The 56862-nt window shown below is 72.0% G+C and carries 55 protein-coding genes (2 of these 55 running past the window's edge); 14 read left to right on the forward strand and 41 right to left on the reverse strand.

The window, feature by feature from the left end; all coding sequences use genetic code 11:
* From PIJ49_RS06730 to PIJ49_RS06780, 11 genes are all read right to left on the reverse strand, one after another.
* On the reverse strand, positions 1–1314 hold the 5' portion of the coding sequence (locus PIJ49_RS06730) for a flagellar biosynthesis protein FlhA (protein ID WP_209682704.1). The gene continues 741 nt to the left of window position 1, outside the view; only the first 1314 of its 2055 coding nucleotides appear in the window; its start codon is at positions 1312–1314; its stop codon lies beyond the left edge, outside the window.
* Entirely contained in the window at positions 1311–2501 is a 1191-nt protein-coding gene (locus tag PIJ49_RS06735; RefSeq protein ID WP_066654196.1) for an EscU/YscU/HrcU family type III secretion system export apparatus switch protein, read from the reverse strand. The genes PIJ49_RS06730 and PIJ49_RS06735 overlap by 4 nt, the downstream gene beginning before the upstream one ends.
* 6 nt (positions 2502–2507) lie before the next feature.
* Entirely contained in the window at positions 2508–3284 is a 777-nt protein-coding gene (locus PIJ49_RS06740; protein ID WP_251155454.1) for a flagellar biosynthetic protein FliR, read from the reverse strand.
* A 2-nt stretch (positions 3285–3286) separates the two neighbouring features.
* On the reverse strand, positions 3287–3559 hold the full coding sequence (locus PIJ49_RS06745) for a flagellar biosynthetic protein FliQ (protein WP_066654192.1): 273 nt from the start codon (positions 3557–3559) through the stop codon (positions 3287–3289).
* Positions 3559–4383, reverse strand: a complete 825-nt coding sequence (fliP, locus tag PIJ49_RS06750; protein WP_271826149.1) for a flagellar type III secretion system pore protein FliP — start codon at positions 4381–4383, stop codon at positions 3559–3561. The genes PIJ49_RS06745 and fliP overlap by 1 nt, the downstream gene beginning before the upstream one ends.
* Positions 4380–4976 (reverse strand): FliO/MopB family protein, encoded by a 597-nt coding sequence (locus PIJ49_RS06755; protein ID WP_271826150.1) that lies wholly within the window; start codon positions 4974–4976, stop codon positions 4380–4382. Before PIJ49_RS06755 ends, fliP begins: the two co-directional genes overlap by 4 nt.
* Before the next feature lie 3 nt (positions 4977–4979).
* Positions 4980–5681: a flagellar motor switch protein FliN gene (gene fliN, locus PIJ49_RS06760; RefSeq protein WP_271826152.1), complete on the reverse strand. Its 702-nt coding sequence runs from the start codon at positions 5679–5681 to the stop codon at positions 4980–4982.
* A complete protein-coding gene (locus PIJ49_RS06765; RefSeq protein WP_271826153.1) occupies positions 5678–6559 on the reverse strand; it encodes a flagellar motor switch protein FliM in 882 nt (293 codons plus the stop codon). The genes fliN and PIJ49_RS06765 overlap by 4 nt, the downstream gene beginning before the upstream one ends.
* A 153-nt stretch (positions 6560–6712) precedes the next feature.
* Positions 6713–7645 (reverse strand): OmpA/MotB family protein, encoded by a 933-nt coding sequence (locus tag PIJ49_RS06770; protein WP_066654186.1) that lies wholly within the window; start codon positions 7643–7645, stop codon positions 6713–6715.
* A 2-nt stretch (positions 7646–7647) separates the two neighbouring features.
* Positions 7648–8463: a motility protein A gene (locus PIJ49_RS06775; RefSeq protein WP_066654185.1), complete on the reverse strand. Its 816-nt coding sequence runs from the start codon at positions 8461–8463 to the stop codon at positions 7648–7650.
* A gap of 2 nt (positions 8464–8465) precedes the next feature.
* Complete coding sequence (locus PIJ49_RS06780) at positions 8466–8768, reverse strand: flagellar FlbD family protein (protein ID WP_066654183.1); 303 nt, start codon at positions 8766–8768, stop codon at positions 8466–8468.
* Positions 8769–8883: 115 nt separating this feature from the next.
* Here PIJ49_RS06780 and PIJ49_RS06785 point away from each other — a divergent pair, with 115 nt between their 5' ends.
* From PIJ49_RS06785 to PIJ49_RS06795, 3 genes are all read left to right on the forward strand, one after another.
* A complete protein-coding gene (locus tag PIJ49_RS06785; RefSeq protein ID WP_271826154.1) occupies positions 8884–10038 on the forward strand; it encodes a hypothetical protein in 1155 nt (384 codons plus the stop codon).
* Between the two features lie 92 nt (positions 10039–10130).
* The gene (locus PIJ49_RS06790) at positions 10131–11708 is read left to right on the forward strand and encodes a helix-turn-helix domain-containing protein (RefSeq protein WP_235426588.1); all 1578 of its coding nucleotides are present in this window, start codon (positions 10131–10133) and stop codon (positions 11706–11708) included.
* A 163-nt stretch (positions 11709–11871) separates the two neighbouring features.
* Positions 11872–12993 carry a DUF475 domain-containing protein gene (locus PIJ49_RS06795; RefSeq protein WP_251155450.1) on the forward strand — a complete coding sequence of 374 codons (1122 nt, stop codon included), beginning with the start codon at positions 11872–11874 and terminating at the stop codon, positions 12991–12993.
* A gap of 31 nt (positions 12994–13024) precedes the next feature.
* Here PIJ49_RS06795 and PIJ49_RS06800 read toward each other — a convergent pair whose 3' ends face one another.
* Both PIJ49_RS06800 and PIJ49_RS06805 read right to left on the reverse strand, forming a co-directional pair.
* A complete protein-coding gene (locus PIJ49_RS06800; protein WP_271826155.1) occupies positions 13025–13759 on the reverse strand; it encodes a hypothetical protein in 735 nt (244 codons plus the stop codon).
* On the reverse strand, positions 13750–15702 hold the full coding sequence (locus PIJ49_RS06805; RefSeq protein ID WP_271826156.1) for a hypothetical protein: 1953 nt from the start codon (positions 15700–15702) through the stop codon (positions 13750–13752). Before PIJ49_RS06805 ends, PIJ49_RS06800 begins: the two co-directional genes overlap by 10 nt.
* Positions 15703–15809: 107 nt before the next feature.
* On the opposite strand from PIJ49_RS06805, the gene PIJ49_RS06810 reads away from it, so the two are divergent.
* Positions 15810–17390 carry a Na+/H+ antiporter gene (locus PIJ49_RS06810; RefSeq protein ID WP_271826157.1) on the forward strand — a complete coding sequence of 527 codons (1581 nt, stop codon included), beginning with the start codon at positions 15810–15812 and terminating at the stop codon, positions 17388–17390.
* Here PIJ49_RS06810 and PIJ49_RS06815 read toward each other — a convergent pair.
* The 6 genes from PIJ49_RS06815 to PIJ49_RS06840 form a co-directional block, all read right to left on the reverse strand.
* Entirely contained in the window at positions 17345–18175 is an 831-nt protein-coding gene (locus tag PIJ49_RS06815; RefSeq protein ID WP_271826158.1) for an FAD:protein FMN transferase, read from the reverse strand. The genes PIJ49_RS06810 and PIJ49_RS06815 overlap by 46 nt on opposite strands.
* A complete protein-coding gene (locus tag PIJ49_RS06820) occupies positions 18172–18687 on the reverse strand; it encodes an FMN-binding protein (RefSeq protein WP_271826160.1) in 516 nt (171 codons plus the stop codon). Before PIJ49_RS06820 ends, PIJ49_RS06815 begins: the two co-directional genes overlap by 4 nt.
* A complete protein-coding gene (locus PIJ49_RS06825) occupies positions 18684–20138 on the reverse strand; it encodes a ferredoxin reductase family protein (RefSeq protein WP_271826161.1) in 1455 nt (484 codons plus the stop codon). Before PIJ49_RS06825 ends, PIJ49_RS06820 begins: the two co-directional genes overlap by 4 nt.
* A 125-nt stretch (positions 20139–20263) precedes the next feature.
* Positions 20264–21613: a sensor histidine kinase gene (locus PIJ49_RS06830; protein ID WP_271826190.1), complete on the reverse strand. Its 1350-nt coding sequence runs from the start codon at positions 21611–21613 to the stop codon at positions 20264–20266.
* 5 nt (positions 21614–21618) lie between these two features.
* Complete coding sequence (locus PIJ49_RS06835; RefSeq protein WP_066654164.1) at positions 21619–22326, reverse strand: response regulator transcription factor; 708 nt, start codon at positions 22324–22326, stop codon at positions 21619–21621.
* A 15-nt stretch (positions 22327–22341) separates the two neighbouring features.
* On the reverse strand, positions 22342–23073 hold the full coding sequence (locus PIJ49_RS06840) for a FadR/GntR family transcriptional regulator (RefSeq protein ID WP_271826163.1): 732 nt from the start codon (positions 23071–23073) through the stop codon (positions 22342–22344).
* Between the two features lie 84 nt (positions 23074–23157).
* Here PIJ49_RS06840 and PIJ49_RS06845 point away from each other — a divergent pair, with 84 nt between their 5' ends.
* The 3 genes from PIJ49_RS06845 to PIJ49_RS06855 all read left to right on the forward strand — a co-directional run bounded on the left by PIJ49_RS06845 (position 23158) and on the right by PIJ49_RS06855 (position 26603).
* On the forward strand, positions 23158–24072 hold the full coding sequence (locus PIJ49_RS06845; RefSeq protein WP_271826164.1) for a proline iminopeptidase-family hydrolase: 915 nt from the start codon (positions 23158–23160) through the stop codon (positions 24070–24072).
* Between the two features lie 153 nt (positions 24073–24225).
* Complete coding sequence (locus PIJ49_RS06850) at positions 24226–25674, forward strand: APC family permease (RefSeq protein WP_245171083.1); 1449 nt, start codon at positions 24226–24228, stop codon at positions 25672–25674.
* On the forward strand, positions 25671–26603 hold the full coding sequence (locus PIJ49_RS06855; RefSeq protein WP_271826165.1) for an acetamidase/formamidase family protein: 933 nt from the start codon (positions 25671–25673) through the stop codon (positions 26601–26603). Before PIJ49_RS06850 ends, PIJ49_RS06855 begins: the two co-directional genes overlap by 4 nt.
* Before the next feature lie 192 nt (positions 26604–26795).
* Here the strand turns inward: PIJ49_RS06855 and PIJ49_RS06860 are convergent, their stop codons facing one another.
* Entirely contained in the window at positions 26796–27365 is a 570-nt protein-coding gene (locus PIJ49_RS06860) for a DUF6611 family protein (RefSeq protein ID WP_271826166.1), read from the reverse strand.
* Between the two features lie 140 nt (positions 27366–27505).
* On the opposite strand from PIJ49_RS06860, the gene PIJ49_RS06865 reads away from it, so the two are divergent.
* The gene (locus PIJ49_RS06865) at positions 27506–28255 is read left to right on the forward strand and encodes an inositol monophosphatase family protein (protein ID WP_271826168.1); all 750 of its coding nucleotides are present in this window, start codon (positions 27506–27508) and stop codon (positions 28253–28255) included.
* 117 nt (positions 28256–28372) lie between these two features.
* Here the strand turns inward: PIJ49_RS06865 and PIJ49_RS06870 are convergent, their stop codons facing one another.
* The 4 genes from PIJ49_RS06870 to PIJ49_RS06885 all read right to left on the reverse strand — a co-directional run bounded on the left by PIJ49_RS06870 (position 28373) and on the right by PIJ49_RS06885 (position 34308).
* Positions 28373–29803: a UDP-glucose dehydrogenase family protein gene (locus PIJ49_RS06870; protein WP_200884143.1), complete on the reverse strand. Its 1431-nt coding sequence runs from the start codon at positions 29801–29803 to the stop codon at positions 28373–28375.
* 63 nt (positions 29804–29866) lie between these two features.
* Complete coding sequence (locus tag PIJ49_RS06875; RefSeq protein WP_271826169.1) at positions 29867–31036, reverse strand: right-handed parallel beta-helix repeat-containing protein; 1170 nt, start codon at positions 31034–31036, stop codon at positions 29867–29869.
* 3 nt (positions 31037–31039) lie between these two features.
* Complete coding sequence (locus PIJ49_RS06880) at positions 31040–32953, reverse strand: right-handed parallel beta-helix repeat-containing protein (RefSeq protein ID WP_271826170.1); 1914 nt, start codon at positions 32951–32953, stop codon at positions 31040–31042.
* On the reverse strand, positions 32950–34308 hold the full coding sequence (locus tag PIJ49_RS06885; protein WP_209682738.1) for a glycosyltransferase: 1359 nt from the start codon (positions 34306–34308) through the stop codon (positions 32950–32952). The genes PIJ49_RS06880 and PIJ49_RS06885 overlap by 4 nt, the downstream gene beginning before the upstream one ends.
* A 514-nt stretch (positions 34309–34822) precedes the next feature.
* Here PIJ49_RS06885 and PIJ49_RS06890 point away from each other — a divergent pair.
* Complete coding sequence (locus PIJ49_RS06890; RefSeq protein ID WP_271826171.1) at positions 34823–36388, forward strand: family 20 glycosylhydrolase; 1566 nt, start codon at positions 34823–34825, stop codon at positions 36386–36388.
* Between the two features lie 66 nt (positions 36389–36454).
* Here the strand turns inward: PIJ49_RS06890 and PIJ49_RS06895 are convergent, their stop codons facing one another.
* From PIJ49_RS06895 to melA, 4 genes are all read right to left on the reverse strand, one after another.
* Complete coding sequence (locus PIJ49_RS06895) at positions 36455–37327, reverse strand: carbohydrate ABC transporter permease (RefSeq protein WP_271826172.1); 873 nt, start codon at positions 37325–37327, stop codon at positions 36455–36457.
* Positions 37327–38283, reverse strand: coding sequence for a carbohydrate ABC transporter permease (locus tag PIJ49_RS06900; RefSeq protein WP_209682743.1), 957 nt, complete (start codon positions 38281–38283; stop codon positions 37327–37329). Before PIJ49_RS06900 ends, PIJ49_RS06895 begins: the two co-directional genes overlap by 1 nt.
* Positions 38267–39571 (reverse strand): ABC transporter substrate-binding protein, encoded by a 1305-nt coding sequence (locus PIJ49_RS06905; protein WP_235426583.1) that lies wholly within the window; start codon positions 39569–39571, stop codon positions 38267–38269. The genes PIJ49_RS06900 and PIJ49_RS06905 overlap by 17 nt, the downstream gene beginning before the upstream one ends.
* A gap of 169 nt (positions 39572–39740) precedes the next feature.
* Positions 39741–41171, reverse strand: a complete 1431-nt coding sequence (gene melA, locus PIJ49_RS06910) for an alpha-galactosidase (protein WP_271826174.1) — start codon at positions 41169–41171, stop codon at positions 39741–39743.
* Between the two features lie 180 nt (positions 41172–41351).
* On the opposite strand from melA, the gene PIJ49_RS06915 reads away from it, so the two are divergent.
* Entirely contained in the window at positions 41352–42191 is an 840-nt protein-coding gene (locus PIJ49_RS06915; RefSeq protein WP_271826176.1) for a helix-turn-helix domain-containing protein, read from the forward strand.
* 123 nt (positions 42192–42314) lie between these two features.
* Here PIJ49_RS06915 and PIJ49_RS06920 read toward each other — a convergent pair whose 3' ends face one another.
* Complete coding sequence (locus tag PIJ49_RS06920; protein WP_271826178.1) at positions 42315–43337, reverse strand: App1 family protein phosphatidate phosphatase; 1023 nt, start codon at positions 43335–43337, stop codon at positions 42315–42317.
* Between the two features lie 104 nt (positions 43338–43441).
* Between PIJ49_RS06920 and PIJ49_RS06925 the strand changes: the two genes are divergently transcribed.
* The gene (locus PIJ49_RS06925) at positions 43442–43984 is read left to right on the forward strand and encodes a P-loop NTPase family protein (protein ID WP_209682750.1); all 543 of its coding nucleotides are present in this window, start codon (positions 43442–43444) and stop codon (positions 43982–43984) included.
* 20 nt (positions 43985–44004) lie between these two features.
* Here the strand turns inward: PIJ49_RS06925 and PIJ49_RS06930 are convergent, their stop codons facing one another.
* From PIJ49_RS06930 to PIJ49_RS06945, 4 genes are all read right to left on the reverse strand, one after another.
* Positions 44005–44427 carry an NUDIX domain-containing protein gene (locus tag PIJ49_RS06930; RefSeq protein WP_271826179.1) on the reverse strand — a complete coding sequence of 141 codons (423 nt, stop codon included), beginning with the start codon at positions 44425–44427 and terminating at the stop codon, positions 44005–44007.
* 4 nt (positions 44428–44431) lie between these two features.
* A complete protein-coding gene (locus tag PIJ49_RS06935; RefSeq protein ID WP_209682755.1) occupies positions 44432–44878 on the reverse strand; it encodes a GNAT family N-acetyltransferase in 447 nt (148 codons plus the stop codon).
* Positions 44879–45035: 157 nt separating this feature from the next.
* Positions 45036–45239, reverse strand: coding sequence for a LacI family DNA-binding transcriptional regulator (locus PIJ49_RS06940; protein WP_066654131.1), 204 nt, complete (start codon positions 45237–45239; stop codon positions 45036–45038).
* A gap of 149 nt (positions 45240–45388) precedes the next feature.
* The gene (locus PIJ49_RS06945; RefSeq protein ID WP_209682758.1) at positions 45389–46909 is read right to left on the reverse strand and encodes a SulP family inorganic anion transporter; all 1521 of its coding nucleotides are present in this window, start codon (positions 46907–46909) and stop codon (positions 45389–45391) included.
* Between the two features lie 187 nt (positions 46910–47096).
* On the opposite strand from PIJ49_RS06945, the gene PIJ49_RS06950 reads away from it, so the two are divergent.
* Positions 47097–47477, forward strand: coding sequence for a MerR family transcriptional regulator (locus tag PIJ49_RS06950; protein ID WP_058728562.1), 381 nt, complete (start codon positions 47097–47099; stop codon positions 47475–47477).
* A gap of 43 nt (positions 47478–47520) precedes the next feature.
* On the opposite strand, the gene PIJ49_RS06955 is transcribed toward PIJ49_RS06950, so the two are convergent.
* A complete protein-coding gene (locus PIJ49_RS06955) occupies positions 47521–48669 on the reverse strand; it encodes an MFS transporter (protein ID WP_209682761.1) in 1149 nt (382 codons plus the stop codon).
* A gap of 290 nt (positions 48670–48959) precedes the next feature.
* Here PIJ49_RS06955 and PIJ49_RS06960 point away from each other — a divergent pair, with 290 nt between their 5' ends.
* The gene (locus tag PIJ49_RS06960) at positions 48960–49349 is read left to right on the forward strand and encodes a MerR family transcriptional regulator (protein ID WP_209682764.1); all 390 of its coding nucleotides are present in this window, start codon (positions 48960–48962) and stop codon (positions 49347–49349) included.
* Positions 49350–49694: 345 nt separating this feature from the next.
* Positions 49695–50747 carry a BLUF domain-containing protein gene (locus tag PIJ49_RS06965; RefSeq protein ID WP_209682767.1) on the forward strand — a complete coding sequence of 351 codons (1053 nt, stop codon included), beginning with the start codon at positions 49695–49697 and terminating at the stop codon, positions 50745–50747.
* Positions 50748–50853: 106 nt separating this feature from the next.
* Here PIJ49_RS06965 and PIJ49_RS06970 read toward each other — a convergent pair whose 3' ends face one another.
* The 7 genes from PIJ49_RS06970 to PIJ49_RS07000 form a co-directional block, all read right to left on the reverse strand.
* Positions 50854–52035, reverse strand: a complete 1182-nt coding sequence (locus PIJ49_RS06970; protein WP_271826180.1) for a flagellar hook protein FlgE — start codon at positions 52033–52035, stop codon at positions 50854–50856.
* Positions 52036–52124: 89 nt separating this feature from the next.
* On the reverse strand, positions 52125–52556 hold the full coding sequence (locus PIJ49_RS06975; RefSeq protein ID WP_251155430.1) for a flagellar hook assembly protein FlgD: 432 nt from the start codon (positions 52554–52556) through the stop codon (positions 52125–52127).
* Positions 52557–52582: 26 nt separating this feature from the next.
* The gene (locus PIJ49_RS06980; protein ID WP_271826181.1) at positions 52583–54361 is read right to left on the reverse strand and encodes a flagellar hook-length control protein FliK; all 1779 of its coding nucleotides are present in this window, start codon (positions 54359–54361) and stop codon (positions 52583–52585) included.
* Entirely contained in the window at positions 54358–55086 is a 729-nt protein-coding gene (locus tag PIJ49_RS06985; RefSeq protein WP_066654116.1) for a C40 family peptidase, read from the reverse strand. Before PIJ49_RS06985 ends, PIJ49_RS06980 begins: the two co-directional genes overlap by 4 nt.
* The gene (locus PIJ49_RS06990; RefSeq protein WP_066654114.1) at positions 55083–55514 is read right to left on the reverse strand and encodes a flagellar FliJ family protein; all 432 of its coding nucleotides are present in this window, start codon (positions 55512–55514) and stop codon (positions 55083–55085) included. The genes PIJ49_RS06985 and PIJ49_RS06990 overlap by 4 nt, the downstream gene beginning before the upstream one ends.
* The gene (locus tag PIJ49_RS06995; RefSeq protein WP_066654112.1) at positions 55514–56845 is read right to left on the reverse strand and encodes a FliI/YscN family ATPase; all 1332 of its coding nucleotides are present in this window, start codon (positions 56843–56845) and stop codon (positions 55514–55516) included. Before PIJ49_RS06995 ends, PIJ49_RS06990 begins: the two co-directional genes overlap by 1 nt.
* Positions 56842–56862, reverse strand: partial view of a FliH/SctL family protein gene (locus PIJ49_RS07000; protein WP_144411291.1) — the final stretch only. 642 nt of this gene lie beyond the right edge of the window; only the last 21 of its 663 coding nucleotides appear in the window; its start codon lies beyond the right edge, outside the window; its stop codon occupies positions 56842–56844. Before PIJ49_RS07000 ends, PIJ49_RS06995 begins: the two co-directional genes overlap by 4 nt.

The following is a 56862-nucleotide window of genomic DNA, read 5'->3' on the forward strand; positions in this document are numbered from 1 at the left end:
CTCGACCGTCGTGGTGCCCGGGAGCCCGTCGAGCTGGTCGCCGAGCGCGAGCACGCTGCGGGACGGGGCGGTCCCGCGACCGGCCTCGACCCCGGCGATGCGGATCGCGTAGGTCGACGGGGGCAGCTCGATGCTGTCCCGGGTGCGGACGGGCGGCACGACGACGCCCATGTCGACGGCGATCTTCCGGCGGAGCGCACGCACGCGACCGAGCAGGTCGTCGGACGACCCGGACACCATGTCGACCAGGTCCGGTGCGAGCAGGATCTCGAGGGCGTGGACACGCATCTGCTCGAGCAGGTCCTCCGGGCTGTCCGCCGAGGGGGCCGCGGCCTCGAGCGCCTGCTGCTGCTCGGCCGCTGCCGCCTGCTGCGCCGCCTGCCGCGAGAGCCGCCAGCCGGCGAACAGCAGCCCGGCGCCGATGAGCAGGAACGGCACGACGGGCATGCCGGGGATGAACCCCATCGCGATCGCGGCGACCCCGGCGATCACCAGCGCGTTCCGCGACTGCGTCAGCTGCGTCGTCGCCGACGCGCCGATCTCGGTCTCCGCACCCGACCGGGTCACGATCATGCCGGTCGAGACGGCCATCAGCAGTGCGGGGATCTGCGAGACCAGGCCGTCGCCGATGGTCAGGATGCCGTACTTCGACAGCGCGTCGGTGACGGAGAGCCCGTTCTGCAGCATGCCGATCGCGACGCCACCGAGCATGTTGATGACGAGGATCAGGATGCCGGCGATCGCGTCGCCCTTGACGAACTTCGACGCGCCGTCCATCGCCCCGTAGAAGTCGGCCTCGGCGGAGACTGCCGCACGGCGTTCCTTCGCCTCGGCATCGGTGATGAGTCCGGCGTTCAGGTCGGCGTCGATCGCCATCTGCTTGCCGGGCATCGCGTCGAGGGTGAAGCGGGCGCCGACCTCGGCGACGCGCTCGGCACCCTTCGTCACGACGACGAACTGGATGACGACGAGGATGAGGAAGACGACGGCGCCGATGATGATCGAGCCGGACACCGCGACGTGCCCGAAGGCCTGGATGACGTCGCCCGCGAAGCCCTCGCCGAGCACCAGTCGCGTCGAGGCGACGTTGAGGCCGAGGCGGAACAGCGTCGCGACGAGGAGCAGCGACGGGAACACCGAGAAGTCGAGCGGCTTCTTCACGAACAGCGTCGTGAGCAGGATCACCAGCGCCAGCAGGATGTTCAGGATGATGAGCACGTCGAGCAGGAACGACGGCACCGGCAGGATCAGCAGCAGGACGATGCCGACGATGAAGACCGGGACGGCGAGCTTGGGCAGGTCCTTGCGGTTCATGCGGGTGCCCCTTCGGTGGTGGACGGACGGGTGCGGAGGCGCCGTGGTCGGGCGTCGCCGGTGAGCGTGGTGGGGTCGAGGACGGTCGCGACCTCGTCGGCCGTGGTCGGCGTGGGCGCGGCGTGCGTCCCGGCGGCGGCGCCGCGGGCCTTGAGCGCCATGACGAACGAGAGCACCCGGGCGACCGGCGTGTAGAGGTCGACCGGGACCTCCTGCCCGAGCTCGCACGCCGCGTGCAGCGCCCGGGTGAGCGGGACGTCGCGGACGATCGGGACGCGCGACTCCTCGGCGGTCGACCGGATGACGTCGGCGACCGGCCCGGCACCCTTCGCGACGACACGGGGTGCGGACTTCCCGGGCTCGTAGCGGAGCGCGACCGCGTAGTGCGTGGGGTTGGTCATGACGACGTCGGCGTCCCCGACCGCGGCGATCATCCGGTTCCGGCTCATCGCGAGCTGTCGGGACCGGCGCTGGCCCTTCACGAGCGGGTCGCCGTCGGTGCGCTTCGACTCGTCCTTGACCTCCTGCTTGGTCATCATCGTGCGCTTGCGGTTGCGGCGCACGACGACCAGCACGTCGACCGCGGCGAGCACCAGACCCGCGGCGACGGCGGCGCGGAGCAGGGTCCCGGTGCCCTCCTCCGCCGCGTCGAGCACGGACGACAGCGGCAGCGAACCGCTCGTCATGAGGACGGGGACGAGCGACTGCACGGCGAACCACAGGACGAGCCCGACGACGGCGGTCTTCAGCAGTGCCTTCACGCCGTTCCAGAGCGCCTGGACGCCGAAGACCCGCTTGAACCCGGCGACCGGGTCGAAGTGGTCCGGCTGCGGGGCCATCCGCCGGAAGTGCACGCCGCCCTGCGCGACGGAGACCGCCGCGACGGCGACCGCGACGACGGCGAGCATCGGGCCGACGGTGCCGGCCACGGAGCCGAGCGCCTCGGACAGTGCCTGCCGGACCGCGGGGACGGTCGGGTCCGCGATGACGCGCTGCACGGCGTGGAGCTGCTGCTCCCCCGCACCCGCGGCGTTGCCGATCGCGGCGGGCATGACCAGCGCGGCCGTCGCGATGCCGACCCAGGCGCCGAGGTCCTGCGAGCGGCCGAGCTGCCCCTTGCGGTGCACCTCCTGCATCCGCTTCTGGGTGGCCTTCTCGGAGCGTTCGCCGCTCCCTCCGTCGGACACGTCGCCTCACCCCCGCCCGGTGATCGCGGCGACGGCGTCGCCGGTCAGGGACGACACGACGGCCGGCAGCGCCATGAAGAGCGCACCGGCGAACACGACGGTCAGCCCGATCTTGATCGGGAAGCCCATCTGGAACGCGTTGAGCGCCGGGGCGACGCGCGTGAGCAGCCCGAGGCCGACGTCGGCCAGGAACAGGACGACGACGAGCGGCCCCGCGATCTGCAGTGCGGCGAGGAACATCTGCCCGGCCGCCGCGACGAGCACCGAGGCGAAGCCGCCGACGGCGAAGGTGCCCGGCGAACCGTCGGCGGTGACGAGCGGCACCGCGTCGAACGACCGCACGAGCCCCGCGACGATGAGCTGGTACCCGCCGCTGGCGAAGAGCAGCGCGAGCGACGCCATCTGGAACAGCCGGGTGAACTGCGCGCCGTTGACCTGGGACTGCGGGTCGTACGCCTGGGCGAGGGTGAAGCCGCCGAACAGGTCGATGAGACCGCCGGCGGACTGCACCGCGGCGAACACGAGGTACACGAGGAAGCCGAGGCCCAGCCCGACGACCAGCTGGGTGAGCAGGGCGAGCAGGAACCCACCGGTGTCGAGCGCGGTGTACCCGAGGCCGACCCGCGGTGCGACACCGATCGCCAGACCGAGCCCGAGGATCACCTTCACCGTGCCGGGGAACGCCTTGTAGGCGAACGGCGGCGCGATCACGAGGAAGGCGACGAGCCGGACCCCGGCGAGCATGGTGGCTTCGAGCCGGTCGGCGTCGATGGCGAGGTCCACGGCTACGTCCCGAGGAGCTTCGGGATCATGTCGAACGCGACGTGGGTGAACGCGACCATCTCGGCGATCATCCAGTTGCCGCAGACGACGAGCGCGATCGCGACGGCGACCGCCTTCGGCACGAACGAGAGCGTGACCTCCTGGATCTGCGTCACCGACTGGAAGAGCGAGATCGCGAAGCCGACCACGAGCGAGGTCACGAGCACGGGGGCCGCGAGCTTGCCGGCCACCAGGAGTGCCTGGAGGGTCAGGTCGATGACCGCCTGCTGGTTCATCAGCGCACCACCTGGTAGCTCTCGATGAGGGACGTGATGATGAGCCCCCAGCCGTCGACGAGGACGAACAGCAGGATCTTGAAGGGCAGCGAGATCATCACCGGCGGCAGCATCATCATGCCCATCGACATGAGCGCGGCGGAGACGACGAGGTCGATGACCAGGAACGGGATGAAGATGACGAAGCCGATGATGAAGGCGCTCCGCAGCTCCGAGATGACGAACGCCGGGATCACGGTCGTCATGGGCACGGCGTCGAGGTCCGTCGGGTTCGCCTGACCGGCGGCGCGCGTGATGAGCGCGACGTCCTCCTCGCGCGTCTGGTGCAGCATGAACGTCCGCAGTGGCTTCGTGCCCACCTCGACCGCCTTCGCGAAGTCGATGTCGCCGGCGAGGTAGGGCTGCAGGGCGTCGTCGTTGATGTGCCCGAGCACCGGGGCCATCACGAACAGGGACAGGAAGAGCGCGAGCCCGGCGATGACCTGGTTCGGCGGGATCCCCTGCAGCCCGAGGGCGTTCCGGGTCATGGCGAGCACCACGAAGATCTTCGTGAACGACGTCATCATGAGCAGCAGGGCCGGCGCGACGCTGAGCAGCGTGATGCCGAGGAGCGTGACGATCGCCGAGGACGGCGCGCCGTCGGGCCCGTTCACGCTGACGCTGAAGTCACCGCTCGCGGGTGCCGTCGGGGCCGCTGGCGCGGTCGGCCCGGTGACGCCGACGGCGTGCGCGCCGGTGGTGGTGAGGAGGACGAGACCGGCGACCGTCGCCAGTCCCAGGACGACGAGGGTGGCGGTGCGGCCGGTCCGGAGCGCGGCCGTCACCCGGCCCGCCGGCCTCGGAGCGCGGCGGCGGCCTGCCGCCACGTGTCCGCGGAGAGCACGGAGCCCTGGAGCTGCTGCGCGGTCGGCACGACGGTCCGGGCCGGACGACGCGCGGGACCGCGGGGACGCATCGGGAGCACGGACGCGGCCTCGGCCGGGAGGCCCGTGGCGGCGTGGTCCTGTCGCTCGAGTTCCGCACGGAACGCGTCGGCGGACGGGGCCGCCACCGTGGTCGGCCCGGCGGACGTGGGGTCGGGTGCTGACGCGACGGCGCGCGGGGCGGTCGGCAGTGCGACCGGCCCGGCGACGACGGTGAGCTCCGGCGCGGGGGTCGGACCACTCCGGAGCAGCGAGACGCTCTGCTCGGACACGCCGAGCACGAGACGCTCCCCCTCGACGTCGACGACGACGACGCTCGCCTTGCCGCCGATGCCCTGGCGACCGACGACCTCGACCGCGGCGGACCGGCGTCCCCGGGCCTTCACCGCGGCTCCGAGACCGCCCTTCGTCGCACGGCGGTGCAGCACCCACATCAGCGCGAGCACGACGCCGAGCGACACGGCGACCCGGAGTGCCATCCAGAGGGTGTCCACGGATCAGACCGCTTCGGCGACGTCGAGGATCCTGGTGATGCGGACGGCGTAGTCCTGGTCGACGACGACGACCTCGCCGTGGGCGATCAACCGGCCGTTGAGCAGCACGTCAGCGGGGGCACCGGCGCTGCGGTCGAGCTCGACCACGGCGCCGGGTTCCATGCCGAGCACGTCGCGCACCGACATCCGGGTCCGACCGATCTCGACGGTCAGCGTCATCTCGACGTTGTTGATGCGACCGAGGTTCCCGGCGGGGACGGCGCCGAGCGGTGCCGAGACCGTGCCGTTCTCACGGACGCGCAGCGCGAACCAGCCGCCGGGGACCCCGCCCGCGGTGAGCTCGAAGACGACCGTCTCCGGGTCGGCGAACAGCGAGGCCGCCGACTCGCGACGGGCGTCCCCGAGCACACCGACGCCGAGCACGGAGGCAGCGGCCTCGAGCGACGGGCGGAGCACGTCGGTGACGTCGACCAGGCCGGCGTCGGCGCCGCCCGCGGCGACGACCGCTCCGAGGTCGGTGAGGACCAGCGCGAGGTCCGCGGAGAGTCCGCCGACGAAGGACGCGACCACACCGTCGACGGCGGCCTCGAGGACGACCGGGGTCGCGCCTCCCGGCAGCGGCACGGCGGTCAGGGGTGCCGCCGTCGGGAGCTGCGCCGCGAGCGACTCGGCCGCGGTGGCGTGGAGGGTGGTGGTGGCGCTCATGCGTGCTGCTCCGGATCGGTGGTGGTGACGACGATGCCGGCCAGGCGCGAGCCGTTGGCGCCGACGGCGGCGGTACCGACGGGTTCGCCGTCGACCGCGATGGTCAGGGGGCGGTGCTGCGGGTGCGGCAGCGGCAGGACGTCGCCGACGGCCAGCCGGAGCACCTGCGTGGGCAGCACGGCGGCGGGCGCGAAGTGCAGGCTGATGCCGACCGGGACGTTCGCGAGCTGCGCGTCGAGCAGGGCGCGGGCGTCGGCGGCCGAGACGCTCGTGGTGTCCTCGCCGAGCTGCGGCAGCACGGCCTCCGCCGGCAGGGCGAGCGTGCCGGGTGCGACGCGGTCGCCGACCCGGATCGAGAACGCGGCGACGATCATCAGGTCGCCCTTCTGCGCGGCCTGGGCGAACTGGCTGTTGAACTGGAAGCCGCCGGTGGTGACCTCGTGCGCGAGGAGCCCGCCGAACGAGTAGCGGAGGTCGTCGAGGGCGTCCTCGACGATCTTCCGCACCAGGGCCTGCTCGATCGGCGTGAAGGTGCGCTCCGGTGTCGGCAGCGGCTTCGATGCGCCGAGGGCGTGCGACACCCACGTCAGGGCCGCGTCGAGCGGGACCTGCAGCACGCCCTTCGGCGCGGTGTCGGCGATCGGCAGCAGCACCATGCCGGTGAGGGCGGGCAGGGACGCGGCGTACTCGTCGTACGTCGTCATCGAGACCTGCTCGCAGGTCACCTGGCTGACGGCACGCACCTTCGCGGTGAGCTGCGTGCCCCACTGCCGCGCGAACGTCTCGAAGGCGAGCTCGAGCACCCGTGCGTGCTCGCGGGCGAGCGTCGACGGGCGCGCGAAGTCGTACACCTCGGGCGCGGGCAGGGTCTCGGTCACGGGTGCGTCTGTCGACCGGCGACGGGCAGGCGTCAGCGCTGTGCCCCGTTCTGGGGCGGCGGCGGACCCGGCGTCGGGCCGATCCGTGGCCGCTCGTCGGCGCGCGTCCTGCGGTCCGTTCCGCGCTGTGGTGCGGGCCCTGCCCGCCGGGGTCTACCCCTGTCGTGCTCCGTCCTGCGCCGTGGCGAGGGCGGGCATCAGCTCGCTGACGTCCTGGTCCTGGTTCGACAGCACGACGATGTCGACCCGGCGGTTGAGGGTGTTGTCCGCGTCGCTGGCGCCCTTCGCGAGCGGGCGGCTCGACCCGAAGCCGACGCTCTGCACGTGGTCCGCCGGCATCCCGCCCCGTTCGACCAGGTCGCGGAGCACCCCGGTCGCACGTGCGGCGCTGAGCTCCCAGTTCGTCGCGTACGGGGCGGTCGAGTTCCGCTGGTCGGCGTGGCCCTCGACGCTGACGTCGTGTCCGCTGGTCTTCAGGACCGGCGCGATCGCGTCCATGATGCGGCGGGCCTGGTCGGACAGGTCGGCGCTGTTCGTCGCGAAGTAGGTCTCGCTCCCGACGAGCCGGACCGTCAGGCCGCGGTCGTCGACGGCGAACTGCACCTTCGACGACTCCCCCGCCTGCTCGAGGTTCCCCTGGATGGCCGCCTCGATCGCCTTGAGGTCGTCGAGTTCCCGCTGTGCCGCCGCGAGGTCGGCCTTCGAGGCGACCGGAGGCACGGCGGTCGACGCCGGGTCGACGTTCGTGTCGTCGGCGCCGGACGCGGCGGTCGAGTGGTCGGCGTCTGATTTGTCCGTCGCGTACCCCTTGCCGTCCTTCGTCACCTGGGACTTCGACACGATCGTGCCCGAGGCGGTGTCGACCTTGCCGGACTTCACCTCGCCGAACCCCGTCGCGAGCGAGTTCTTCAGCGCGATGTACTTCTCCTGGTCGACCGACGACATGGCGAAGAGCACGAGGAACATGCACATGAGCACCGTGATCATGTCCATGTACGACGCCATCCAGCGCTCGTCCGGGTGCTCGGCCTCGTCGTGGCCGCCCTTCTTCCGGCCGCGCCCGCGCCCGCGGGGGTTCGCGCTCACGGTCAGGCCGCCAGCTGCTGGTCGTCGGCGGTGGCCTTCGCGGTCTTCCCGTCCTTGCCGCCGGCACCGCGCGCTGCGGGCGGGACCATCGCGGTGAGGCGCTCACCGAGCAGTCGGGGTTGGCTGCCGGCCTGCACGGCGAGCAGGCCCTCCATCAGCAGGGTCTGCCGGTCGGCCTCGAGCTGCGCGAGCTTCCGGAGCTTGCCGCCGAAGGGCAGCCAGAGGAAGTTCGCGGTGAGCAGGCCCCAGAGCGTCGCGACGAACGCGCTCGCGATGAGCGGGCCGAGCTCGTCGGGCTTGCCGAGGTTCGCCAGCACGTGGGTCAGGGACACGACGGTGCCGATGATGCCGACGGTCGGGGCGAAGCCGCCCAGGCCCATGAAGAACGCGCTGGCGCTCCGCATCGGTGCGGCGTTCGACTCGATCTCGTCCTCGAGCAGGATCCGGAGCTCGTCGCCGTCGGTGCCGTCCGCGATGTTCTGCAGGGCCTTCTTCATGAACGGGTCGTCGTGCTTGTCGGCCTCCTGCTCGAGCGCGAGCAGGCCGTTGGCGCGGGCCGTCTCGGCCAAGCCGACCACGTCGTCGATGACCGTCTGCGGTGGGGTGACCTTGCCGGTGAACGCCTTCGGGACGGTCTTGAACGCGGCGAGGGCGTCCTTCATGGTGGTGCTCGCGACGCCGCAGCCGATGGTGGCGACGAAGACGAGGAGCATCGGCGCGGGCAGGAAGAGTCCCGCCATCTCGACGTGCTCCATCTGCGCCATCCCGAACAGGGCGCCGAAGGCGAGCAGGATGCCGACGATCGTTGCGATGTCCACGGTCAGCGCCCCCCGTCCTGGCTCCGGACGGCGTCGCGTCGTCCGTTGGTGACGAGCGGCGCGACGGGCGCGAGGACCGGCTGCGGTCCGGTCGCGTCCACCGCGGTGTCGGTGCCGTAGGCCATGCCGACGATCCGCGCGCGGTAGGCGGCGACGAGGCCGATGACGTCGGCCATGGATTCGCGCACGATGTACTTGGCGCCGTCGACCATGATGAGCGTCGTGTCCGGCGTCTCCTGGATGCGCTCCACGAGGTCGGGGTTGACAGCGAATGCGCTGCCGTTGAGTCGTGTGACGACGATCATGGCCCGTCCTGGTTCTCGATCGTCCCGCCGCCGTCCGTGGGGCGGGATGCAGACCCGTCCGTGGGTGTGCACCGGTCGTTATCGGCGACGGTCGCACCCCCGTTAGCCTGGCGTGGTGACCATCGTCGAGGACCTGCTCGCCGGGCCGCGGGGGCGGCGCCTCTGCTGGGAGGTCGTGCTCGGTACCGTCGGCGACCAGCCGGACGACGACACGCTCTTCTGGGCGTCCTACTGGACCTCCGTCCACCGCGGTGACGGCGTCTCGCTGTTCGGACCCGGAGCGTCCGAGCCGCGTCCGGCTCCGTCGGACGACGACGTGGTCACCGCCGTCGAGGCCCTGTTCGACGCTGCCGACCCCGCGTCGGCCACGCTCGACCAGGTGCTCGCGGCCCTCGGTCGCGCAGCGGAGTCGGCGATGTGGTGGCAGGAGCCGGACGCCGAGGACGTCCTGCTCGGGACCGTCGTCCCGCGGTCGCTGCACGAGCGGATCGCCGCGGCGGTCGCGGCTGCCCCCGGCGTGCAGGCACTGTTCGCCACGGCTCCGGTTCCGGCTCGATGGACCGTCATCCCGGACACGTCCGGGTACGGCGGCGCCGTTCGCCCTGCCGCAGCAGTGCTCGCCGAGTGGCGGCGCGAGCTGCTGGACGAACGCTCCCACGACCTGGGCGACCCGGTCACCGCGCCGATCAGCGGGACGTGGTGGACGACCCCTCCCAGCGGGCTCCTCGACACCACCACCGAACGCGACGGCCGCGGGCCACTCGGGTTGTGGGCGGTCGAGGACCACACCGGGTGGGAGCGCGCGGCGGTCGCCCCTGCAGCGGTCGATCCGTCCGCGCGCATCGTGGTGGTCGACGACGCCGAGGACTGGGCCGCACTCTGCCGTGCGGCACCGATCGACGTCACGGCCACGACCCGTCGCCACGACTGGTACCGGGCGACCGGTCGCGACGGCGCCTGGGTGGTGCCGGACTGGGCCGCGATCGCCGAGCGGTACGACGCGGTGCACCTGACCCTGCGGGGGTGGCTGCGCGCCTCCGGAACCGCGATCCCGGTCGACGCGGACTCGGCCGACGGCACCGCGGACTCCGCCGACGGCACCCTGGGCTCGGCAGAGGGCGTCCTGCACTCGGCTGACGGCACCCCGGCGAGCGTCATCGCCGGGTGGACCCCCGACACGACGGTCTGGCTGCGCGACCCCCGACCCGCGCTCGGCCCCTCGACGATGTGGCGGTGGAGCGGCGAAGACCGCGGCTGGTTGCCGGCCTGAACTCTCATGGACGAGTTATTCCCGATCCGATCCTGGATGATCGCCGGGCGATGTCCCCTGTTTTATCTCATGAGCGTGTTACCGTGGCGACCATGTCCGACACCACCACCGTCGTCACGCCCGCCGAGCCGACCGGCACCGCGCCCGCCGCTCCGCTGCGCGAGGTCGGCGCCCTCATCCGGGGCGCCCGCAAGGGCCGCAGCATGACCCAGACCCAGCTCGCCGAACGCGTCGGCACGAGCCAGAGCGCGATCAACCGCATCGAGCAGGGCGGACAGAACCTGTCGCTCGAGATGCTCACACGCATCAGCGACGCGCTCGACCAGCAGATCGTCTCGATCGGCGGCGCCCCGCAGCGCGCCCACCTCCGGGTGCAGGGCGGTCGGAAGCTCAGCGGCTCCATCGCCGTGAACTCGAGCAAGAACGCCGCCGTCGCACTGCTCTGCGCGTCGCTGCTCAACCGCGGGGTCACCCGGCTGCACAAGGTGGCCCGCATCGTCGAGGTCGACCGCATCATCGACGTGCTCCGCAGCCTCGGGGCCACCGTCACGTGGTCGGAGGACGGCGAGGTCCTCGAGATCGTCGCCCCGTCGGACCTGCGACTGGACGCGATCGACGCCGACGCCGCCCGGCGCACCCGGAGCGTGCTCATGTTCCTCGGCCCGCTCAGCGGTCGCTACGGCTCGTTCCGTCTGCCCTACGCCGGCGGCTGCGACCTCGGCACCCGCACGGTCGAGCCGCACCTCATCGCCCTGCGGCCGTTCGGCGTCGACGTCGAGGCGACCTCCGGCTGGTACGAGGTCGACGTGGCGAACACCGAGGTGCCGACGAAGTCGGTCGTGCTGACCGAGCGCGGTGACACCGTCACGGAGAACGCGATCCTCGCCGCGGCCGCCCGCGACGGCGTCACCACGATCCGCAACGCCAGCCCCAACTACATGGTGCAGGACCTCTGCTTCTTCCTCGAACTGCTCGGCGTGCAGGTCGAGGGCATCGGTTCGACGACGCTCCGCATCACCGGGAAGAGCCGTATCGACGAGGTCGTGGACTACTGGCCGAGCGAGGACCCGGTCGAGGCGATGAGCCTCCTGACCGCGGGGATCGTCACCGCGTCCACCCTCACGGTGACCCGAGCGCCGATCGAGTTCCTCGAGATCGAGCTCGCGACCCTCGCCGAGATGGGGCTGCGGTTCGACGTCAGCGAGGAGTACGCCGCCGCCAACGGTCGCACGCGCCTGGTCGACATCACGGTGCACCCGTCCGAGCTGCACGCCCCGATCGACAAGATCCACGCGATGCCGTTCCCGGGCCTCAACATCGACAACCTGCCGTTCTTCGTCGTCATCGCGGCGATGGCCGAGGGCACCACGCTCGTGCACGACTGGGTGTACGAGGGCCGGGCGATCCACCTGCTCGACCTCACCCGCCTCGGCGCGAGCGTCACCCTGCGCGACCCGCACCGCCTCGACGTGACCGGCCCGACGCACTTCTCCGGCGCCGAGGTCAGCTGCCCGCCCGCCCTGCGGCCCGCGGTCGTCATCCTGCTGGCGATGCTCGCCGCGAAGGGCGAGAGCGTCCTGCGCAACGTCGGCATCATCGCCCGCGGCTACGAGCAGCTGCAGGAGCGCCTCAACTCGCTCGGCGCGTCCATCGAGACGTTCCACGACTGACCCTCAGCACCGCCCGGGCGACCTCTCCGGTCACCGCACCCGACGGCCCGTCCCCGCAAGTGGGGACGGGCCGTCACCCGTTCCGGAGAACGCACCGGTGCCTCCGACGCGTCTGCCAGACGGGACGGATGCGCGATCCAGCCGACAGGTGCTGCATGGGGACATGGCCACGAGATCGCTCCTGACCGTCCCCCTCGTCCTCACCGTGGCGGCCGCCGCCGCCGCGTGGGTCACCCTCGGCCCGGCAGCCGCCCTGGCCTTCGCCGCACTCGCCCTGCTCGAGATCGCGATGGCCGCGGACTCGTCGGTCCCGATGGCGGGCATCGCCGGTCGGCTGCACTCCCCCGCACGACGGCTCTTCCTGTCGCTCGGCATCGTCGCCGGAGTGCTCGCGATGCGCCTGCTCCTGCCACCCGCGGCCGTCGCCGTCGGCGGAGGGGCGGACCCCGCGTCCGCCGTCGACGAAGCCGTCTTCGCCCCCGGGTCCTTCTCGGCGCACCTCGCCGAGGTCCGTCCCGCACTGGCTGCCTTCGGCGCGGCCTTCATCTGGTTGGTCTTCGCCGAGTACCTGTTCAACACCGACCGCCTGTCACGGCGGTCCTGGCTGGGCGGTCTGGAGGCACGGCTCGCCCGGGTCGCGCGGCCGCGCGTCTGGTCCGTGGTCACCGCTGCGGCCGGCGTGCTCGTCACGACCGTCCTGGTCGGACGCCACGACGCGTGGGCCCCTGACACGGTGCTGCCGGTCGCCGTCTGCGGCGCGGCCGGCGTCGGCGCGTACCTCGTGTCGAAGCGGATCGCCCGGTGGGCGCTGCGGGGCGTGGACGGCACGGACACCGGAGCGGTCGGGACGAGCGGCGCGTGGCGGGTCCACGCCTACGCCTCGACGGTGGTCTTCGAACGCGGGCTCGTCGTCTTCATGCTGTTCGAGATCCTCGACGGCGTGTACAGCCTGTCGGGGTCGGGCGTGCTCGGCGTGGACGGACTCGGTGCGCTCGAGCAGGCCGCACTCGCGGTCGCAGCCATCGCCGTCGGCGCGGTGTTCCTCGCCCGGACGACGTCGCGCCTGGACCAGGCGGCGACGCTCAAGCGCCTCCGGTACCTGAAGGCCGGGGCCGCGTACGTCCTCGGGGTCCTCGCGGTGCTGCTCTGGACGAGCCTGCTCGTGCCGGTCCCCGGGGTGGTCGTCGCCTGGTTCGGCACCGTCGTCATCGGTCTCGCGCTGGCCAGCTCGCTGCCGTGGCGGGCATGGGCGCGACGGTTCCGGCGGCGGACCCTGGCGGGCTGACGCGATCGCGGTCCGTGCCGCCCCTCGCCGTTCAGGGGATCGGCACCGGCTCCCAGGAGACGAAGAGCTGCATCCGGAACGTCGGCGTCGTGTCCGACGGACGGAACCGCGAGCTGAGCGCCGCGGACATCCCGTCCGGCACGGGCACGTCGGTGCTCGCGCCCAGCCGCCCGCTCGTCTCCGTCCCGTCGATCGAGGGGACCGACTCGACCTTCTCCTGCAGCTCGTCCGCTCCGTTCGTCGGGAGGTCGGCCGACTCGAGCGCGTCCCGGTAGGCCGCGACCCCTGCGGCCGCACCGGAGGTCGTCGGTCCCTCGACCTGCAGGACGAACGACCGACCTGCCGGGGTGATGACCTCGCCGGAGGAGTCGGTGAGCCCGTCCGGGTAGTCGTCGACGGTGACGATCACCTCGCCGACCGGCAGGTCGACGACCCGGTCGCCCGGGAGGACGAAGCGTGCCGGTCGATCATCGGTGGAGCTGTAGGCGGCGACCGCGTTCCGGACCGGCGACTCGCCGTCGGTGTCGACGCCGAACGCCTCGACGCTCGGCGTGCCGGTGAGGTCCCAGACCTCCACGCCGTCCTCGAGGCGCATGGCGGTCGGGGTGGGGCCGTTGTGCTGCACGTCGGTCTCGCTTCGGTCGGGATGGGTGGAGGGGTCGGACTGGGCCCCCGGTGGCGGGCCGGCGCAGCCCGACAGCAGGGCGACGACCGCAGTGGCGACGACCGCTGCCGCGATCCCTGGGCGACGAGCGTTCAGTGCCATGCGAGCTCCGAGTCGTGGAGGTTGTCGAGGAGTTCCGGGATGCGGTTGTCGAGCCGACGTTGCTGGATCCGATCGGGGACCGACCCACCCACGAGTTCGCGGGCACGGTCGGGGTCGTCCTGGACGAGCTGCTGCCACGCGGGCAGCGTGTCGCCCTCGATGTAGTCCCACCGGGTATCGAACTCCGAGATGTTCCCCTGGGGGATGTACCAGTGGTCCACCCAGCCCTGTGTGCCGGGGCTGAAGGGGTTCACGTCGACCGGTACGTCGATGCCGCCCTCGAACTGGCCGAGCGTCTTGGTTCCGGGGATGGACGCGTCGCCGACGATCCCCAACATCGTCGTGAGGGCCTCACCGGTCGGCTCTCGGTCGTGCATCTGCTGGTAGGCGCCCTGGATGGTGTCGCGCTGCTCGCGGAGCAGCAGGGTCTCGTTGCCCTGTGCGATGCGGTCCTGGTCCCCCGTGCGCCTGCCGGCGTCGATGTCCTGCCAGGCGGAGTACGTCTGCCGCTCCGACAGCGCGGCGTCGACCGGGTCGTCGTTCGCACCGCGGAGGAGCCCCGCGGCACGGAGCTCGTCGATGCTCGTCATGCCGCCGTCGAGGTAGGCCTCGTGCATCGTCGAAGCGTCCAGGAAGATGTCCTTCTGCATGCCGAGGAACGTGCGTTCGTAGAAGGCGATCTCGTCGTCGCCCATCCCGGCCAGCTGGTCGATGAGCGGTCGGATCGACGGAGGCGCCAGCGGACGTGCCGTCTGGATGTGGTCGCGGAACGAGTGCAGGTCGAGGAAGCCCGCCGCGAAGTCCGGGCCGACCATGTTCGCCATGCCGGCCCACGTGAAGGCGGGATCGTCGAGGTACAGGCTCGCGTAGTACTCGTACGAGCCGGCGACCTGCGGCATCAGTGCCGGAGCTCCACGGTCCAGCTGCCACGTCGCCATGTCGATGCCGACCTTCTCGGCCGCACGGGTCACGTACATGCGTTGCAGCACGTCGGCGTACCGGGTCGGCGGCAGGTCGGCGGCGCGGGCCGCTCCGACGATCGCCGACAGCACCGTCGACGACGTCCCCCACGCGGGTGGATCCGCGACGAGCCGGTCGAGGACGTCCGGGTTCGCCGCCAGCCATGCCGCTCCGACCTCCGGATCCATGTGCGACAGGACCTCGAGGGGGTCGACACCCTCGGCGGAGAGGGCGGCGGCGACGACGAGGTCGAGGACCCGGTCGGTGAGGGTGCCGTTGCCCGCCTGCTCGAAGGCGCCAGCGACGTGCTCGATCCATCCTGCGTCCGCGTCGTTCTCGTCCACGAGGCGCCGAGCGCCGTCGACGAACCCCGGGCCGCCGGTCGGCACCCACGAACACGAGGCAACGAAGCGCGACCACGCGGTCCCGACCCGGTCCACCTCGGCGCGGAGCGCGGTGTCGGCCGCTCGGGCGTGCGTCACGAAGCTCCGGAGGTCGGTCGGGTCGGCGCTGCTCGTCGCGGATCCGGAGCCGGTCGAGGTCCTGATGCGCTGCGTGGGCGAGAACGCGACGGCGACCGTCGGGGGCTGCACGGGCGGCGCGGTCGGCCGCGGGTCGAAGAGCCCCTCCACCCCCGAGGCGATCCACTGCACCGCGTCGTCGTCCCGTCGTTCAGCGCGGTCCGCCTCACGCGCGTCCCAGGCCGCGACGTCGGCGAGCCGAGCGCGCTCCTCGGCGGCCAGCTGCGTGGCGAGCCGGACCTGCCGCGCCAGGTCGTCGAGCACCGACGCCAAGCGGGCTCGATCCTGGGCCTCGGTCGCGCACGCCTGTTGGAAGAGGCGTGCGTACGCGCCCCGGAACTCCTGCGACGCCGACTCTGCCGAGCCGCGTCTCCCTGCCCCCTGCTCAGCGAGGACCCGGTCTGCGTGTGATGCTGCCGTCACGAGTCCCTGCGCGGCGCCGTCGTCGAACTGTACCCCCATACAGGTGGAGCATAGCCGCCCTCCACCATCCGTGCCGGACCGATCGGGAAGGACGTGCAGCACGTTCGGCGTTGACTGACGCGTCGCAACGAATCCTGAGGAGACACGTGCTCGGTCCAGAACTGGTGGTGGCCCTCGGGCTCGCCATCGCCGTGACGGCTGCCGTCGCGGACCGCATCAGGATCGCGCCGCCCGTGCTCCTGCTCGTCATCGGCGCGCTGCTCGCCTTCGTCCCCACCTTCGGTCGGGTCGAACTGCCCGCCGAGGCCGTGCTGCTGCTGTTCCTCCCCGCACTGCTCTACTGGGAGAGCCTCACCACGTCGCTCCGGGAGATCCGCAAGAACCTGCGCGGCATCGTGTTGATGGGCACGCTGCTCGTCGTCGTGACCGCCGGCGTCGTGGCGACGCTCCTGCACCTGCTGGGCATGCCCTGGGGGCCGGCCTGGGTGCTCGGCGCAGCGGTTGCCCCGACCGACGCCACGGCCGTGGGTGTGCTCACGAAGATGCTGCCCCGCCGGAACGTCACGGTCCTCCGCGCGGAGAGCCTGGTGAACGACGGCACCACCCTGGTCGTGTACGGCATCGCGGTCGCCGTGACCGTCGGGACGCAGGAGCTCACGTTCTGGAACGTCTCCGGCATGCTCGTCCTGTCGTACGTCGGCGGGGTCGCGGCCGGACTCCTCGCCGCGTGGCTCGGCTCGCTCGTGCTCCGACGGGTCGACACGGTCGTGCTCGAGAACCTCGTCACGCTGCTCGTGCCGTTCGCGGCGTTCCTCGGCGCCGAGGCCGTCGGCGCGTCCGGGGTGCTCGCCGTCGTCGCCGCGGGCATCGTCGTGAGCCAGGTCGCTCCGAAGCTCGACCGGGCGGAGACCCGCCAGCAGGTCCGCGCCTTCTGGTCGTTCCTCACGTACCTGCTCAACGGTGCGCTGTTCGTGCTCGTCGGCATCGAGGCGATGGTCGCTGCCCGTGCCCTCGCCGCCCGTGAGCTGTGGAGCGGCGTCGGTCTCGTGCTCGCGGTCTCCGTCGTGCTCGTGCTCGTGCGGTTCGCCTTCGAGGGCACGATCGGAGGAACCGTCTGGCTCGTCACCCGGCGGTTCGGCGGCGAGCCGCGGGAGGGTCGACGCGACCGACTGGTGAGCGGCTTCGCCGGGTTCCGCGGTGCGGTCTCCCTGGCGATGGCGGTGGCGGTGCCGCGCACGCTCGAGTCCGGGGGCGCCTTCCCCGACCGCGACCTCATCGTGTTCGTCACCGCCGGCGTCGTCGTCGTGACCATCGTCGGCCAGGCACTCGTGCTCCCCGCCGTCCTGCGGCGCGCGGCGCTCCCCGAGGACGAGTCCGTCGGCGAGGAACGCCGCTACGCCGAGCGCACGGCGGTCGAGGAAGCGCTCGACGCGCTCCCCCGCCTGGCGCGCAGGGCAGGTGCCGACCGGGCGACGATCGACCGCGTCCGACGCGACCTGGAGGCCCACCTCGACATGATCCAGGCTCGGGAGGAGGACGACGAGGACCACCCGACGCTGCAGCGGCACGACGCGACGGTCGCGCTCGAGCTCGCCCTGGTCCGGCACAAGGCCGCCACCCTGCTGCGGCTGCGGGACGACGACGAGATCGACGACCTGGTGCTCCGGCAGGTGCGCGCGGGCTACGACGCCGAGGAGGCGCGGCTCGAGGGATCGACGCCGAGCTGAGCCCGCCCCATGGGCGGTTGCTCGAGCGGCCCCGCCACGGGCACAGCGCCCGGCCCGAGCGCTGACGACACCCAGGGAGCCGCACCGGGCGTCGCCCAGACGAGGCCGTCGGCAGTGAAGGCGAGCACGTCGACGTCTCCGTCGGCGGTCAGTCGCCGGAGGTCGTCCTCGTCCCCGGCGACGACGGCCGTCGCGAGGACGTCCGCCGTCAGGACGTCGTCGGCGACGACGGTCGCCTGCACGAACACGGGCGCGCTCCGCCGCCAGATGTGCTCCCCGCGCTCCGCGGTTCCCGAGGTCGCGACCGCACGTCGGCTGCCGCCGAGCCGCACGACCCCGACGACGGTGTCCCGACGTCCGGGATCGACGACACCGACCGACCACGGCTCGTCGGGTCGGTGGGTGCCGCGGACGAGTACGTCGCCGCCGGCGCTGAGCATCCAGGCGTCCGTGCCGGTGTCGAGGACCTCCCCGGCGTCACGGATCGCGAGTGCTTTGACGACGCCGGACAGGTCGATCACCCCGTCCGGGCGGTGGGGCGTGAAGGCACCACCGGTCCGGTCCCGCCACGACAGGGCGAGCGCGTAGACGTCCCGGACCGCGGTCGGCGCATCGGACAGCCGGAGCGACCCGGCGGCGATGCGGCTCAGCACCGAAGCGGGGTCCCAGAGGCTGTAGCGGTGGTCGTACCCGGCGAACACGGCGCGGACCGCGGACGCGGCCTCCGGAGTGGCACCGCGGAGGCTCACGACGGTCCCCATCGTCTCGAACGTCAGGACGCTCACAGGCCGGCCTGGTCGATCGCGGACTGCAACGACGTGGTGTAGCCCCCGCTCGTGAACGTCGCGCCGCTCACCGCCTGGATCTGCGCCGACTGGGTCTGCAGGGCCTCCTGCCGGAGGATCGGGGCGGCCTGCTGGCTGATCGCGACGGAGCGGCCGTCCCGGTCGGTCAGGTGCAGGGGGGTCACGTCGGTGATCTTCCCGTCGGCGACGGTGATCTGCACCTGGACCTCGCCGTACTGCGTCTGCGCCGCGGCACCGGTGAAGGTCCCGGAGTCGGACGCGCCGGACGAGCCGGATGCAGACGAGCCGGACGCCGACGAGCCGGTGCCGGACGGTCCCGGCGACGCCGACGAGCCGGAGGTCCCGCCCGAGCCGGCGCTGCCGGACGACCCGCTCCCCGACGTCGTGCCCTGCGCCGGTGTCGTCACGGCCGGCTGTCCGCCGAGCTGCCACCCGATGGCGAGCACCGCCACCGAGGACGGGACGCCGCCGACGACCACCCGGGCCCTCACGACCCGAACCGTTCCTGGTGGATCTGGTGCTCCGGGACGCCGGCGAGCCGGGCCTCCCGCACCACCAGGTCGGACCACGCCTGCGGCCCGCAGACGTAGAGGTCGGACTCGAGCAACCGCGGGAACACCGACCGCAGGCTGACCCCACGACGGAGGTCGTCCTCCGTCATCCAGCTCTCCTGCGACCTCGCGCGGTGCCCGACCACGGCGAAGAGGGTGCTCCCGGTCGCCGCAGCGAGCTCCGCGGTCTCCTGCCACAGGTACTGCTGCTCGGCGTCGGTCCCCCGCAGGAGCACCGTGGCCTCGCCGGGACGCAGGTCGGTGTCCTCGAGCAGCGCGCGGACCGGCGTGATCCCGATGCCCGATGCGACGAGGGCGAGGTACGGGGCCGTGCGGGCCCGGGTCGTGAACAGGCCGTAGGGGCCCTCAAGGGACACCGCGGTACCCGGCCGGATCCGCCCGAGGCGCGCGGACCCCGCTCCGAGGTCGCGCACGGTGATCCGGGCACGCTCTCGTCCGGGCACGGCCGAGAACGACACCGGGTGGGCGTGCCACCAGGTCCGCGCGGACCAGAACCGCCAGACGCCGTACTGGCCGCCGCGGGCACCCAGCCGGTCGAGGTCGCGGCCCGCCAGGTGGATCGACACGACTCCGGGAGCGATCGGCTCCACCGCCACCACCCGGATGCGGTGCCGCAGGCTCACGACCACCGGTCGGACGAAGCGGTGGACGACGACGAGACCGAGCGCGACGGCGTACGCGGCGATCCAGTACACCCGCTGCCAGGTGCCCTGCCCGAGCACGCTGCCGACGCTGAGCATGTGCGGCAACGCGACGAGGACGGCGGCGTAGCTGAGCAGGTGGACGACGTGCCACGCCTCGTACGGCAGTCGACGCCGGACCGCGACGAGGGACGACACCACGACCGCGACGAACAGCCCCAGGGCGAGGTACGCGAGCGGCATGTCCGGCGTGGAGAAGAGCGAGACGGTCTCGGCGATCGGGCCGGTACCCGACGACGCGCCGTAGCCCAGCGTCAGCAGCACGCCGTGTGCCAGCAGCAGGTACAGCACGGGCTCGCCGAGCGACCGGTGCACCGCGATCGCCTTGTCCTGGCCGAACACGCGGTCGATCAGCGGCACGCGCGCGGCGAGCACGAGCATCACGAGCACCAGGTCGGTCGCGACCAGACCGGCGACGATCCCGGCGTCGGTGAGCACGCCGCCGACGCCCGAGACCGAGTGCGATCCCGGCGAGGCCAGCCAGAGCGCGACGGCGACGGCGGCGGACGCCCACGCGAGGACACCGAGCAGGTCGGTGACCGCAGCACGGCCGCGACCGGATCGGCGACGGCGCCGGGCGGCGACCTCGAGGGGCTCCGCGGGCGGTGCCGGGAAGTGCCGCGGCGGAGCCGCCGCGGCACGTCGGGTGGGGCGAGCGGTGTCGATCATCGTCTCGTTCCTCTCCAGCAGGTGATCGGGTGACGTTCAGCATCGATACCGGTCCCATGAAGCAGCCCGGAACGACGGCCCTGCTTCGTTCGAGACCTCGAACGAAGCAGGGCCGTCCCCGGGCCTCAGCGCGCGGGCAGTCGCACCACCGCGACGGCGCCGCCGCCGGGTGCGTTCGCAAGCGTGGCCTCCCCGCCCGCCCGCTCGGCGAGCCCTCGGACGAGCGCCAGGCCCAGTCCGCTGCCACCGAGGACGGCCCGCCGTGCGTCGTCGGCACGGGTGAAGCGGTCGAACGCACGCGGGAGGAAGTCCTCCGGCACACCGGGACCGTCGTCACGGACGACCAGCTGCAGTGCGCGGTCCTCCTGCCGGACCAACGTGATGCCGACCTCGACGTCCGGAGCGCCCGCGGCGATCGCGTTCGCGACGAGGTTGTCGACGACCCGTCCGAACGCCGCGGGGGTGATGCCGTACCGTTCGGCACCGTCGGGCACGTCCACGGTGAAGTCGACCCCGCTGGTCCCCCCGAGCGCCCGAGCCCGGTCGACACTGCCCATCAGCTCCGTCACGAGCTCCGCTGCGGTGGTCGACGGCGTGGCCTGCGTCTCGTCGAGCCGGCTCAGCTCGAGCATGGTGTCGGCGAGTGCGGTGAGACGCGCGGCGTCGGACTCGGCGGCCGCCAGCTCCCGCTCGAGCGCGGCGGCGTCACCGGACGACCGGTGCGCGAGCTCGAGTCGTGCCGTCAGTGCCGCGAGCGGCGTCCGGAGTTCGTGGCTGGCGTCGGACACCATCCGTCGTTCGCGGACCGCGTTCTCGCGTTGCCGGTCGATGAAGGCGTTGAGGGTCCTCGCGAGGTCGGCGAGCTCGTCCTCCGACGGGCCGACGGGCAGGTGCCCGGTCGCGTCCCCGCCGCTGAGCGCCTCGGCGGTCCGACGCATCCGCGCGACGGGTCGGAGCGCGACGGTCGAGAGCAGCCAGGCGGCGAGGCCCGATGCGACGAGCGCGAGCAGGGTCCCCACGACGAGCGAGCGGTCGACGCGTTCGACCGTCTCGTGCCCGGCACGGCCGTCCTGCGCAGCCCACACGACGAACCGTCCGTCGGCGCTCGCGACCGGTGTGCCGACGAGCGTCGCGCTGCGGTGCCCGTCGCCGAGCCGGAGCGTCGTGGTCGATCGTGGGACGCCGTCCGAGAGCGACCGGCGGAGGTCGTCCGGCAGCGTGTCGACGATCCACTCGCCGGTCGAGGAGCGGATCCCCACGAGGACGCCGTCGGCCGGTCGGTCGGGCGCCTCACCCGGGTTGTCCCGGAGGTCGGCGACGAACGGCGCCGCGTCGCCGACGGCGAGGGACCGGTCGGTCTCCAGCGTGGCCTGCCGCACCTCGGCGTGCAGCACGAGCGCGACCAGGGAGAGCACGACCGCGCCGACGAGCACGCTCCCGATCGTGATGCGCGCGCGGACGGACAGCCGCCGCATGAGCCTCACGGACGGGACACGACGTCGAGCGCGTAGCCGACGCCCCGCACGGTCCGGATGGCCACGTCGGCGCCCGAGGCGTGCAGCTTCTTCCGCACGTAGCTGACGTACTGGTCGACGATCGTGGGGTCGAAGTGCTCGGCGCTCCCCCACACCTCACGCAGCACCTCCGCCCGGGACCGGGTCTCCGGCGCCCCCTGCACCAGGTACCGCAACAGCGAGAACTCCTTCACGCTGAGGGGCAGGTCCCGGCCCGCCACGGTCGCCCGGACGGTCACGGTGTCGAGTCGGACGGCGCCGGCCTGCACGACGGTCACGGCACCGGCGGACCTGCGGCGGAGCTGCGCCCGGATCCGGGCGTTGAGCTCGGCGATCGCGAAGGGCTTCGTGAGGTAGTCGTCCGCGCCGGCGTCGAGCCCGAAGACCCGGTCGTCGACGGCATCCCGCGCGGTGACGAGGATCACCGGGAAGTCCTGGCCCGTCTCGCGCAACCGACGACACACCTCGAACCCGGTCATCTCGGGGAGCATGACGTCGATCGCCGCCGCGTCGAACGACCGCGCGGCCGCAGCCACGAGCGCGGCGACGCCGTCGGTGACCACCGTGACCGCGTGCCCCTCGCCGACCAGTCCACGCTCGACGAGCGCGCCCATCGCCGGGTCGTCCTCGACCACCAGGATCTCCGCCACGTGCACCTCCGTTGCGACGATCATGCACGACGGACGCCGTCAGGAGGTCGGGACCTGCCCTGCCCGGAGCATCGCGCGCTCGAGCAGTTCGAGGTCGATGCCGACGTGCCGACGTGCGAGCACCCCCGCGTCGACCGACCGCCCGGCGCAGACGGCGTCGACGAGCCCCTCGTGCTCGAGCAGGGCACGGTGCTCCATCTCGGCCATGCCCTCGGCGGTGCCCCAGAGGTGTGCGGGCGCCGCGATCGACACCTGCGACTCGAGGTCGGCGAGCGCCGCTGCGAGCACGGCGTTGCCGGCGGCGTCGATGATCGCTCGGTGCAGCACCGCGTCCGCCTGCTGCTTCTCGAGCCCGGACGCGGCGGCGCGGAAGTCCTCGAGCCGGGTGCGCAGCGTCGTCCGGCCGTCGTCGGTGATCCGCTCGGCCGCTGCGGTGGCGAGTGCGCCGTGCAGCAGGGCGATCGCGTCGGTGGTGTCGCGGATGCCGGCCCAGCGTGCGAGCAGCGTCCGGGCGACGGCGTCGGAGGACGAGTCCGGCCACTGCGAACGGACGAAGGTCCCGCCGCCCCGTCCTCGACGTGTCTCAAGCAGGCCGCGGTCGACCAGTCGAGCGAGGGCCGCGCGGACGGTGACGCGTCCGACACCGAGGAGCACGGCGAGTTCACGCTCGGGCGGCAGCCGGGAGGCGGGCAGGTACTCCCCGACGGCCACGGCGGTGACGAGCCGGTCCTCGACCTCGTCGACACGGGTCTCCATCGCGCGATCTGGCACTCGGCCCCCTCCTTGCGTTTCGTCCACGTTAAAGGACGAGAAAAGGTATTGCAGAGAACCTTTGCCCGGTCCATGCTGTGCGTCATGTCCCGCATCACCGAAGGCACGATGCCGTTCCAGGACGGCGAGACCTGGTACCGCGTCACCGAACCCGACGCCCCGACCCCCGGTGCGCTCCCGCTCGTGGTCCTGCACGGCGGCCCCGGCATGGCGCACGACTACCTCCGGAACCTCGCGGCACTGGCCGACGAGACCGGTCGCACCGTCGTGCACCACGACCAGTTCGGCTGCGGCCGCAGCTCCCACCGACCCGACGCCCCGACGGAGTACTGGACCCCGCAGCTCTTCGTGGACGAGTACGCGGCCCTCGTGGACCACCTCGGTCTCGGCGACCACCACGTGCTCGGCCAGTCGTGGGGCGGCATGCTCGGCTCCGAGATCGCGGTCCGGCAGCCGGAGGGGCTCCGCTCCCTGGCCGTCTGCAACTCCCCCGCGTCGATGCAGCTCTGGGTCGAGGGCGCCGCCGAGCTCCGCGCGCAGCTGCCCGAGGACGTGCAGGACGCCCTCACGCGGCACGAGCAGGCCGGCACCGTCGACGACCCCGAGTACCTCGCTGCCACGCAGGTGTTCTACGAGCGCCACGTGTGCCGCGTCGTCCCCATGCCACAGGACTTCGTCGACTCCGAGACCCAGATGGAGCAGGAGCCGACGGTGTACCACACCATGAACGGGCCGAACGAGTTCCACGTCGTCGGCACGATGCGCGACTGGACCGTCGTCGACCGGCTCGACCGTGTGGTCACCCCGACCCTCGTCGTCGCCGGTGAGCACGACGAGGCGACGCCCGCCACGTGGCAGCCCTTCGTCGAGCGCATCGCCGACGTCCGCCAACACGTCTTCCCCGGTGCGAGCCACTGCTCGCACTTGGAGCAGCCCGAGGAGTTCCGCCGCGTGGTCGCGGCGTTCCTCGCCGAGCACGACGACCAGCCCACCGGCTGAGGCGACCAGCCAGCCGGCCGGGAGGCGCGCACCCAACCCCGCCACGCGCCTCCCGGCCGACACTCCACCGGACCCGACCGGCGTGCCCACCCAGCCACACGCCCGGCGTCCGTCATCCCCCTCCCACGCACCGTCTCCCCGAACGGAACCACGATGTCGCAGCAGCACAGCGAGCTCTCTGCACAGCAGCAGCTCGAGGCCTACGGCTACAAGCAGGAGCTCAAGCGCTCCGTCTCCACCACCGACCTGCTCGTCTACGGGCTCGTCTTCATGGTGCCGATCGCCCCGTGGGCGATCTTCGGCACCGTCTACAACGCCTCGAGCGGCATGGTGCCGCTCGTCTACCTGGTCGGCCTCGTCGCGATGATCTTCACCGCGCTCGCGTACGCGCAGATGGCGAAGTCGATCCCCCTCGCCGGCAGCGTGTTCTCGTACGTCGGTCGCGGCATCCACCCCACCGCCGGGTTCTTCGCGGGCTGGGCGATCCTGCTCGACTACCTGCTCGTCCCGACGCTGCTCTACGTGTTCGCGGCCGAGAGCATGGTCGGCATCTTCCCCGGCACGCCCCGTTGGCTCTGGGCGCTCGTGTTCGTCGCGATCAACACCGTGATCAACCTGCTCGGTGTCTCGTCCCTCAAGCTCGCGAACCGCATCTTCCTGCTCATCGAACTCGTCTTCGTGGCGATCTTCGTCGTCATCGCGATCGTCGCCCTGACCGGCGGCACCGTGCCCGGCGCCTCGTTCAGCACCGACCAGGTGTGGGACCCGTCGAAGGTGTCCGCACCGCTCATCGCGAGCGCCCTGTCGATCGCCGTGCTGAGCTTCCTCGGCTTCGACGGCATCTCGACGCTGTCCGAGGAGTCCACCGGTCGCCGCGGTGGCGCCGGACTCGCGATGGTGCTCGCACTCGTCATCGTCGCGTTCCTGTTCGTGCTGCAGACGTGGCTCGCGTCGGCGCTGGCGGGCGGTCGTGACTCGTTCCCGGAGGGCGAGGCAGGGAACGCGTTCTTCACCATCGTCGAGCAGGCCTCCTCGAGCGGGTGGGCGACCGCGTTCTTCGCCGTCAACGTGCTCGCCGTCGGCATCGCGAACGCCATGGCCGCCCAGGCCGCGACGAGCCGCCTCCTCTTCTCGATGAGCCGCGACCGACAGCTGCCCGCCTTCCTGCACAAGCTGAACGGCAGGCTCGTCCCGCAGAACGCGATCATCGTCGTCTCCGTGCTCTCCGCGATCCTCGTGCTGTTCTTCGTCGGGCAGATCGACACCATCTCGTCGCTCGTGAACTTCGGCGCGCTGTTCGGCTTCATGCTCCTGCACGTGTCGGTCGTCGTGCACCACGTCGTGAAGGGGAGGTCCCGCAACTGGCTGCTGCACCTCGTCGTGCCGCTCATCGGTTTCCTGATCATCGGCTACGTCCTGCTCAACGCCGCCGTCGAGGCGAAGGTGGGCGGCATCGTCTGGCTCGTCGTCGGCGCCGCGGTGTTCCTCTACTACCGCCGGACCGGCCGCTCGACCGAGGTCGGGTCGGAAGAGCCCGGCACACTGGGCGAGGGGTCCGTCGGCGGCCTCGACACCACCACCACGGAGAAGGGCCACCGATGACCACCCCCGACCACTTCCTGTCGAACACCCTGGGGCGACCCGGGTTCGCCGCCGACCGGGAGCCGGTGCTCCGGATCACCCCGGGCACCGGCGAGACGATCGGCTTCGAGACCACGGACGCCGTCTACGCCGAACTCGACGAGCACCACGACCTGGCGCAGCTGCAGGCACCGATCAACCCGGTCACCGGCCCCGTCTGGGTCGAGGGTGCCGAGCCCGGTGACGTGCTCGCGGTGCACATCCACGACATCCAGCTCACCACCCACGGGTGGTCGGTGTCGCTGCCGGGATCGGGCGCGCTCCAGCACGTCATGCCCGAGGGCGTCTTCGCCCGCCGCTGCCCGATCGAGGACGGTGTGGTGCACGTCACCGACCGGCACGCCTTCCCGGCCCGACCGATGATCGGCTGCATCGGCGTCGCACCGGCATCGGGGACGAACTCGACGATCATGCCGGCGTACGCCGAGGGCGGGAACATGGACGTCACCGAGGCGCGTCCCGGCTCGACCGTGTACCTGCCGGTCCGGGTGCCCGGTGCCCTGCTGTCGATCGGGGACATCCACGCGATCATGGCCGAGGGCGAGTCGTCCTTCGTCGCGATCGAGGCGCAGGGCACCGCGATCGTCTCCGTCGACCTCGTACAGGGCGGTCGGCCGATCCGTGCGCCGCGCATCGAGACCGCCGACGAGTGGCTCTTCGTCGGGCTCGGCGACCCCGTGCAGGAGAGTGTCCGACGCGGCTACGAGGACGCGTTCGCGTTCCTCGTCGAGGACCACGGGTGGACGGCCGAGGACGCCTACGCGGTGCTCAGCGCGGTCGGCGACTCGAAGCTCGGCGGGCCGACCGGTTCCGGCGACCCGGACCCGCTGCACCCGTTCGCAGCGGTCGGGGCGGTGACCCTGCACCGGGTGCCGAAGGCGGTCCTGTAGCGGACGACGGACGGGAGGCGCAGGGCGGGGCCGCCACGGGCCTCCCGTCTGGTGGTCCCCGCGGCATGAGCGTGCCCGGTCGTGCGGACCGGCCCGTGGGCCGACCGCGTGCTCAGTCGTCGCCGAGCACGACCGACGGATCGTCGACCTCGGCATCCGGCGGCGCCGACGCCGTCGGCTCGGGCACGCCGTTCACCGGTGGGTCCCACGCCGCTGGGCGACCTCGCCGGACCGCGGTCGGCCTGCGGCCCGCGCCGCGGGCTCGGGCATCGCCCGCCACACCTGTCCCCAGACCTGCTCGTACTCGACGCGGGACACCTGCCCGCGACGGACGGCGTCCTCGACCAGGCAGAGCAGGTCGAGCGAGGCCTCGAGGAGCCGGACGTCGCCGTGCACCTCCGGCTGACCGTTGCCGTGGAACACCGTGATTGTCAAGCGTCTGACCCCGGGACGCACGCGACGGGTCACCCTGGTGAGCAGGACGGGACCGGCGGCGTAGAGCAGGACGGCGACGACGAGGCCGACCGCCGGCACGCGGTGCAGCGCCACGACGAGTGCGACCGCTACGAGTGCGCCGGCCGCACCCCAGACCTGGAGCGCTCGGAGCAGCAGGAGCTCGCCCGCGGTGGTCCCCGGGGCGTGCACCTCGAGCGTGCGCCCGCTCCACAGTGCGCGGGAGACGGGCTGCACGGTGCACCGGCCCCACGGGTGCCACCCGGTGCGCCGTGTCGGGAGCGGTCGTCGGTCTCGGTTCGTGTCCACGACGACCAGCCTGTGGCGGACTGTTCGGGGCCGAGCCGGTCCTGACGGCGTCCTGACGGCTCGGACCGGATCCCGTACGACGTCCTGACGCTGCGACGTCGGGCCTGCGTCGTCCGTCCTCCGCCCGCTACCGTTGCCGGATGGACGACCACGCCCTCGCCGCTGCCCTCGTGACCGACGCCGCCCGGCTCGCGGCCGACATGCGTCGGGACGGGACCGACGCGGACCGGAAGACCTCGGCCGCCGACCTCGTCACCGCCGCCGACCGCGCCGCCGAGGACCTCGTCCGTCGGATGCTGCTCGAGCACCGCCCGGACGACGGGGTGCTCGGCGAGGAGGGCACCCGGTCCGAGGCGACCCACGGACGCCGGTGGACCGTCGACCCGATCGACGGGACGTTCAACTACGTCGCCGGCCTGCCCGCGTGGTGCAGCGCGGTGTCGCTCGAGGTCGACGGCGTGCTCCGGGTCGGTGCGGTCCGTCGTCCGCTCGCCGACGAGACGTGGGTGGCGTCGGACGGGGTGACGACCCGTGACGGCGAGGCCGTGCCGCCGGTGCAGGACGTGACCCTCGCCGCGACGAGCGTGGCGACCTTCCTCAACAGCTCGCACCTGCGCGCCGCCGAGGCGGCGCCCATGACGGCGCTCCTGGCAGCGGCGGCAACGGTCCGGATCAGCGGGTCGGGGTCCTGCGACCTGGTGGACGTCGCAGCGGGCCGCATCGGCCTCTGGGTGCAGACCGACTGCGCCGACTGGGACTGGCTCCCGGGGCGGGCGCTCGTCGAGGGCGCCGGTGGCGCGGCCACCGTCGTCCGGGCCCACGGGCACGACTGGCACCTCGCCGGAGCCCCGACCGCGGTGCGCGAGGCCGCCGAGCTGCTCGGCGCCTGAGCAGCACCCTGCGCGGAGGGGCGGCACTGCCCGAAGCCGCCTCCTCCGCACCGCCCGGTGCACGTCGTCGTGAACCGGGCGCGTCCTCGGTGGTACCCCCACCGAGACGTCCGGCCGTCAGGCCGTGGCCTGCAGGCGGTCCTGCTCGTCGACCGCGATCTCCACCGTGCCGGACGCGGACGGTCGGCCGAGCGCACGGTGCTCCCAGCCGGCCGCGCGGTACGCGTCCGCGTCGAGCGCGTGCCGGCCGTCGACGATGCGTCGGTGGTGGACGAGCGCGCCGAGGTCGTGCGGGTCCACCGTGCGGAACTGCTCCCACTCGGTCAGCAGCACGACCACGTCCGCATCGATCACCGCCGCGGTGAGCGACGGCGCGTACCGCAGGGTCGGGTAGGCGCGCGCGGCGTTCTCCATCGCCTCGGGGTCGTACACGGTGACGACGGCACCCGCCTCGTCGAGCATCCGTGCGACGTCGAGCGCCGGCGCATCGCGGATGTCGTCGGAGTTCGGCTTGAACGCCGCGCCGAGCGCCGCGATCCGCTTGCCCGCCAGGTCCCCCTCCGCCATCTCCGTGACCAGGTCGACGGTCCGCTGGCGGCGGCGCAGGTTGATCGCGTCGACCTCGTCGAGGAAGCGGACCGCCTGGCCGACACCGAGCTCCTGCGCCCGGGCCGAGAACGCGCGGATGTCCTTCGGCAGGCACCCGCCACCGAAGCCGAGGCCGGGCTTGAGGAAGCGGCCGCCGATGCGGGTGTCGTGGGACAGGGCGCTCGCCAGGACGCTGACGTCCGCACCGGCCGCCTCGCAGACCTCCGCCATCGCGTTGATGAAGGAGATCTTCGTCGCGAGGAACGAGTTGGCGGCCACCTTGACGAGTTCCGCCGTCGGCAGGTCGGCCACGACCAGCGGCGTCCCCTCGTCGAGGACCGGGCGGAAGGCTGCACGCAGCTGCGCCTCGGCCCACGCCGTCTGCACGCCGAAGACGAGCCGGTCGGGGTGCAGCGTGTCCTGCACGGCGTAGCCCTCGCGGAGGAACTCCGGGTTCCAGGCGACCTCGACCTCGGTCCCGGCGGGGGCGACCTCCGCGACGAGCGCGGCGAGCCGTTCGGCGGTCCCGACCGGCACGGTCGACTTCCCGACGACGAGCGCGCGGCGGTCGATGTGCATCGCGAGCTCGCGGAAGGCGGAGTCGACGTACGTCATGTCGGCGGCGTGCGACCCCCGCTGCTGGGGCGTGCCCACGCAGACGAAGTGGACGTCGCCGAACTCGGCGGCCTCGCGCAGTGACGAGGTGAACCGCAGCCGACCGGACGCCAGGGCCTGCGCGAGCTGCTCGGGCAGGCCGGGCTCGTGGAAGGGCACCCGGCCGGACATCAGCGCCTCGACCTTGGCGGGGTCGACGTCGACGCCGAGGACCTCGTACCCGAGGACGGCCATCGAGACGGCGTGGGTGGCGCCGAGGTACCCCGTGCCGATGACGGTCAGGCGGGGCTGGTGGGCGACCGGCGGCATCGCGGTGTCGGGGATGGGTGTGACGGAAGCAGACATGGGAAGGGCTCGCTCTCGGGTCGCGAAGGGTGGGTGGTGACGGACCGCGGTGGCCGTCGGGTGTCAGTCGGTGCAGGCCGTGGTGCTGAACTCGTTCGAGCCGACCACGGTGTTGTCGCAGGAGACGGTGTTGCCCTCGACGGGTCGGAGGGCGAACGCGACGCCGTCGGTGTTGCCGAGGTCGACGCGGTTGTCGGTGAAGGTGTTGTCGGTCCCCCAGCCGGACAGCAGTTCGTGGGTCTGGAAGCCGTCGAGCGGTGAGCGGACGCCCCGGTTCCCGGTGACGGTCCACCCGTTCCCCTTGACGTCCACCCACGAGTCGGCGTGGTTCTCGCCCTGCATCCCGACACCGTCGAAGGAGTTGTCGGAGAGGGTGCCTCCGGTCGTCCCCTCCTTGATGTCGACGTTCTCGGCAGCGGTGTCGGCGATGGTGTTGCCCGTGACGACGTTTCGGTCGCTGCGGTCCTCACGGCAGTCCGAGACCTTGCACCAGTTGCTCTTCGAGGAGCCGATGTAGATGCCCTCGCCGAACTGCGGCTTCCGGAGACCGGTCCTGCTGACGCTGTTGCCGCGGACGGTGTTGTCGCTGCTGTCGGCGCGCAGGTGGATCCCCTCGTCACCGATGTCGGTGACCGTGAGGCCGTCGACCGTCGAGTGCTGGACGTCGTCGAACATGACGCCCTTCTGCCCGTTGCGGACCGTGAACCCCTCGAGCCGCCAGTAGGACGCGCCGTCGAGGTGCAGGACGTACCCGCCCTCCACGTCGCCGCCGTCGAGCACGGCGTCACGCGGGCCGCACAGCGTCACGGGTGCGTCCGACGACCCGGCCGCGGAGGCCTCGAACCGGCCGGTGTACGTGCCGGACGCGAGCCGGATCACGGCCCCTGCTCGAGCGTCGTCGAGTGCCTTCTCCAGCGCCTTCGCCGTGCTGACCGTCGTCGTCGCGGCGGCCTCGCACCGGGCCGTGTCGACCGGGGAGGCCTGTCCCGTCCCGGCGTCGGGCGATCCCGTCGCGGTCGCGTCGGGCGTCGCACGGGTGTCCGGGACACCGTTCGGCGTCGCGGCGGGGGTCTGCTCGACGCTCGGCGTCGGCCGGGGGCGAGCGGCCTGCTCGTCCCCCCGGTCCGCACCGCTCGTGGCGGCCCACACACCGCCGACCACCAGCGCTCCGACCGCCAGGCCCGCTGCGCCGACGACGAGGTGTGACCGCAGGCGACGGGGTCGTCGCGTCACCGGTCAGCTCCCCGAGGGTGCGACCGCACCCGGCTCGGCAGCGTGCGTGCCGCGGCCCGCCACGGGCGGGAGACCGAGCGAGGCCGGGTCCACCGCGCCGCGGGTGTAGCTGGACAGCGGTGCCTGCTTCGCGTACGGCAGCTCGCGCTGTCCCCGACGTCGACGTCGTGTCCCGCCGATCGCCGCGACCAGCACCACCGTCAGCAGCAGGAGCCACAGCACCGTCAACGGTTGGAACACCGCGCGCAGGGTGACGAGGAACGGTTTCGTCGACTGCCACTCGACGGTCGTGTTGCCCTGCTGGGCGGCTCCGTCGGACCGGGCGAGGTCGATCGCGCTCGGCCCGCGACCGTCCACCGTGTTGTTCTCGACGGCCGTGCCACCCACCGCCCCGACCATCGTGACCCCGTGCACGCGGGCATCGTCGATCGCGTTGTTCGTCACCGACGAGGACGCGCTGTCCCGGACGTACACGCCGATGTCCGCGCCGTCGACCGAGTTCTCGGAGACCTCGGTGCGACTGGGCCCGTCGAGGACGGCGATGCCGTTCTGCGACGAGTCCTTGACCACGTTGTTGCGGACGACCACGTCGTCGGCGTCGTGCCGGACGACGATGCCCATCTCGTTGCGTGCGACCGTCGACCCGCTGATCCGGACGTTCTTCCCGCCGATCACCTCGATGCCGTAGCGCCCGTTGCCCGAGCTGTTGCTGTCCGAGAGCGCGTTGTTGCCGTAGGTCGTCGTCGGCATGCCGGCCGCGTTCGGCCCCGCCGCGAGCCCGCTGCCGTTCAGCGTGATCCCGTTGCGACCGTTGTCCGAGGCGGTCACCTGGCTGAGGACGATGCCGGTCGACGCCCGCGTCATCTTCACGCCGTCCACCGCGTTGTCCGTCGACCGGACCGACGTGAACGTCGAGTTCGTGACGTAGCGGTGCAGCACGAGGCCGTCGATGAGCGAGTGCTCCACCGTGGCGTCCGACATCGTCACGCCGTCCGCGCTCGTCAGGAAGAGGCCGTAGGCGTTCCCGTCGAAGGCGACGTGCTGCACGAGGGCGGACACGTAGCTGTAGCCACCGGCGCTCGCCGTGGCGCTGCCGCTCTTCGGGAGCTCGCCGGTCGGCAGGATGGCGTTGCCGAAGACGTCCTTCGTGGTCCGTTCGGTCTTGCCCTGCTGGTCGCCGGAGGCCTGGTCCAGGGTGGAGAGGTTCGTCCCGGTCAGGGAGACCCCGCCGGTCGTTCCGCTCCAGAAGCCCAGGTGTGAGAACGCCGCGTACTGCAGGGTCGCGGTCCCGCCCTGGACCCGGACGTACGCTCGTCCGTCGGAGGTCTGCTGGTCGACCCGCCCTGCCTGCGGGTCCCAGGCGTCGATCGTGACCGGAGCCTTCGCCGAACCGACGACCTGCAGGCTGCCGGCCTGGGTGACGATCGACACGAAGCCCTCGTGGTTGCTCGCGAGGTGGATGCGCAGGCCGTCGGGGCTCGCGAGTCGCAGGGTCGCGCCGTTCTCGACGACGATGTTCTCGCTGAGCAACCAGGAGCCGTCCGGCTGCTTGACGAACGTGGACGGTGCGAGCCGGGCGAGGTCGTCGACGGTGTACGCCGCACCACGGGCGACGAGGACGAGCGTGTAGGACGAGCCCGTGGCGAGCCGGTACGGCTGCGAGACCGCGAGGCCGCTCCACCGCGCCGCCGAGGCCAGTGCACGGACGTTGTAGATGCGGTCGTTCTCGGCCGTCACCAGCCGGGCCTCCTTGTCCGGGTCGCCCCCGTAGGGTCGTCCCGTCACCGGGGCCGTGGCCGCGGACGCCGTCGCCGCGACGGCGGCGGTGGGCACGCCGAGGACACCCGTGAGCAGGAGCCCGGCACCGACGAGCAGCCCCGCGGCGAGCCGCGGCGTCGTCTTCGTCAGCGCGCTCATGCCGCGACCGCCTGGTCGTCGGAGGTCGCCGCGACGGCACCCTGCGGCAGGACGACACCGGGTGAGGCCACCCGGCGACCGGTCGTCGTCTCCGGCTGGAGGGTCCGAGCCTGCTGCCCGTCACCACCGACCTGGTCGGCGTGCCGGGTGAGCCACCCCTGCTTGTTCATGGTGACGAACGAGTACACCTTGATCGGCAGGGCGACCGCGATCACGACGAGGGCGAGCATCGGCAGCACGAGCAGGTCGAGCGGGTGGCGCTTGAGGTTCGAGACCCCGCGCACCGCACGGCCGAAGAGCAGCCAGCCGATGGTGAACAGGACGCCGACGGTGCTGAGCTCCAGGCGGCTGAACAGCAGGTACCACATCGTGATGCCCATCGTCACCGGGGTCAGGATGATCTGCAGCACCGTGATCTTCGTCACGAAGGGCACCCGCCAGACCCACCCCTTGGCGATCGCCGTCAGGTACGTGCGGTAGGAGTTGCGGCTCCAGCGGATGCGCTGCTTGAAGAACGCCTTGCCGCTCGCCGGGAACATCGACAGCGCCTTCGCCGACGACTGGTGCACGGTCTTGTAGCCCGACGCGATGACGAGCCACGTCAGACGGCCGTCGTCCCCGGCGATGCACCGGCGGCCGAGGAAGAACTCGTTCTCGAGGTTGTCGAGCACCGGCAGCACGGCGGAGCGCCGGTAGGCCGCGGTCCGACCGGACAGGATCGGGACCGCACCCGCCGCGCCCATCGCCGGGACGTAGTTGAAGTACCGCAGGTTGACCAGCCAGTCGGCGATGATGCGCCAGATGCTCGAGTTCCGCTGGTAGACGTTCTGCTGCGTGCCGACACCGCCGACGCGCTCGTCGACGAAGGGCATCTGCACGGCTTCGAGGAGACCGGGCTCCCACGAGGTGTCCGAGTCCACCAGGACCAGGACGTCGTACTTCGCCCGACGGATGCCCTCGCCGAGCGCGCTCCGCTTGCCGACGTGGTGGAACAGCACCGGCTTGACGGTGGGGTCGCCCACCGCCACGATCCGGCGGTACGCCTCGGTGTCCGCCACGTCGAGGACGATGATGATCTCGTCCGGGTGCTGCTCCCGCCAGGAGTCGAGGCAGCGGAGCAGGATGTCCGGGTCCTCGTGGAAGGACGGCACCACGACCGAGGTCGTCGTGCGGAAGCCGTTCTCGACCGGACGAGCGCGCGCCGAGAGCACGACGCGGTAGAGCCACAGTGCCCAGACGATGATGCCGGCGATGCCGATCGGGAAGTACTTGAGCGCTTCGTGACCGAAGGCGGCGATGTTGTCGAGCACGACCTGGGTCGAGGTCTGCGACGCGAAGAGGACGAGCGGGTGCATGAGGTCGGGTCCTTCGTGCGGTGTTCGGTTTCGGGTACGGAACACGACACTCGGCAGCACCGCACGACGGCACGCCGCGCAGGGTGACGCGGGAGCCGCCTGGGTCAGCGGTGCGGAGAGGGTCGGGACAGCGCCGGATCCCCCCGTCGCTGCATGTCGCCAGCCCGGATCGGGGACCGTGGTCCCACTCCGACGCTGAGCGTTGGGCTGAACGTACTCTCGGGTGTGTCGCACCACAAGCACAGGGGAACCGCATTGCGGTCTTGCGGGATTCCGTAGCGGGGTGCTCCGCCGTTGCGGTGCGGTCCGGTGGGGTGCCGCACCGCACCGGACGGGAGGAACGCGGCGGTCCCGCCGCGCGCCTCCCGTCCGTCACCGGCAGGTCGTCTCCCTGCGCGGGGACCGGGCGGCGTCCCCTCGGCGGGCTGCAGCGCCCGCAGCGCGTCCGCGCTCCGCTACAGTCGGGCCTGTCTGCTCGACCCGGGTCGGAGCAGGACCGCACAGCACGACCCCCGTGCACGGCGCGGTGACCGAGGGGTGGGACGTCGTGGCGCGTGCAGGATCCGACGAGGAAGGCCAGGGGTCGCGGGCACCCGCGGAGAGCGGACCCCCGCGTCGCCGCCGCGCAGCTCGCGCCGCTGCGCTCGCCCTGACGATCGTCACGTGCGCGGCGGTCCTGGTGGGTGTCGACACGCTCGTGCCGAGCGGCGACCCTGCCGGAGCCGGCACCGCGGGGCGCGCCCCCAGCGTCACCGCGACGAAGCTCACCGCGACCAGCAGCGTCACGGCGACCCGGACGACCGTCCGGACGACGCTGCGCTTCACGAACCACTCGACGACCCGCAAGCCGGCCCGCGACGCCTGGCTCTCGCTGACCGCCGGCAGCCGGCAGTACACGCTCGGGCACGTCGGGATCCCGTCGCTCGCTGCCGGGGCGAGCACGACCGTCCGGGTGTCGCACCGGGCACCGGCACGCGCACCGGCCGGGACGTACGCCGTCCGCGCCTGCACCGGTGCGTACGCGGCGGCCGGGTGCCGGGCGTCGGCCGCCTCGGTCAGGACCGGCCGATCCGCGCCCGCACGACCGACCACCGGGGTGATGCTCGACGTCGCTCGCGCGTACTACCCGGTCCCGCTGATCGAGCAGTACGTCGACCTGCTCGCGGACGACGGTGGGCGCTTCCTGCACCTCCACCTGACCGACGACCACAACGTCGGCATCGAGAGTGCGGTGCTCGGGCAGACCACGGCGAACGCCGACCTCGAGGACGGCGTGTGGACGAGCCGGGTCACGGGCCGTCCCTTCCTCAGCGCCGCGCAGGCACGCGAGATCGCCGACCACGCGGCACGGCGCGGCATCACGATCGTGCCCGAGATCGACACCCCGGGTCACATGGCAGCGGCGTTCGCCCTGCTCGAGGCCCGGCACGGTGCGCGCTGGGTCGACCGGATCCGAGCCGACGAGAGCGAACTCGACGTGACGGCGCCGGCGAGTGCCCGCCTCGCCGCAGACCTGCTGCGCGAGGTGACCCGGACCTTCCCGGCCAGCCGCACCGTGCACATCGGCGGCGACGAGTGGGGCGACGACGCCACGGCGGCCCAGCGGGTCGGGTGGTTGAACACGATGGCCGCCGCCGTCGGTGACCGGGAGGTCTGGGCCTGGAACGACGGCATCGACCGGGCCGTCGTCGGACGGCTGGACCCGCGCATCCACGTCACGTACTGGAGCTTCGACGGCGACACCGAGGACCCGGCGGAGCGCCGCGACCGCCGAGCCCACCGAGCCGGCGCGGACGACCTGGCGGCGGTGGGGACCGACCTGCTGAACTACGACTCCTACTACCTGTACGAGGTGCCGACCGACCTCGACCCCGCCGACAGTGCGTACACGGCGGCCGACCTCCGGGCCCACTGGTCGTTGCGGACGTGGGACGGTGACTCCGGGTCGCGGCTCACCGCACCGATGTCGGGCGCGGCGGTCGCGATCTGGGGCGAGGACCTCGCGTCGCCGCCGTCGGACGCGCTGTTCCGGTGGAGCGCGCCGCACGTGCTCGCGATGCTCGAGACAGCGGGGTCCTGACGACTGGCCGACCGGGCGGCGGGACGGTGTCGGTGCCACGCTGCGGGGGCGGCACCGACACCGGTCCTACTTGATGCCGGTCGACGCGATGCCCTGCACGAACTGCCGCTGGAAGGCCAGGAACACCACCAGCAACGGGAGCACGGTCACCGTCGCGATCGCCATCACGGCCCCCCACGGGGAGCTGAACGCCGGGTTGTTCGTCAGGGTCGAGAGCGCCACCGGCACGGTGAGGTTCTCGTTGCCCTGCAGCACGACGAGCGGCCAGAGGAAGTCGTTCCACCGGGTCATGAAGCCGAGGATGACGAGGACACCGACCAGCGGCCCGCACGACGGCAGCACCACGCGGAAGAACGTCTGGAACTCCCCCGCACCGTCGAGTCGAGCAGCCTCCATCAGCGCGTCCGGGACGCCGAGCATGAACTGCCGGGCGATGAAGATCCCGACGACGTCGAACAGCGTCGGCAGGATCACCGCCCACGGGGAGTCGACGAGCCCCATCTTCGCGACGACGAGGAAGCTCGGCACGATCGTCACCTGGATCGGGATCATGATCGTGACGAGGAACGCGGCGTAGAGCAGACCGCGGCCGAGGAACCGGAACTTCGCGAGCGCGTACCCGGCCATGAGCGACACGACGACGCTCAGCGCGGTGCCGAGGCTCGTGATGAGCGCCGAGTTGCCGAGCCACCGCCACACCGGCTGGGTGCTGAACACCTGGGCGTAGTTGTCGAACGAGGGCTCTGCGGGGAACAGGTAGAACGAGCCGCTCTGCGACTGCCCTCCGGGCGTGAGCGCAGACACCACCATCCAGTACAGCGGGAACACCATCACGACCGCCAGTGCGGTGAGGACGGCGACGAGCAACCACCGACGCGGGCGGTGACGTCTCCGGGCGCGCGCTGCGGCCGAACGACCACGGGTCTCCAGGACGGCCATCAGAGCACCTCCTCCGCCTTGCGGTCGGCCCGCTGCCGCAGCAGCGTGAACACGAGCAGGATCGCGACCAGCACCAGTCCGAGGGCTGCCGCGTAGCCCATCCGGGCGTCGATGAACGCCGACCGGAACACGTACTGGATGAGCACGGTGGTGGAGAAGCCCGGACCGCCGCCGGTCATCACGTAGATGACGTCGAACGCCTGCAGCGAGAACACCACGTTGAGGATCGTGAGGATCGACGTGGTCGGTCGGAGGAGCGGCCACGTGATCGTCCGGAACCGGGCCCAGCGGGACGCCCCGTCGATCGCCGCGGCCTCCTTGAGCTCGGCGGGGACGGACTGCAGCGCACCGAGGTAGATCACCATGCAGAACCCGATGCGGGTCCACACCACGACGATCACCAGCGTGGCCATCGCCCATCCGGGAGCGGTCAACCACGGCGACCGTCCCAGCCCGAGGGCTTCGAGCAGGTTGTTCACCACGCCGTAGTCGCCGTTGAAGATCCACGACATGACGACGCCGACGACCACACCCGCGGCGACCATCGGGACGAAGAACAGCGCACGGAAGACCCCGCGACCCGGCAGCGGTCGGTTGAGCGCCACGGCGAGCGCGAGTCCGATCGCCATCGACGTCGGGACGGTCCCGATCGTGAACACGAGCGTGTTCCGCAGCGCGGTCACGATCAACGGGTCCGAGCCCATGGAGACGAAGTTGCCGCCCCCGATCCACTCCCCGTCGCCGATCGAGGTGCTGCTGTCGCGCAGGCTCAGCAGGACCGCGATGACGATCGGGACGAGCGAGAACGCCAGGAAGAGCAGTCCCGCGGGACCGACGAAGACGTACGGGACGAAGCGGCCCCGTCGCGACCGGGTGGGCCGTCCGGCGCGGAGCCCGCCGGTCGGCGGCCTGGTCGTCGCCGGGTGCACCGGCGCGGTCTCAGTTCGCAGTGACACTGCGCATCGCCCCCATCATCTGGTCTGCTGCGTCCTCCGGGCTGAGCTGCCCGAGGAGACACAGGTCGAGGTAGTCGGCGAAGACCGCGTTGAGCGATGCGAAGTACTGCCCGCTCTCGGCCTTCACCATCGACAGGGGGATCGTCGCGCCCTGGTCGATGAACTGCTGCATGGTGTCGGAGTGGGTCGCGTACCCGATGTCGGCGGCGTCGAGGGACTTCCGCGCCGGCAGCCAGTTGCCGTCGTGGCAGAAGCGTTCGACGTTCGCCCGGCTCGTGATCATCACGACGAGTTCCGCTGCGAGCTCCGGGTACCGGCTCGACTTGGTGACCGCCAGGGCGTTCCCGCCCAGGTCGCTCGCCTCGCCGGTGTTGCGCACCATCGGCGCGGTGCCCCAGTCGTCGGGCATCTCCTCGTCGAGCTGTGCCATCGGCTCGGGGTTGTTGAGCATCATCCCGATCTGCCCCGTCATGAAGAGGTTCCGGGCGACGTCGCCGCCGCCGGTCTTGCTGAGGTTGCCCGTGGTGGCGAGGCCCTCGGCGTACCACTTCCGTCCGAACTCGAGGGCACCGATCGCCTCGGGGGTGTCCATCGACGGGGTCGCTCCGTCCTCGCCGAGGAAGGCGCCGCTGTTCTGGTACACGAAGGGCAGCCACCGGTACGCGGTCTCCGGTCCGCTCCAGCCGTAGCCGAAGGCGTACTTCCCGGTGACCTGCTTGACCTCGCGGGCGACGTCGAGGAACTCGTCCCACGTCCAGGCGTCCGCGACGGCGGTCGGCGGCGTGACGCCGATGCGTTCCATGACGGTGCGGTTGTAGTAGGTGATGAAGTTGTCGGTGTGCTGGAACACCCCGTACACGCCGTCGTTCCGAGCGCCGATCGCCCAGAACGGGTCCGTGTAGTCGGCCCGGTAGTCGGCGGGAACCTGCCCGCTGATGTCGACCAGGCTGCCGTTGGCGGCGTACCGACCGATCTGCTGCGGGGTGATCCGGATGATGTCCGGGGCGAGGTCGGCGGCGAGGCGGGTGATGAACCACTGGTGGAACTGGCCCGTCGTGACCTCGACGGCGACGCTCGTGCCGGGGTGCGTGGCGACGAACTCGTCGGCGATCGCCTGGTAGCTGGTGATGTCGGTCGGGATGTTCCAGGTCGACAGGCGGATGTGCTTGGTGCCGCCGTGCGCGGCGGTCCCCTGCCCCGCGCAGGCCGCGAGTGCGCCGGCCATGGAGATGCCGGCGAGCGCGAGGAACCCCCGTCTGGCCAGCTGGGGGGATGGTCGGGTCGGCATGGTCCTCTCCTTCGAGGTCGTGGTGCCGTGTGCGTTCGGACGGGAGGCGCGGCCTGCGCGGGCGCGTCGTCGCGCCCCGCGTGGAGGGGTCGCGACCGGTGCGGCGGTCGCGACCCGACGGGTGGCCGCGCCGGCGCGGGGACGGTGGCCCCGCGCCGGGCGTGCGGGGTCAGACGAGCGCGGGACGAGCCTCCCGGTCGGCTCCCGCGGGCGCACCGGGGGTGACCGCCGACGCCGGACGCAGGGACTCGGGCAGCAGCGCGGCGTGCGCGTGCAGGAGTTCGTCGGTCATCGCGGCGATCCGGTCGAGGGTCAGGTGCGCTGCGGTCAACGGGTCGAGCGCGACCGCGTGGTGCACGTGTGCCACGTCCCCCGTGAGTGCGGCGCGCACGGCGAGCGTCTGCACGTTGGTGTTCGTGCGGTTGAGCGCGGCGAGCTGGGGCGGGAGTTCGCCGAACGACGTCGGCTGCACGCCCTTGCCGTCGACCAGGCACGCGACCTCGACGCAGGCGTCGGACGGCAGGTTCTGGATGACGCCCGTGCTGTTCGGCACGTTGCCGTACACGACCGCGGGGACGCCGGTGACGATCGCGTTGACGATGGACGCGCCGTACTCCACGCTCGGCGACAGGTCGGCCTTGAGCTTCTCGAGCTGGGCGTCCACGTCGCCCTGTTCGTCGTGCGCGAGGCAGATCTCGTAGTAGTCCCAGCGCTCCGGGATGTACTCGAGCACGGTCTCCGGGTCCTTCCGGAAGTACGGGACGTACTCGCTCGCGTGGTGGCTGGACTCGGTCTCGAAGTACCCGAAGGACCGCATCAGCTCGGTGCGGACCTGTTCGTTCCCACCCTCGTAGTTGCTCGCGGCGACGGCGGCCTCGCTGTGGTCACCGTCGTCGTCGTGCAGGTCGGACGCCGCGGTCCCCCGCCGGTGCTTCGCGGACATGACCTCGCGGAGGCGCGGGTACAGGTCCTCGCCGCCCCGGCGTCGGAACTCGAGGATCCAGGCCTGGTGGTTGATGCCGGCGCTGACGAACTCGACCTCGTCGTACGGCACGTCGAGGGTCCGGGCGAGCATCCGCGTCGTCCCCTGCACGCTGTGGCACAGCCCGACGGTGCGCAGGCCCTTCGCGTTGAGGAACGCCGTCGCCATCGCCATCGGGTTGGCGTAGTTGATGAACTGGGCGTCCGGGCAGAGCTCGAGGGCGTCACGGGCGATGTCCTCGTAGGCGCGGACGGACCGGAGGAACCGGAAGACGCCGCCGGGGCCGACGGTGTCGCCGACCGCCTGGTCGATGCCGTACCTCCGCGGGATCTCGACGTCCCACCGGTACGACTCGACCCCGCCGACCTGGAACGTGATGATGACGATGTCGGCGCCGTCGAGGGCTTCGCGCCGGTCGGTGGTCTCGAGGACCTCGACCCCGAGCCCGTGGTGGGCCACGAGTTCGCGTGCGGCCGTCGCGGTGCGGGCGACCCTGCCCGCGTCGAGGTCCATGAGGTGCAGGGTCGCGTCCTGCAGTGCGGGGAAGCTCACGAGGTCGCCGATGAGGCGGAAGGGGAAGACGAAGCCGCCGGCGCCGATGATGGTGATCTTGGTCATGTCGTCACGCTAGGAAGCGAGGCTCCCCCGGGTCCTCCGGCTTCGGACGGGAGGGTTCCAGGATCCTCGGACGGGCTGCCCCCCGACGGATGCGGCCCGGCCGAGCGGCCGGTACCGGGCCTGCCGAGCGGGCGGTACCGGCCCTGCCGGTCGGACGGCGTGCTGTCGTAGGCTCGCGGTGTGCTCGACGTGGAGACGGTGGAAGCGGCGTACTGGAGCCATCGCGGCCCGGCGCCGCTCATGGCGTCGTCGCACCGGCACGACGACCTCGAGATCAACCTCGTGCTCGAGGGGCGGCTGGACTACCGGTTCGGCGGTGCGCCCGTGAGCGTCCACGCCGGGGAGATCGCACTCTTCTGGGGGTGGACACCCCACCAGCTCGTCGGCGACGCGACCGGGACCGGGCAGTTCCGCTGGGTGCACATCCCGCTCGGCGAGGTCCTGGCGTGGGGGCTGCCCGACCACGACCTGGGCGCCATGCTCCTCAACCGGCCCGTCGTCGTGCCCACGGCCGCCGCCGGTCGGGACGTCGAGTCGATGCTGGGGTCGTGGCAGCGGGACTTCGCGGACGACGGCGCCGAGGTGATCGCGAACCTCGAGGCCCAGGCGCTCGTCCGGCGATTGCTCCGACACCACCGCGACGCCCTCGCCCTGCGCGCCGAGGACGGACACGGCACCGCGGACGCGATGCACCGGGTGATCGACATGGTGCGGTTCGTCGTCGACCGGTTCCGGGACCCGATCGACGTCGCCGACGTCGCTGCCGCGGCGCACCTGCACCCGCACTACGCGATGACGGTGTTCCGCCAGGACGTCGGCGCGACGATCCTCGAGTACCTGACGCGCTGCCGGGTCGCCGAGTCGCAGCGGTTGCTCGCGACCACCTCGCTGACGATCTCGGAGATCGCGCACGCGGCGGGCTTCGGGTCGCAGTCGAGCTTCTACGCGCACTTCACCCGGGCCTGCGGGACGGCACCGGGCACGTACCGGGCGCAGCTCCGCGAGGGCCCGAGGCGCTGACGGTCGCGCTGGCCCGTCAGGTCGGGCGGTCCTGTTGCGTCCCTGACGACCTCGGTCCGCGACTGCTCGGGGGTCAGGAGTCGCAGGAGCCGGGTGGAGTCGTCCATGTCGCCGTCCTGCCGGTCACTGCTCGAGCGCTCGGCGCAGCAACGGCAGCAGCGCGTTCCCGTCGCGGCCCCGGACGACGGGCACACCGTGCACCAGCGTCACCTGCTCACGCCCCGACGTGGACTCCTGCACCTCACGGATGGCGATCGCTGCGACCGCGTCGCGGTGGTCGCGAGCGAAGGCCGAGTAGAGCTCGGGGTCGTGTTCGCCGTCGTCGCCGATGAGCACCCAGGAGACGTCGGGCAGGTCCTCGCGCAGCCGGAGGAGGGAGGACCGCTTGTGTTCCTTCCCGTCCCGGAACCAGTGCGTCGGCGTGATCCCCCAGTCCGTCATGAGCAGCGTGCCGGCCGGGAACCCGTTGCGCTGCAGGAACCGCGAGGCGATCCCCGCGAAGTTCCACGGACCGTTGCTGACGTAGACGACCGTCGGCTGACCTTGACCACGGACGACGTCCTGCACGAGCTCGGCCATGCCGGGGACGGCCTTCCGCGTCGCACTCCTGCCGAAGAACGTCCGTCGGGCGGCTGCGAGCGGGTTCGACATGCCCGTGACCCACACGGTGTCGTCGATGTCGCAGACGACGCCCCGGTGTGACCCGCCTGCGACGGCGTGGATCGGCACACGGGTCGGCGCTCGCCCCGGCAGCCGCAGGACGGCGTCCTCGGGAGCAGACCCCGACGAGTGCTCGAGCGCCACGCTCACGTCCACGAGCCCTTGCTCGTCGCTGATCGCCGTCGTGGTCGTGCCGCCGAGCTCGACCTCGACCTCGACGTCGGGGCGCTCCACCGTCAGCAGCCGACGCCATGCGGCGATCCCACGTCGGGCGGCCGGGTCGACCGATGCCGGCGCGAGCACCACCCGGGCCAGGACACGGCCCTGCTGCGCGTCGGCGTAGCCGGAGTACGGCAGCAGGGCCGGGCGCCAGCCGAGCTGCGTCAGTCCGCGAGCGAGCCACTTGCGGGCACCGGTCACGACGACGTACGTGACGGTGAGGAGCTTCGGACGCGAGGTCCCCGGGCTGCGGAGCGACGATGACACCCGTCCACCGTACGGGGGCAGGGTCGACCGGGGACTGCCCGACGGGTGATCACCGACGATCCAGGGCAGCCGGACCGTCGACGTGCCCGTGGAAGACTCGCGACATGGACCTCGACGACCTCGGCCAGCGGATCTGCATCCTGGGGCCGTCGAACAGCGGCAAGTCGACCCTCGCGGCGGCCGTCGGCCGAGTCCGTTCCCTTCCGGTGATCCATCTGGACCAGTACCGGCACCTGCCCGGGACACAGTGGGTCGAGCGCCCGGACGACGAGTTCGAGCTGATGCACGACGAGGTGGTGCGCACCGATCGGTGGGTCATCGACGGCAACTACTCCCGCTGGCTTCCCGAGCGGCTCCGGCGGGCGACGGGCCTGGTGGTCCTGGATGCCTCGCCGGCAGCGAGCGTCGTCCGGTACGTCCGCCGGACGCTCTTCGAACCCGACCGCGCCGGGAGCCTGGAGGGCACTCGCGACCGTCTCCGCATGGAGATGATCCGGTTCATACTCGGACCCGCCAGGACGAACCGGCTCCGGTACCGACACGCCTTCGACGAGTTCGGACGACCGAAGGTCCTCCTGCCGGACCGTGCGGCCCTCGAGGACTTCTCCCGTCGCAACGACCTGGCCCGGCGCAGCCCCGACGGCTGAACCGTCCGCTGGGCGGTCGGCTACCGAAGCGGCTCGGACGATGGCGAGGTGGCGCGCAGGACGAGGCGTACCGCCTGTACCGCCTCAGCGGGCACGAGGTGCACGTCGTCGAGCGACGTCGCGGCGATCCAGGTCGGGGCGTACTCGTTGCGCTCCGAGGCACGCTGCAGCTCCGGGCCTCCGAGCGACAGCTCCGCGGAGCTCACCCGCACCGTGAAGTACACGGCAGGTGTGTCGCTCTCCACGGGGACGTCGAGCAGGTCGCCCACGTGACCGTCGCGCCCGGTCTCCTCGAGCAGCTCACGGCGGCAGGCCGCACGGAGGTCCTCGCCCGCTTCGACGCCACCACCGGGGAGCACGCAGTAGCTCCGCCCGTCCTTGCGTCGCTCGATCACGAGCACCCGCTCGTCACGGACGACGACTGCCACTGATCGGATGCGCACGACCTCACCTCACCACGTTCTGCTGCTCGTCCGTCTCCTGGAGCGGGTACGCCATGGTGCCTCGGCCTCGGAAGCCGACAGCTCGCCAGAACGCGACCGCACCGCGGTCCTCGGGTGACGGGTCGACCACGAAGTGGGTCCTGCCGCTCGCCCGGACCCGCTCGAGCAGGGCCTCGACCACCTGTCGACCGACACCCGCACCACGCTCCGCGGGCAGCAGGATGAGGTCCGTACCGGCGCCCGATCCATCCGCGTACAACTGCGTGAAGCCGACCACTCGGTCGTCGACCTCGACGAGGAAGCACTCGACGTCCGGGAGACGAGCGCCCACGTACTTCTCCCGGAGCTGCGAGTCGGACCGGAACCCAGGCCCGCCCCATCCCTCGAACGCCGGATCGCGGAACAGTGCCCGCACCTCGAGGAGGTCGTCAGGCGTGGTGGGCCGGAGCATCAGCGCTCGCTCACTCCCTCGCATCGAGCGAGCCTCCCACCGCACGTCTCGCCGGTCAACGAGCAACGCGTCGATCCGGACGACACCGTGCTGAGCCACGAACAGCCCCTGACGGCGAGTTGCCGGAGGGGCCGTGGGCGTCAGGGGGGGACCGTCGTCAGTCGGTCGTCCGTCGCCGCGGGCGGCGGGCGAGTGCTGCGGCTTGGTCATCGCGGGTGTAGTCGAGCGCCTGGATCGCGTGTTCGACGCGCGAGCGGGTCGTGGGTCGGACGTTGGTGGCGCCGTTGAGGACGCGGGACACGGTCTGGTGTGACACGTGCGCGGCGGCGGCGACGTCGTGGATGGTGGGTGGTTTCGGCACAGCTGGCTCCCGTGGACGTGAGGTGCGGGCACCGTCCGTGGACGACGTGACGGTGCCCGCCGCGAAGCCGGTGGATCAGGAACCGGCCTCGCTGCTCCGCCCGTTCACTCGGTGCCCCGGGTCGGGGCCGGGCGGAGGTCGGAGCGGCCTCAGTGGCCGGCGCCGAGGTTCCCGGCGAGGCGGCCGTGGAAGGCCCGGCTGGCGTCGTTCATGCCGCGGATCTCGACCCGCTTGCCGTGCTGGTGGTACTTCGTCTCGATCGAGTCGAGCGCGGCGACGGTGGAGGCGTCCCACACGTGCGACCTGGTCATGTCGATGATCACGAGCTCGGGGTCGTCCGAGTAGTCGAACTGGGTGATGAGGTCGTTGGAGGAGGCGAAGAACAGCTCACCCTCGACGGTGTACAGCGCGTGTTGTTCACCGGTCGGGAGCGTCTCGATGCTCCGCGAGACGTTGGTGAAGTGGGAGACGCGGCGGGCGAAGACGACCATCGCGGCGATCACACCGATGATCACACCGATGGCGAGGTTGTCGGTGGCGACGACGATCACGACGGTGAGGACCATGACGATCGTCTCGCCGACCGGCATCCGCTTGAGCGTGGAGGGCTTGATGCTGTGCCAGTCGAAGGTCCCGACCGACACCATCACCATGACGGCGACGAGGGCTGCCATCGGGATGATCGCGACGACGTCGCCGAGCCCGACGACGAGGACCAGCAGGAACACGCCGGACAGGAACGTCGAGATGCGGGTCCGAGCGCCGGAGGCCTTGACGTTGATCATCGTCTGGCCGATCATCGCGCAGCCGCCCATGCCGCCGAAGAGGCCCGAGGCGATGTTCGCGACGCCCTGCCCGAGGGCTTCGCGGGTCTTGCGGGAACCGGTGTCGGTGACCTCGTCGACGAGCTTCGCGGTCATCAGCGACTCGAGCAGCCCGACGAGCGCCATGGCGAGGGCGTACGGGGCGATGATCGTGAGCGTCTCGAGGTTCACCGGGACGTTTGGGATGAACAGGCTCGGGAGGCTGTCGGGCAGCTTGCCCTCGTCGCCGACGGTCGGGACGGCGATCGACGCGAACACGGTCACCAGGGTCAGGACGACGATCGCGACCAGGGGTGCAGGGATCGCCTTCGTGAGGCGTGGCAGCAGGACGATGATCGCGATGCCAGCGGCGGCGATCGGCCAGACGAGCCAGGAGACGCCGATGATGTTCGGCAGCTGCGCGGTGAAGATCAGGATCGCGAGCGCGTTGACGAAGCCGACCATCACGGACCGGGGCACGAACCGCATGAGCTTCGCCGCGCCCAGCCCGCCGAGGACGAGCTGGAAGATCCCGCCAAGGAGGACGGTGGCGATGAGGTAGTCGAGACCGTGTTCCTCGACGACGGGCGCGACGACGAGGGCGATGGCTCCGGTGGCGCCGGTGATCATCGCGGCGCGGCCGCCGACGAAGGAGATGACGACAGCCATCACGAACGCCGAGAACAGGCCGACGCGGGGGTCGACCCCGGCGATGATCGAGAACGAGATCGCCTCGGGGATCAGGGCGAGGGCGACGACGAGGCCGGCCAGGACCTCACGGAGCAGGATCTTCGGGTTCCGCAGTGCGGACAGGACGGTGGGGCTGTGGTGCACCTGGACGGGCACCGACTGCGTGACGGTGGTCACGGGTCTCCTTCGGATGGGGGTGCGGGCGCTGCGCCCGCGAGAGCTGTCGTGGGGCGCGTCATCGCGCACGGCCGGCGGCGGCAGAGCGTTCAGCCGGATCCAACCCTTCCGTCGCGGGAAGGTTGGTATGGTTCGACTTTAACGCAACGGAAGGGTTGTTGCGCAAGTGGAGGGTGACGACGTGACGATGTCGAACGAGTACCTGATGCACATCGGCGAGGTCGCCGAGCGCACCGGGTTGAGTGTGAAGACGATCCGCGACTACGACGCCGCCGAGGTGCTGCACCCGTCCGGCCGCACCGAAGGCGGCTTCCGCCTGTACTCCGAGGACGACGTCGCCCGACTCCTGATGGTGCGGCGGATGAAACCGCTCGGGTTCTCCCTCGGGGAGGCCGGGATCCTGGTGGACGCGGTGAAGATGCTCGACGAAGCGCAGCCCGACGTCGACCTGACCGCGGTCCGTTCGCGGGTCGCTGCGTTCATCCGGGACGCTGAGACACGACGAGGGCGCCTCCAGGAGCAGCTGCACATGGTCGACGAGTTCCTCGACGAACTCCGCGCGCACTGACCCGCGCGCGGGCGGCCGCTGGTACTCGCGTGCCGCTGGCCGATCAGCTGTGCAGTGCCGGGTGACGTGGGGCGCGGGCGAAGACGGAGACGACGGCGACGACTGCCGGCAGGATCGCGGCGACCAGCACCGGGGTGGTGTAGTCGCCGGCGACCTCGTGGCCGAGCGCGAGCAGCAGCGGTCCGAACGCGGTCGAGGCGAGGTTCGTCCCGGTCGCGACGCCGCGGATCACGCCGATGTTCGCCGTTCCGTAGTACCGGACGTACGCGGCGGCTTCGATGCCACGCAGGGCTCCGCCGGCGGCGCCGAGGACGAGCCCGTAGAGGACAGCGGTCCACCCGGTGTGCACGATCGGGAGCAGCAGGAGTGCGCCGGTGAGGGTCGTCATCGCGATGGTGACGCCGAACTTCGGCGGGATGCGGTCCGACAGCGCGCCCGTGAGCAGGGTCGCGGCGATGCCGGTGACGGTCTGCGGGAGGAAGTTCGCGGCCGCTTCCCCCGGGGTGAGGCCCCGCTCGCCGAGGACGGCGACCTGGTGGAAGGCCAGCGCGGTGCTGAGCATCCCGGACACCGCGAGCCCGGCAGCGATGGTCCAGAACATGCCGGTGGCGGCCGCTTCCCGGAGCGTCCACACCGGCCCGCCACCGGCAGTTTCCGCGGACTTCCTGCCCTGGGCAGTGGCGGTACGTCGCGGAAGGAGCAATCCGATCGGGATCACGACCGCGGCGACGACGACCGCCTCCACCCGCCACGCGACGTGGATGTCGGTGCCCGCGATCAGGGTCTCGACGAACACCGGCACCAGGGAGATCCCCCCGGAGCCGATCCCTGACGCGATCCCGAGCGCGAGGCCCCGTCGGTCGGCGATGCTGCGGGCGACGAGCGTCGTCGCGGCGAGCGAGAGCGCACCCTGCCCGGCCATGCGCACACCGACGAACCCAGCCGTCAGGCCGACGATCCCCGCGACGAAGCTCAACGCGGCGAGGAACACGGCGAACGCGACCCCGATGATGATCGTCATCCGCCAGACGCCCCACCGGTCCAACGCTCGACCCGTCAACGGCAGGACGCACGCACCCAGCAGGGTGCCGATGAGGTAACTCGTCGACACCTCCGTCCGTGAGATGCCCAGCTCCCGGATCAGCGGGTCCGTGAACACCGACAGGCCCGCCGTCTGCCCCGGCGCACTCATGACCGACAGGGCACCGCCCGCAGCGATCACCGCGACCCACGGCAACCAGCCACGTACACCCCTCGCCGTCCGGCCGGGCGGCGTCGCTGTCGGATCCGCCGGTGGGACGGCACCCGGGGTGGGCAGGGTGATGTCAGATGTGTTCGGGGAGGACGTGATGCCACGCTCGCTTTCACTGGGGACTCCCGAACCCTACCGCCACGGAAGGGTTTTCGATCCCTGGTGCAGGGGCCGGGGACACGACGGCGCTACGCTCGCCAGAGCCCAGCAGGACCACGAAGGAGAAGCCGATGACGGAGCGAGCCGCACCGACGACGATGCACATCGGCGAGCTCGCCGACCGTACGGGCCTGTCGAACCGGACGATCCGCCACTACGACGAGGTCGGTCTCCTGCACCCGTCCGGCCGGACCGAGGGCGGCTTCCGGCTCTACACCGACACCGACCTCGCCCGGCTGCTCATCATCCGTCGCATGAAGCCGCTCGGCTTCTCCCTCGAACAGATGGCCGAACTGCTCGCCGTCGTCGACGCCCTCGAGGTCGTCGGTGACGGACCCGGGCAGGCGCGTCTCCGCGAGCAGCTCGACGAGTACATCCGCGACACCGAGCAGCGGCGCGCGAAGCTCGAACAGCACCTCGGCATGGCCGACGAGTTCCTCGGGATCCTCCGCGAGCGGTGAACGCCGGAGCACCTGCGAGGCGATCTGTCGACGAGCGAGGCACGCCGGGGAACGGTCGTTCTCCCCGCGTTGTGGGTCTCGAGGGCCTCCTCACGGCCTGGTTCGATGGTCCCCGTACCGGACTCGTGATCCGGACGGTGTCGTGTCTGGCTGCATTCGGGTTGCAGCCAGGCACTGCTTCCCGTGTCCCGTGTCCCGCCCGTCTCCGGCCGGTCCGCAACTCCTGCACGGGGGCGTTCACGGGATGACCACTGTCCGCGCCCGGTCGGGGGGTTGCGGAGCAGTAGACAGGGCAGTTCACTCGAGAGCGCACCGTGTTCCACTACGGCAGGGAGACCAGCACCGATGCGTTCGATCGTGTACACCAGCACACAGACCCGTCCGATCACGGACACCGAGCTCGCGCAGATCCTCGCGGTCGGGCGGGAGAAGAACACGGCCCTCGGGGTGACGGGCATCCTGGCGCACAAGGGTGACAACTGCCTCGGGATCATCGAGGGCGACGACGAGACCGTTGCTGTCCGCTTCGAACAGGTCCGCCGTGACCCTCGGCACACGAACGTCCGGATCCTGGCGGACGAGCCCGTCGCCCAGCGGTCGTTCCCGGACTGGTCGATGGCGTTCCAGCCGCTCGATCCGCTGATGCAGCAGGTCCCGGGATTCAGTGACCTGTTCGGCCCCAGCCAGCCAGCCGACCCCATGTTCGGCCTGACCCGGGCGCGAGGGCTGTTGGAGTGGTTCCGGAAGCACCCGCTGGCACCCCTGACGAGCCGGACGGCCGAAACGGACGAAGCACCGCGCACGCGCGCGATCGACGGGGCGATCGCCGCGCTCCACGACGGCGGCGTCTCCCGGTTCACCCTCGACGTCGTCGCTGAGCGCGCGGGCATGGACGCCGACGAGGTCCGTGCGGCGTTCCCGACGGAACGGGCGCTGCTCGCCGCGACCGTCGAACGGTGGACGCAGACGATCGCGGCGCCGCTCGTGCCGTTGATGGCGGAGAAGGGCACCGTCCCGTTCCTGCACGCCCTGCTCGCTGCACATGCGGAGCAGCCGGCACTCATGGAACTCCTCGCCGCGAGTCTCGCGTCCGCCGCTGACCCGACGGTGGAGGGCGCCGACTACCACCGGTCCACCTACCGGCGGTTCCGGCAGTCGATCCGTGACGGGCTCGCAGCGGACGTCCGCGACGGACGGGAGCCGGCGACCATGGACCCGGTCCGGGGCGCGCAGCAGTTGCTGGCGCTCTACGACGGGCTCCGCCTGCAGGCGCTGCTCACCACGGACACGGACCTCGTCGACGCGTTCGACCGCGCGGCGACGCGGATGCGTCGCGGGTGGTCCGAGCAGTACGAACAGCCGTCGTACTGGGACACGCCCGGCGCCGGGACCCGCTAGCGCCTGCGGGACCGCCGCTCGTGCCGTGGTTCGCCACGGCCCGAGCGGCGGCCCCGCACCGTGCAGGAGCAGGGACGGCGCGGCCGCGACCGACCGCCCCGCTCCCCTACCGCTTCAGGTTCGTCAGCTCCTGCAGCACCTCGTCCGAGGTCGTGATGATCCGCGCGTTCGCCTGGAAGCCGCGCTGCGCCACGATCAGGTTCGTGAACTCCTGCGACAGGTCCACGTTCGACATCTCGAGGGTGCCCGAGGCGAGCTGTCCCACACCCGGGTCGCCGGGTGCGCCGACGGTGGCCTGGCCGGAGTTCGCGGTCGCGCCGTACCCGGATGCGCCGGTCTTCTCGAGGCCGGCCGGGTTCGCGAAGGTGGCGAGGGCGATGCGGCCGATCGCCAGCGAGGACCCGTTGGAGAACGACCCGACGACGGTGCCGTCCTTCGAGATCGAGTACCCCTGCAGGGAGCCGGCCGCGCTGCCGTTCTGCTCCGAGATCGACGCGGTGTCGAGCGACGCGTAGCCGGTCGTCTTCGAGACGTCGACGGTGATCCCGCCGACGGTGACGGGGCCACCGCTGGCGAGCGACCCGTCGGTGTTGAACGTCAGCGTCGTCGCCGGGCCGAGCGTCCCGCCGTCGATGCGGCCCTGGACGCTCCACTGCGTCGCCGAGGTCTTCGTGTAGGTCAGCGTGAGGGAGCGCTTCTCGCCGTCCGGGCCGTAGACGGTGGCCTCGCGGACCTTCTGGGCGTCGACGGCGGTCTCGGACGGCAGATTGCCCGTGACCCCGGCCGTCGTGGTCCGCACCGCGGGTGCTGCGGCGTCGATGGGCAGCCGGATGTCGGTCAGGCCGCCACCCTCGTTGACCACACCGTTCGTGGCCGAGTAGCCCTGCACGATCTTGCCGTCGGCGGTGACGAGGCGACCGTCGGCGTCGAAGTCGAACGCGCCGGCGCGGGAGTAGACGGTGTCGTTGCCGAGGCGGGTGACGAAGAACCCGTCGCCGGAGATCATCAGGTCGGTGGCCTTGCCGGTGGCCTGTGCGGAGCCCTGCGCGAAGTTGGTGGAGACGCCGGCGACCTGCACGCCGAGGCCGATCTGCGCGGGGTTCGTGCCGCCGAGGCCGGTCTGCGGTCCTCCGGCACCCTGGGTCATCTGCGACAGGGTGTCCTGGAAGACGGTGGTCGACGACTTGAAGCCGACGGTGTTGACGTTGGCGATGTTGTTGCCGGTGACGTCGAGCATCTGCTGGTGCGAACGGAGACCGGAGATGCCGGAGTAGAGGGAGCGGAGCATGGTGCGACCTTTCGTGGAAGGAAGACTCGTGGAGGGAAGACTCGTGGAGGGAGGACGAACAGGAGGGGGACGAGGAGCGCGGCCGCGGGTCAGGCGGCCTTGATACCGGAGATCACGTCGAGGTCGACCTCCTTCCCGTTCACGGTCACGGTCGGCACGCTGTTCGCGTACGACACGGCGGTGGCGGTGCCCGAGACCGCGGTCCCGGTGCTCGCGTCGGTGTAGCTGACCTGCTTCCCGACGAGGTTCGCGGCGGCGATCCGCATCTGCAGCGAGAAGTTCTCGTTCGCCGTCGTGGTCTGGTTGGTGATCTGCTCCATCGTCGCGAGCTGCGTCTGCTGGCTGATCATCTGGTTGGTGTCCATCGGCGAGGACGGGTCCTGGTTCCGGAGCTGCGTGACGAGCAGCTTCATGAACACCTCCGAGTCCATCGTCTGGGACTTCTTCGCACCGGCGGTCTGGGCGATCGCCGCTGCCTGCGTGGCAGCGTCCACCGAGCCGGTGATGCCGTCGAGGGGCATGGTGTGGTCTCCTTCTCGTGTCCGCGTCAGGCGAGGACGTCGAGTCCGACGGATCGGACGGTGGTGGGCCGGGTGGTGACCGGCGCGGTCGGGGTGGGGCGGGCCTCCAGGCCGACTCCCGGGCGCAGCACCGTCGGTGCCGGCCGGTCGTCGCGATCGGGCTGCGCGCCCGGGTGGTTCTGGGAGGACAGGTCGAGGGTCGTGGTGGTCCCGCTGCCGGCAGCGTCACGGCGGAGGTCGGGCAGCACCTGCCGGACCGCGTCGCGGCCGGCGTCCGACGCGGCGAAGAGCTCGACGTGCATCCCGTGCGCGGTCACGTGCGCGCGGACCGTGACGGGACCGAGCGCGTCGGGCGTGACCTGCACCGTGACGACGTGGTCGCCGGGACCGGCCTGCGCGAGCGTGAACACCGGGCGCGCGAGCTGCTGTGCGAGGGGCACCGGGGCGTTCGCCGTCGCCGCGCCCGGCGCGGTCGGGAGCCCGGTCGTCGCGGGTGCGGGGACCGCGAACGGCGTCTCGCCACTGCGCGGGGCGGTCACGGCCTGGAGGCTCGGATCACCCTGGCCGCCCGTCCGCCGGTCCGACCCGTGGTCGCTCCGGGCCCCGGTGGCCGGTCCGGTCTGCACGACCGGGGCGGCGGCGGTCGCCGTGCTCGCCGTAGCGGTGTCGGCAGGGCGACCGGCCTGCGGCGCCGACGACACGCTGGTCGCTGCCGTGGGGCCGGCGGCGGCGGCCGCGGCGTCCGTCGTCGCGAGCGGGCTGCTCGCCGTCGTGGTGGGAAGGGTCGTGGCGGTCAGGGTCGCGGTGGCCCCGGTCGTGGTGGTCCCGGTCGTGGTGGTCCCGGCAGTGGTGGTCTCGGTCGTCGTGCTCGCGGACGCGGTCACGGCGACGGCTGTCGCGGCTCCGGGAGCGGCGGAGCTCGACGCCCCGTCCACCGCGACGGGTCCGAGGACCGACGGGGACGCGACGGTCGAGCCGGTCGCCGCAGAGGTGGCGGTCGTCGAGGGCGCGCCGGGTGCACCGGTCGTCGACGGCGTGGTCGCGAGGACGGGCGTCGTTCCCGCGGACACGTCGGACGAGTCGGACACGTCGCCTTCGAGCGGCGCCGCAGCGGGACGGACCACGGCGGGCTGTGCCGCACCGGGCCGGGGAGCGCCGGACGTTCCTGCAGGTCGAGCGGTCGTGGACGGCACGACGCCGACCTGCGGTCCGGTGGAGCGCGCAACGGCGAGTCCGGAGCCGGCAACCGGTGCCGGCGTAGCGATCCCGGCCGCCGCTGCGCGGTCCGCGGTGCTGGCAGGACCGGCGGTCCCGCGCGTTTCTGTGACTCCGAGCGGGTCGGAGGCCCCGGTCGGTCGTGCATTGCCGGCCGAGGGCGCGACACCGTCCGTCCCCGCGGTCCCGACCTGGGGCGACACCGCATCGTCCGACACGGCGGCGGCGCTGGCCGACGGGACCGCGACGAGGGCGGTGGGCACCGGCACGATGCCGAGCAGCGTCGGGTCGGTGGCGGGGACAGCGGCCGTCGTGTCCGCGGTGGTCGTGTCCGCGGTGTTCGGGGCAGCGGCGGTCGAGGCCGGAGCGCCCGTGGCGGGGGCACCCGAGGCGGCGGCCGTCCCGGACGGCGCACCGGTGACGCCCGCGGTCCCCACCGACACACCGAACGCCGTGCTCGACGCGGCCGGCGCGAGCACCGCGGCGAGGGCGGCGCCGAACGGCAGCGCCGAGGTCGTCGACCCGGCGGTCGCAGCGCTCCCCGGTGCGGCGGGGGCCGGGGAGAGGGTCGTCGTGCTCACGGTGCTCATGCAGCACTCCCCCGCATCGCCGACAGGAGTGCCGCGGTCTGCAGGTCGGTGACCGACTGCGCCGCACCCGCTGCGGAGACCGAGCGGGTCGCCGCAGGAGCCGCGGCCTCGCTCGGCACGATGCGGCGGATCGTCGCGATGTCGGAGTCCTTGTACCAGTTGTCCACGATCCGGACGTCCTTGCCGGGTCGGGGTGCGTGCAGCACCTTGCCGTCACCGACGTAGATCACGATGTGCTGCTCGCCCTTCGGGATGATGAGGTCGCCCGGCTTCGCGTCCTTGAGCGACCCGACGGGCACCCCCATGTCCGCCTGGTCGGGCACCACGCGCGGCATGGTCACCCCGAGGTCCTTGAACACCGTCTGCACGAGCCCGGAGCAGTCCATGCCGGACCGGGTCGTCCCGCCGAACACGTAGGGCACGCCGAGGTACTTCTTCGCGTCCTCGACCACGTCGGACCCCGTGGCGCCGCTGCCGGTCGCCAGGGTGCCGCGGCCCGCGTCGACCGAGGTGGCCGGCGTGCGGGACGCCCCGTCGGCAGCAGCGGTGCCGGCGGCGCCGGCGCTCGTCGACGTCCCGGTCGCGGTCGCCAGGGCGTCGGCGAACGCGCGGGTCGTGGCCTCGTTCGAGGCGGAGCCGCCCGCGGAGGCGGTGGTACCGCCGCGCAGGGCGTCGATCTGGGTGCGGATCTCGGCGATCCGGGAGAGCACGGCGTCGACGCTCATCGGACACCACCTTCCGTGCGGCGTCGTGCCGCGATCTCGTCGAGGGCGTCCTGTTCGGCGCGCAGGTCGGCGGCGGCCTGCTCGTGGTCGTGGTGGCCCTCGAGCTTCTCGAGGCCGAGCGCGGCACGGCGGGCGGCGGAGTACGCGGTCCGGGCGGCATCGGCATCGGCACGACGGGTGCGTGCGACGGCGTCGAGCTCCTCGAGCATCCCGCGGGTCGAGGCCCGCGCGGCCGCGAGCGCGCTCAGCGTCGCGGCGTCCGTGACGAGCTGCTCCTGCTCGCGGTCCGCCAGGTTCCGCCGCGCGGCGATGCGGGCGTCGGCGGCGTCGCGGACACGGTCGTTCGCGGCGGCCAGGGCGGCGGCGGCGCGGTCCTGCTCGGCGTGCCGCAGACGCAGCAGGCCGGCGAGGGGGAAGCGTCGGGCCATCAGGCGGACACCCCCAGTCGGGCGACGAGGGCGTCGAGGGCTCGCCAGGACGTCCCGGCGTCGGCGCGGTCGTCCATCCCCTGTCGGAGGAACGCGTCGATCGCGTCCTGGTGGGTGACCGCTGCGTCGACGAGCGGGTTCGTGCCGGGCTGGTAGGCGCCGACGTCGAGCAGGTCCTGCGCGTTCCGGCGGGCCGCCATCACCTTCCGGAGCGCGGTGGCCGCAGCACGCTGCCACGGCTCGGTGACCTTCGAGGCGACGCGGGACACCGAGCCGAGCGCGTCGACGGAGGGGAAGTGCCCGGTCACGGCGAGCTTCCGGTCGAGCACGACGTGCCCGTCGAGGATGCTCCTGGCGCTGTCCGCGATCGGCTCGTTGTGGTCGTCGCCGTCCACGAGCACGGTGTAGAGCCCGGTGATGCTGCCGACCCGGTCGGTGCCCGCGCGCTCGAGGAGCCCGGCGAGCACCGAGAAGGTCGACGGCGGGTAGCCCCGGGTCGCGGGCGGTTCGCCCACGGACAGTCCGATCTCGCGCTGCGCCATCGCGACGCGGGTGAGCGAGTCCATCATGAGCACGACGTCCTGCCCGGCGTCGCGGAACGACTCCGCGATCCGGGTGGCGACGAACGCCGCGCGCAGGCGCATCAGGGCCGGCTCGTCGGACGTCGAGACCACGACGATCGAGCGGGCGAGGCCCTCGGGCCCGAGGTCGTCCTCGAGGAACTCCCGAACTTCGCGGCCGCGCTCCCCCACCAGGGCGATGACGTTGACGGCTGCGTCGCTCCCGCGCGCGATCATCGACAGCAGCGAGGACTTGCCGACGCCGGAGCCGGCGAACAGGCCCATGCGCTGTCCACGACCCACGGTCGTCAGGGTGTCGAGCACGCGGACGCCGAGCTGCATCGGCGCGTCGATCCGCGTTCGCGCCATGGCGTTCGGCGTCGCGTGGTCGAGCGGCACCCAGCCGTCGGTGTCGAGCGGACCACGGTCGTCGATCGGCCGCCCGAGCCCGTCGAGCACCCGGCCGAACAGCCCTGCACCGGTCGGCACCAGCACGGGACGGCCGGTCGGGCGGACGGGGGTGCCCGCGGTCACCGCGACGAGGCGTCCGAGCGGCATGCAGCGCACACCCGTGGGATCGGTGGCGACGACCTCGACGGGGGTCTGCGGACTGCCCTCGGTGCCGACGGTCAGGACGTCGCCGATCCGGGCCTCGACCCCGGCGACGGTCAGCCCGAGGCCCACCGCGCTCGTGACGAGGCCCACGCGCTGCGGCGCGGCGAGGGCGATCGCCTCGTCGAGCCCACGGGGACGGAGGAGGGTCGCGGTCACCGGGACGCCTCCGGCCG

The sequence above is a fragment of the Curtobacterium uvaldense genome, from assembly GCF_028307415.1.
In the GTDB taxonomy this organism is placed as follows: domain Bacteria; phylum Actinomycetota; class Actinomycetes; order Actinomycetales; family Microbacteriaceae; genus Curtobacterium.

Excerpts from the sequence above, each read along its gene's own strand:
- PIJ49_RS06745 (WP_066654192.1), bottom strand. The coding sequence starts at position 3,559 with ATGAACCAGCAGGCGGTCATCGACCTGACCCTCCAGGCACTCCTGGTG.
- fliN (WP_271826152.1), bottom strand. The coding sequence starts at position 5,681 with ATGAGCGCCACCACCACCCTCCACGCCACCGCGGCCGAGTCGCTCGCG.
- PIJ49_RS06780 (WP_066654183.1), bottom strand. The coding sequence starts at position 8,768 with ATGATCGTCGTCACACGACTCAACGGCAGCGCATTCGCTGTCAACCCC.
- PIJ49_RS06790 (WP_235426588.1), top strand. The coding sequence starts at position 10,131 with ATGTCCGACACCACCACCGTCGTCACGCCCGCCGAGCCGACCGGCACC.
- PIJ49_RS06795 (WP_251155450.1), top strand. The coding sequence starts at position 11,872 with ATGGCCACGAGATCGCTCCTGACCGTCCCCCTCGTCCTCACCGTGGCG.
- PIJ49_RS06800 (WP_271826155.1), bottom strand. The coding sequence starts at position 13,759 with ATGGCACTGAACGCTCGTCGCCCAGGGATCGCGGCAGCGGTCGTCGCC.
- PIJ49_RS06805 (WP_271826156.1), bottom strand. The coding sequence starts at position 15,702 with ATGGGGGTACAGTTCGACGACGGCGCCGCGCAGGGACTCGTGACGGCA.
- PIJ49_RS06825 (WP_271826161.1), bottom strand. The coding sequence starts at position 20,138 with ATGATCGACACCGCTCGCCCCACCCGACGTGCCGCGGCGGCTCCGCCG.
- PIJ49_RS06830 (WP_271826190.1), bottom strand. The coding sequence starts at position 21,613 with ATGCGGCGGCTGTCCGTCCGCGCGCGCATCACGATCGGGAGCGTGCTC.
- PIJ49_RS06835 (WP_066654164.1), bottom strand. The coding sequence starts at position 22,326 with ATGATCGTCGCAACGGAGGTGCACGTGGCGGAGATCCTGGTGGTCGAG.
- PIJ49_RS06845 (WP_271826164.1), top strand. The coding sequence starts at position 23,158 with ATGTCCCGCATCACCGAAGGCACGATGCCGTTCCAGGACGGCGAGACC.
- PIJ49_RS06850 (WP_245171083.1), top strand. The coding sequence starts at position 24,226 with ATGTCGCAGCAGCACAGCGAGCTCTCTGCACAGCAGCAGCTCGAGGCC.
- PIJ49_RS06855 (WP_271826165.1), top strand. The coding sequence starts at position 25,671 with ATGACCACCCCCGACCACTTCCTGTCGAACACCCTGGGGCGACCCGGG.
- PIJ49_RS06865 (WP_271826168.1), top strand. The coding sequence starts at position 27,506 with ATGGACGACCACGCCCTCGCCGCTGCCCTCGTGACCGACGCCGCCCGG.
- PIJ49_RS06870 (WP_200884143.1), bottom strand. The coding sequence starts at position 29,803 with ATGTCTGCTTCCGTCACACCCATCCCCGACACCGCGATGCCGCCGGTC.
- PIJ49_RS06880 (WP_271826170.1), bottom strand. The coding sequence starts at position 32,953 with ATGAGCGCGCTGACGAAGACGACGCCGCGGCTCGCCGCGGGGCTGCTC.
- PIJ49_RS06885 (WP_209682738.1), bottom strand. The coding sequence starts at position 34,308 with ATGCACCCGCTCGTCCTCTTCGCGTCGCAGACCTCGACCCAGGTCGTG.
- PIJ49_RS06895 (WP_271826172.1), bottom strand. The coding sequence starts at position 37,327 with ATGGCCGTCCTGGAGACCCGTGGTCGTTCGGCCGCAGCGCGCGCCCGG.
- PIJ49_RS06905 (WP_235426583.1), bottom strand. The coding sequence starts at position 39,571 with ATGCCGACCCGACCATCCCCCCAGCTGGCCAGACGGGGGTTCCTCGCG.
- melA (WP_271826174.1), bottom strand. The coding sequence starts at position 41,171 with ATGACCAAGATCACCATCATCGGCGCCGGCGGCTTCGTCTTCCCCTTC.
- PIJ49_RS06925 (WP_209682750.1), top strand. The coding sequence starts at position 43,442 with ATGGACCTCGACGACCTCGGCCAGCGGATCTGCATCCTGGGGCCGTCG.
- PIJ49_RS06935 (WP_209682755.1), bottom strand. The coding sequence starts at position 44,878 with ATGCTCCGGCCCACCACGCCTGACGACCTCCTCGAGGTGCGGGCACTG.
- PIJ49_RS06950 (WP_058728562.1), top strand. The coding sequence starts at position 47,097 with ATGTCGAACGAGTACCTGATGCACATCGGCGAGGTCGCCGAGCGCACC.
- PIJ49_RS06955 (WP_209682761.1), bottom strand. The coding sequence starts at position 48,669 with ATGAGTGCGCCGGGGCAGACGGCGGGCCTGTCGGTGTTCACGGACCCG.
- PIJ49_RS06960 (WP_209682764.1), top strand. The coding sequence starts at position 48,960 with ATGACGGAGCGAGCCGCACCGACGACGATGCACATCGGCGAGCTCGCC.
- PIJ49_RS06965 (WP_209682767.1), top strand. The coding sequence starts at position 49,695 with ATGCGTTCGATCGTGTACACCAGCACACAGACCCGTCCGATCACGGAC.
- PIJ49_RS06970 (WP_271826180.1), bottom strand. The coding sequence starts at position 52,035 with ATGCTCCGCTCCCTCTACTCCGGCATCTCCGGTCTCCGTTCGCACCAG.
- PIJ49_RS06975 (WP_251155430.1), bottom strand. The coding sequence starts at position 52,556 with ATGCCCCTCGACGGCATCACCGGCTCGGTGGACGCTGCCACGCAGGCA.
- PIJ49_RS06980 (WP_271826181.1), bottom strand. The coding sequence starts at position 54,361 with ATGAGCACCGTGAGCACGACGACCCTCTCCCCGGCCCCCGCCGCACCG.
- PIJ49_RS06985 (WP_066654116.1), bottom strand. The coding sequence starts at position 55,086 with ATGAGCGTCGACGCCGTGCTCTCCCGGATCGCCGAGATCCGCACCCAG.
- PIJ49_RS06990 (WP_066654114.1), bottom strand. The coding sequence starts at position 55,514 with ATGGCCCGACGCTTCCCCCTCGCCGGCCTGCTGCGTCTGCGGCACGCC.